53 protein-coding genes, 2 tRNA genes and 1 pseudogene (2 of these 56 running past the window's edge) are annotated in these 56,428 nt (G+C 67.5%); 16 read left to right on the forward strand and 40 right to left on the reverse strand.

From position 1 onward, the window contains the following. The 3 genes in view from BLT21_RS02135 to smc are tightly spaced (at most 60 nt apart) and all read right to left on the reverse strand, a layout consistent with a single transcriptional unit that may run on beyond the window. Positions 1–99 carry the 5' portion of a DUF2004 domain-containing protein gene (locus BLT21_RS02135; protein WP_091498511.1) on the reverse strand. It extends 402 nt beyond the left edge of the window, so only the first 99 of its 501 coding nucleotides appear in the window; the start codon lies at positions 97–99; its stop codon lies beyond the left edge, outside the window. Between the two features lie 60 nt (positions 100–159). Next, entirely contained in the window at positions 160–1,032 is an 873-nt protein-coding gene (gene ftsY, locus BLT21_RS02140) for a signal recognition particle-docking protein FtsY (RefSeq protein WP_091498515.1), read from the reverse strand. Positions 1,033–1,036: 4 nt separating this feature from the next. After that, positions 1,037–4,543 (reverse strand): chromosome segregation protein SMC, encoded by a 3,507-nt coding sequence (gene smc, locus BLT21_RS02145; protein ID WP_091498519.1) that lies wholly within the window; start codon positions 4,541–4,543, stop codon positions 1,037–1,039. A 370-nt stretch (positions 4,544–4,913) separates the two neighbouring features. Between smc and BLT21_RS02150 the strand changes: the two genes are divergently transcribed. After that, positions 4,914–5,165 carry a hypothetical protein gene (locus BLT21_RS02150; protein ID WP_091498522.1) on the forward strand — a complete coding sequence of 84 codons (252 nt, stop codon included), beginning with the start codon at positions 4,914–4,916 and terminating at the stop codon, positions 5,163–5,165. A gap of 48 nt (positions 5,166–5,213) precedes the next feature. Next, positions 5,214–6,344 (forward strand): GNAT family N-acetyltransferase, encoded by a 1,131-nt coding sequence (locus BLT21_RS02155; protein WP_091498525.1) that lies wholly within the window; start codon positions 5,214–5,216, stop codon positions 6,342–6,344. Here BLT21_RS02155 and BLT21_RS02160 read toward each other — a convergent pair. The 3 genes and pseudogenes from BLT21_RS02160 to BLT21_RS15485 all read right to left on the reverse strand — a co-directional run. Beyond that, positions 6,289–6,429, reverse strand: a pseudogene (locus tag BLT21_RS02160) (zinc finger domain-containing protein); the annotation flags it as partial. The gene BLT21_RS02155 and the pseudogene BLT21_RS02160 sit on opposite strands and share 56 nt — an antisense overlap. A 45-nt stretch (positions 6,430–6,474) precedes the next feature. Then, on the reverse strand, positions 6,475–6,816 hold the full coding sequence (locus tag BLT21_RS02165) for a hypothetical protein (protein WP_091498529.1): 342 nt from the start codon (positions 6,814–6,816) through the stop codon (positions 6,475–6,477). Positions 6,817–6,933: 117 nt separating this feature from the next. Continuing rightward, the gene (locus tag BLT21_RS15485) at positions 6,934–7,230 is read right to left on the reverse strand and encodes a hypothetical protein (RefSeq protein WP_143024922.1); all 297 of its coding nucleotides are present in this window, start codon (positions 7,228–7,230) and stop codon (positions 6,934–6,936) included. A 107-nt stretch (positions 7,231–7,337) separates the two neighbouring features. Here BLT21_RS15485 and BLT21_RS02170 point away from each other — a divergent pair, with 107 nt between their 5' ends. From BLT21_RS02170 to BLT21_RS02180, 3 genes are all read left to right on the forward strand, one after another. Next, entirely contained in the window at positions 7,338–7,562 is a 225-nt protein-coding gene (locus BLT21_RS02170; RefSeq protein ID WP_091498533.1) for a helix-turn-helix domain-containing protein, read from the forward strand. A 158-nt stretch (positions 7,563–7,720) separates the two neighbouring features. After that, the gene (locus BLT21_RS02175) at positions 7,721–8,335 is read left to right on the forward strand and encodes an SDR family oxidoreductase (RefSeq protein ID WP_176786788.1); all 615 of its coding nucleotides are present in this window, start codon (positions 7,721–7,723) and stop codon (positions 8,333–8,335) included. A 179-nt stretch (positions 8,336–8,514) separates the two neighbouring features. Then, the gene (locus BLT21_RS02180; RefSeq protein WP_143024924.1) at positions 8,515–9,318 is read left to right on the forward strand and encodes a hypothetical protein; all 804 of its coding nucleotides are present in this window, start codon (positions 8,515–8,517) and stop codon (positions 9,316–9,318) included. Between the two features lie 39 nt (positions 9,319–9,357). Here the strand turns inward: BLT21_RS02180 and BLT21_RS02185 are convergent, their stop codons facing one another. Then, positions 9,358–10,188, reverse strand: coding sequence for a hypothetical protein (locus BLT21_RS02185; RefSeq protein WP_143024925.1), 831 nt, complete (start codon positions 10,186–10,188; stop codon positions 9,358–9,360). A 187-nt stretch (positions 10,189–10,375) separates the two neighbouring features. On the opposite strand from BLT21_RS02185, the gene BLT21_RS02190 reads away from it, so the two are divergent. Then, positions 10,376–11,869, forward strand: coding sequence for a hypothetical protein (locus BLT21_RS02190; RefSeq protein WP_091498549.1), 1,494 nt, complete (start codon positions 10,376–10,378; stop codon positions 11,867–11,869). A gap of 27 nt (positions 11,870–11,896) precedes the next feature. Here the strand turns inward: BLT21_RS02190 and BLT21_RS02195 are convergent, their stop codons facing one another. The 6 genes from BLT21_RS02195 to BLT21_RS02220 all read right to left on the reverse strand — a co-directional run bounded on the left by BLT21_RS02195 (position 11,897) and on the right by BLT21_RS02220 (position 20,190). Beyond that, positions 11,897–12,154: a helix-turn-helix domain-containing protein gene (locus BLT21_RS02195; protein WP_371113412.1), complete on the reverse strand. Its 258-nt coding sequence runs from the start codon at positions 12,152–12,154 to the stop codon at positions 11,897–11,899. After that, positions 12,108–15,251 carry a type I restriction endonuclease subunit R gene (locus tag BLT21_RS02200; RefSeq protein WP_091498552.1) on the reverse strand — a complete coding sequence of 1,048 codons (3,144 nt, stop codon included), beginning with the start codon at positions 15,249–15,251 and terminating at the stop codon, positions 12,108–12,110. The genes BLT21_RS02195 and BLT21_RS02200 overlap by 47 nt, the downstream gene beginning before the upstream one ends. Beyond that, on the reverse strand, positions 15,248–16,453 hold the full coding sequence (locus BLT21_RS02205) for a restriction endonuclease subunit S (protein WP_091498556.1): 1,206 nt from the start codon (positions 16,451–16,453) through the stop codon (positions 15,248–15,250). The genes BLT21_RS02200 and BLT21_RS02205 overlap by 4 nt, the downstream gene beginning before the upstream one ends. After that, positions 16,450–18,411 carry a type I restriction-modification system subunit M gene (locus BLT21_RS02210; protein ID WP_091498559.1) on the reverse strand — a complete coding sequence of 654 codons (1,962 nt, stop codon included), beginning with the start codon at positions 18,409–18,411 and terminating at the stop codon, positions 16,450–16,452. Before BLT21_RS02210 ends, BLT21_RS02205 begins: the two co-directional genes overlap by 4 nt. Positions 18,412–18,538: 127 nt before the next feature. Beyond that, positions 18,539–19,111, reverse strand: a complete 573-nt coding sequence (locus BLT21_RS02215) for a hypothetical protein (RefSeq protein WP_143024926.1) — start codon at positions 19,109–19,111, stop codon at positions 18,539–18,541. Further along, positions 19,081–20,190: a hypothetical protein gene (locus BLT21_RS02220; protein WP_091498565.1), complete on the reverse strand. Its 1,110-nt coding sequence runs from the start codon at positions 20,188–20,190 to the stop codon at positions 19,081–19,083. Before BLT21_RS02220 ends, BLT21_RS02215 begins: the two co-directional genes overlap by 31 nt. A 390-nt stretch (positions 20,191–20,580) precedes the next feature. On the opposite strand from BLT21_RS02220, the gene BLT21_RS02225 reads away from it, so the two are divergent. Beyond that, positions 20,581–21,669: a PDDEXK family nuclease gene (locus BLT21_RS02225; RefSeq protein ID WP_091498570.1), complete on the forward strand. Its 1,089-nt coding sequence runs from the start codon at positions 20,581–20,583 to the stop codon at positions 21,667–21,669. 136 nt (positions 21,670–21,805) lie between these two features. On the opposite strand, the gene BLT21_RS02230 is transcribed toward BLT21_RS02225, so the two are convergent. The 8 genes from BLT21_RS02230 to BLT21_RS02265 form a co-directional block, all read right to left on the reverse strand. Next, positions 21,806–22,795: a hypothetical protein gene (locus tag BLT21_RS02230; RefSeq protein WP_143024927.1), complete on the reverse strand. Its 990-nt coding sequence runs from the start codon at positions 22,793–22,795 to the stop codon at positions 21,806–21,808. 35 nt (positions 22,796–22,830) lie between these two features. Continuing rightward, entirely contained in the window at positions 22,831–25,932 is a 3,102-nt protein-coding gene (locus BLT21_RS02235; protein WP_143024928.1) for a hypothetical protein, read from the reverse strand. Between the two features lie 532 nt (positions 25,933–26,464). Continuing rightward, on the reverse strand, positions 26,465–27,358 hold the full coding sequence (gene mutM, locus BLT21_RS02240) for a bifunctional DNA-formamidopyrimidine glycosylase/DNA-(apurinic or apyrimidinic site) lyase (protein ID WP_091498584.1): 894 nt from the start codon (positions 27,356–27,358) through the stop codon (positions 26,465–26,467). Continuing rightward, positions 27,351–28,043, reverse strand: a complete 693-nt coding sequence (gene rnc / locus BLT21_RS02245; RefSeq protein WP_091498589.1) for a ribonuclease III — start codon at positions 28,041–28,043, stop codon at positions 27,351–27,353. Before rnc ends, mutM begins: the two co-directional genes overlap by 8 nt. Positions 28,044–28,054: 11 nt before the next feature. Further along, on the reverse strand, positions 28,055–28,264 hold the full coding sequence (rpmF, locus tag BLT21_RS02250; RefSeq protein ID WP_019179169.1) for a 50S ribosomal protein L32: 210 nt from the start codon (positions 28,262–28,264) through the stop codon (positions 28,055–28,057). 2 nt (positions 28,265–28,266) lie between these two features. Beyond that, positions 28,267–28,764, reverse strand: coding sequence for a YceD family protein (locus tag BLT21_RS02255; RefSeq protein WP_091500642.1), 498 nt, complete (start codon positions 28,762–28,764; stop codon positions 28,267–28,269). Positions 28,765–28,872: 108 nt separating this feature from the next. After that, positions 28,873–29,370 carry a pantetheine-phosphate adenylyltransferase gene (coaD, locus tag BLT21_RS02260; RefSeq protein WP_091498594.1) on the reverse strand — a complete coding sequence of 166 codons (498 nt, stop codon included), beginning with the start codon at positions 29,368–29,370 and terminating at the stop codon, positions 28,873–28,875. A 9-nt stretch (positions 29,371–29,379) separates the two neighbouring features. Further along, complete coding sequence (locus tag BLT21_RS02265; protein WP_091498598.1) at positions 29,380–31,539, reverse strand: ATP-dependent DNA helicase RecG; 2,160 nt, start codon at positions 31,537–31,539, stop codon at positions 29,380–29,382. A gap of 62 nt (positions 31,540–31,601) precedes the next feature. Between BLT21_RS02265 and BLT21_RS02270 the strand changes: the two genes are divergently transcribed. Both BLT21_RS02270 and rsmD read left to right on the forward strand, forming a co-directional pair. Further along, positions 31,602–32,213, forward strand: coding sequence for a 1-acyl-sn-glycerol-3-phosphate acyltransferase (locus tag BLT21_RS02270; protein ID WP_091498602.1), 612 nt, complete (start codon positions 31,602–31,604; stop codon positions 32,211–32,213). After that, positions 32,210–32,806 carry a 16S rRNA (guanine(966)-N(2))-methyltransferase RsmD gene (rsmD, locus tag BLT21_RS02275; protein WP_091498608.1) on the forward strand — a complete coding sequence of 199 codons (597 nt, stop codon included), beginning with the start codon at positions 32,210–32,212 and terminating at the stop codon, positions 32,804–32,806. The genes BLT21_RS02270 and rsmD overlap by 4 nt, the downstream gene beginning before the upstream one ends. Here the strand turns inward: rsmD and thiL are convergent. Then, a complete protein-coding gene (thiL, locus tag BLT21_RS02280; protein ID WP_091498610.1) occupies positions 32,776–33,774 on the reverse strand; it encodes a thiamine-phosphate kinase in 999 nt (332 codons plus the stop codon). The genes rsmD and thiL overlap by 31 nt on opposite strands. Positions 33,775–33,828: 54 nt before the next feature. On the opposite strand from thiL, the gene BLT21_RS02285 reads away from it, so the two are divergent. After that, positions 33,829–34,338 (forward strand): DUF3515 family protein, encoded by a 510-nt coding sequence (locus BLT21_RS02285; RefSeq protein ID WP_091498613.1) that lies wholly within the window; start codon positions 33,829–33,831, stop codon positions 34,336–34,338. 21 nt (positions 34,339–34,359) lie between these two features. Here the strand turns inward: BLT21_RS02285 and BLT21_RS02290 are convergent, their stop codons facing one another. The 7 genes from BLT21_RS02290 to BLT21_RS02320 form a co-directional block, all read right to left on the reverse strand. Beyond that, positions 34,360–35,460, reverse strand: coding sequence for a D-alanine--D-alanine ligase family protein (locus BLT21_RS02290; protein WP_091498616.1), 1,101 nt, complete (start codon positions 35,458–35,460; stop codon positions 34,360–34,362). Beyond that, positions 35,366–36,478, reverse strand: a complete 1,113-nt coding sequence (locus BLT21_RS02295) for an NAD(P)H-dependent glycerol-3-phosphate dehydrogenase (protein ID WP_091498620.1) — start codon at positions 36,476–36,478, stop codon at positions 35,366–35,368. The genes BLT21_RS02290 and BLT21_RS02295 overlap by 95 nt, the downstream gene beginning before the upstream one ends. A gap of 7 nt (positions 36,479–36,485) precedes the next feature. Continuing rightward, the gene (locus tag BLT21_RS02300) at positions 36,486–37,250 is read right to left on the reverse strand and encodes a lysophospholipid acyltransferase family protein (protein WP_091498625.1); all 765 of its coding nucleotides are present in this window, start codon (positions 37,248–37,250) and stop codon (positions 36,486–36,488) included. Between the two features lie 3 nt (positions 37,251–37,253). Further along, positions 37,254–38,621, reverse strand: coding sequence for a UDP-N-acetylglucosamine 1-carboxyvinyltransferase (gene murA / locus BLT21_RS02305; RefSeq protein WP_091498629.1), 1,368 nt, complete (start codon positions 38,619–38,621; stop codon positions 37,254–37,256). A 73-nt stretch (positions 38,622–38,694) separates the two neighbouring features. After that, entirely contained in the window at positions 38,695–39,291 is a 597-nt protein-coding gene (gene leuD / locus BLT21_RS02310; RefSeq protein ID WP_091498634.1) for a 3-isopropylmalate dehydratase small subunit, read from the reverse strand. Positions 39,292–39,293: 2 nt separating this feature from the next. Next, positions 39,294–40,742: a 3-isopropylmalate dehydratase large subunit gene (leuC, locus tag BLT21_RS02315; RefSeq protein WP_091498638.1), complete on the reverse strand. Its 1,449-nt coding sequence runs from the start codon at positions 40,740–40,742 to the stop codon at positions 39,294–39,296. A gap of 150 nt (positions 40,743–40,892) precedes the next feature. Further along, positions 40,893–41,963 carry a TerC family protein gene (locus BLT21_RS02320; RefSeq protein ID WP_091498643.1) on the reverse strand — a complete coding sequence of 357 codons (1,071 nt, stop codon included), beginning with the start codon at positions 41,961–41,963 and terminating at the stop codon, positions 40,893–40,895. A 135-nt stretch (positions 41,964–42,098) separates the two neighbouring features. Here BLT21_RS02320 and BLT21_RS02325 point away from each other — a divergent pair, with 135 nt between their 5' ends. Both BLT21_RS02325 and BLT21_RS02330 read left to right on the forward strand, forming a co-directional pair. Beyond that, complete coding sequence (locus BLT21_RS02325; protein ID WP_091498647.1) at positions 42,099–42,659, forward strand: RNA polymerase sigma factor; 561 nt, start codon at positions 42,099–42,101, stop codon at positions 42,657–42,659. Beyond that, the gene (locus BLT21_RS02330; RefSeq protein ID WP_091498650.1) at positions 42,656–43,765 is read left to right on the forward strand and encodes a DUF4349 domain-containing protein; all 1,110 of its coding nucleotides are present in this window, start codon (positions 42,656–42,658) and stop codon (positions 43,763–43,765) included. The genes BLT21_RS02325 and BLT21_RS02330 overlap by 4 nt, the downstream gene beginning before the upstream one ends. Before the next feature lie 77 nt (positions 43,766–43,842). On the opposite strand, the gene BLT21_RS02335 is transcribed toward BLT21_RS02330, so the two are convergent. Further along, a tRNA-Glu gene (locus BLT21_RS02335) sits at positions 43,843–43,918 on the reverse strand. A gap of 120 nt (positions 43,919–44,038) precedes the next feature. Here BLT21_RS02335 and BLT21_RS02340 point away from each other — a divergent pair. Next, on the forward strand, positions 44,039–44,677 hold the full coding sequence (locus BLT21_RS02340) for an MBL fold metallo-hydrolase (protein WP_091498653.1): 639 nt from the start codon (positions 44,039–44,041) through the stop codon (positions 44,675–44,677). A 62-nt stretch (positions 44,678–44,739) separates the two neighbouring features. Here BLT21_RS02340 and BLT21_RS02345 read toward each other — a convergent pair whose 3' ends face one another. From BLT21_RS02345 to BLT21_RS02365, 5 genes are all read right to left on the reverse strand, one after another. Then, complete coding sequence (locus BLT21_RS02345) at positions 44,740–45,009, reverse strand: HPr family phosphocarrier protein (protein WP_091498658.1); 270 nt, start codon at positions 45,007–45,009, stop codon at positions 44,740–44,742. Between the two features lie 12 nt (positions 45,010–45,021). Beyond that, entirely contained in the window at positions 45,022–47,085 is a 2,064-nt protein-coding gene (locus BLT21_RS02350) for a PTS fructose transporter subunit IIABC (RefSeq protein ID WP_091498662.1), read from the reverse strand. Between the two features lie 39 nt (positions 47,086–47,124). Then, entirely contained in the window at positions 47,125–48,075 is a 951-nt protein-coding gene (locus BLT21_RS02355) for a 1-phosphofructokinase family hexose kinase (protein WP_091500643.1), read from the reverse strand. Continuing rightward, a complete protein-coding gene (locus tag BLT21_RS02360) occupies positions 48,072–48,848 on the reverse strand; it encodes a DeoR/GlpR family DNA-binding transcription regulator (protein WP_091498666.1) in 777 nt (258 codons plus the stop codon). Before BLT21_RS02360 ends, BLT21_RS02355 begins: the two co-directional genes overlap by 4 nt. Positions 48,849–48,992: 144 nt before the next feature. Further along, on the reverse strand, positions 48,993–49,766 hold the full coding sequence (locus BLT21_RS02365) for a hypothetical protein (protein ID WP_091498669.1): 774 nt from the start codon (positions 49,764–49,766) through the stop codon (positions 48,993–48,995). 126 nt (positions 49,767–49,892) lie between these two features. Here BLT21_RS02365 and BLT21_RS02370 point away from each other — a divergent pair, with 126 nt between their 5' ends. The 3 genes from BLT21_RS02370 (at position 49,893) to BLT21_RS02380 (ending at position 53,806) form a co-directional block, all read left to right on the forward strand. Further along, positions 49,893–51,905, forward strand: coding sequence for a DUF262 domain-containing protein (locus tag BLT21_RS02370; RefSeq protein WP_091498678.1), 2,013 nt, complete (start codon positions 49,893–49,895; stop codon positions 51,903–51,905). 213 nt (positions 51,906–52,118) lie between these two features. Continuing rightward, positions 52,119–53,600, forward strand: a complete 1,482-nt coding sequence (locus BLT21_RS02375; RefSeq protein WP_091498681.1) for an SDR family NAD(P)-dependent oxidoreductase — start codon at positions 52,119–52,121, stop codon at positions 53,598–53,600. After that, on the forward strand, positions 53,594–53,806 hold the full coding sequence (locus BLT21_RS02380; RefSeq protein WP_091498685.1) for a putative acetyltransferase: 213 nt from the start codon (positions 53,594–53,596) through the stop codon (positions 53,804–53,806). Before BLT21_RS02375 ends, BLT21_RS02380 begins: the two co-directional genes overlap by 7 nt. 72 nt (positions 53,807–53,878) lie before the next feature. On the opposite strand, the gene BLT21_RS02385 is transcribed toward BLT21_RS02380, so the two are convergent. The 5 genes from BLT21_RS02385 to gltX form a co-directional block, all read right to left on the reverse strand. Continuing rightward, complete coding sequence (locus BLT21_RS02385) at positions 53,879–54,931, reverse strand: 2,3-butanediol dehydrogenase (RefSeq protein WP_091498689.1); 1,053 nt, start codon at positions 54,929–54,931, stop codon at positions 53,879–53,881. A 25-nt stretch (positions 54,932–54,956) separates the two neighbouring features. Continuing rightward, positions 54,957–55,505 carry a TetR/AcrR family transcriptional regulator gene (locus tag BLT21_RS02390; RefSeq protein ID WP_091498694.1) on the reverse strand — a complete coding sequence of 183 codons (549 nt, stop codon included), beginning with the start codon at positions 55,503–55,505 and terminating at the stop codon, positions 54,957–54,959. A gap of 77 nt (positions 55,506–55,582) precedes the next feature. Beyond that, the gene (locus BLT21_RS02395; RefSeq protein WP_091498699.1) at positions 55,583–55,783 is read right to left on the reverse strand and encodes a hypothetical protein; all 201 of its coding nucleotides are present in this window, start codon (positions 55,781–55,783) and stop codon (positions 55,583–55,585) included. A gap of 96 nt (positions 55,784–55,879) precedes the next feature. Then, positions 55,880–55,951: transfer RNA gene (locus BLT21_RS02400), tRNA-Gln, on the reverse strand. An 82-nt stretch (positions 55,952–56,033) separates the two neighbouring features. Beyond that, on the reverse strand, positions 56,034–56,428 hold the end of the coding sequence (gene gltX / locus BLT21_RS02405) for a glutamate--tRNA ligase (protein ID WP_091498702.1). 1,120 nt of this gene lie beyond the right edge of the window; only the last 395 of its 1,515 coding nucleotides appear in the window; the start codon falls outside the window, past its right edge; the stop codon is at positions 56,034–56,036.

Below are 56,428 nucleotides of genomic sequence, written 5' to 3' on the forward strand. Positions count from 1 at the left end.
CGTGACCGTCTGGTCGCCGATCTCGACGTGATCCGACCAGAAGATCGATCCGTCCGGCCCCGATTCGAGGAGTCCGAAGTAGTCGTGCTCGATCGCCATGTGTTTATGAAACCAGCCGTGAGGGTGCGGGGGAAGTGGTGCTGCGGCGCGGCGCGCGAGTCAATCGACCAGCGCTGCCGCGAAGACGTGCGGAGTGAAGCCCGTGAGGTCGTTGACGCCCTCTCCCTGCCCGAGCAGCTTGACCGGGATGCCGGTGCGCTCCTGGACCGCCAGGACGAATCCGCCGCGCGCCGACCCGTCGAGCTTGGTGAGCACGAGACCGGTGACGCCGGCGTGCTCGAGGAAGGCCTCGGCCTGCATGACGCCGTTCTGGCCCGTCGTCGCGTCGAGCACGAGGAGCACCTCGCTGATGGGCGCCTGCTTCTCGATGACCCGTCTGATCTTCGTGAGCTCGTCCATCAGGCCGCCCTTGGTGTGCAGACGCCCCGCGGTGTCGACGAGCACGATCTCGGTGCCCGTGCTCTTCGCGAAGTCGATCGTCTGGAATGCGACCGATGCCGGATCCTGACCCTCGTGCTGTGGACGGACGATCTGAGCGCCCCCGCGTTCGGCCCATGTGGCCAGCTGGTCGACCGCCGCCGCACGGAATGTGTCGGCGGCGCCGACCACCACCGAGCGGCCGTACCGCTGCAGGAACTTCGCGAACTTGCCGATCGTGGTGGTCTTGCCGACGCCGTTCACTCCGACGACGAGCACGACCGCGGGTCGCTCGGTCAGCCGGAGCGTCGAGTCGAATGCGGCGAAGCGCTCTTCCAATGTCTCCTTGAGCATCCGCTGGAGGTCGCGCGGGTCGGTCGTGCGGTAACGCTCGACCTTCCCGCGCAGATCCTCGACGAGGCGCTCGGTGATGTCGGGACCGAAGTCGGCGGTCAGCAGCGCCGTCTCGAGGTCGTCCCACGTGTTCTCGTCGATGGTCGGCTTGACGAAGAGGCCGCGCAGCGCGCGCGAGAGCGACCAGGGGTTCTCAGCCATGACCTCAGCCTACGGCGCCCGCGCGCTCCCGCACGCGCTGGCCGACGACCGCCGACACCCCGTCCTGCCGCATCGATACGCCGTAGAGCGCATCCGCGATCTCCATCGTGCGCTTCTGGTGCGTGATGACGATGAGCTGACTGGATTCGCGGAGCTGCTCGAATACACCGAGCAGCCTGCCCAGGTTCGCATCGTCGAGCGCCGCCTCGACCTCATCGAGGATGTAGAAGGGGCTGGGCCGCGCCTTGAAGATCGCCGTCAGCAGCGCGACGGCCGCGAGCGAGCGCTCGCCGCCGGAAAGCAGCGACAGCCGCTCGATCTTCTTGCCGACCGGACGGACGGCGACCTCGATACCGGTCGTCAGCGGGTTCTCCGGATCGGTGAGGGAGATGCTGCCGGTGCCGCCCGGGAAGAGGATCGGGAACACCTCGCCGAAGGCGATCCTGGTGTCCTCGAAAGCCGCGAGGAAGATCGTCTGCATCCGCTCGTCGAGTTCGCCGATGATGGTGAGCAGGTCGGCCCGCGTCTGCGTGAGATCGGCGAGCTGCTCGGTCAGGAACGCGTGTCGCTGCTCGAGAGCGGCGTACTCCTCGAGCGCGAGCGGGTTGACGCGGCCGAGCTGCGCGAGCTTGCGTTCGGCATCCGCCAGTCGTCGCCGCTGCGCGGGTCGGTCGAATGGCGTCTCCGTCCCGTCGTCACCGACGATCAGCTGGTCGGGGCCGTATTCCGAAACGAGAATGTCCTCGTCGAAGCCGAGCTCGGAGGCGACGCGCTCCAAGAGGCTCGTCAGGTGCAGCTTCTTCTCGTGCATCTGCATCTCGAGACCGTGCACCGACTCGGTCAGTGCGGAGAGTCGCGCGCGAGTCGTCTGGTCCTGGCGGCGCAGTTCGCCGAGCTCGGCGGTGATCTCGCTGCGCGCCTGCTCCGCCCGCCCGAGCTCGACGCGCGCGGCCGCGACCGAGCGATCGATCGACTGGAGCAGCGGGGGCAGTTGGGCGGCCACCGCCTCTGCGATCTCCCGCTGCCGACGCCGGATGACGGCTCGTCGGGCGGCTTCGGCCGCCGCGGCCCGCTCGCGCTCGCGCTGCCGCTCGAGCTGGGCGACGCGAGCCTCACCGGCGCGGACGCGCTCGCGCAGCGTCTCGACGTCGAGGCGCGCCCGCATCTCGTGCTCCCGTGCGTGTTCGAGCGCGTCGAGCAGACCGTCACGGGCCGAGGCATCGAGGATCGGACGGGGAGCAGCGGCGGCGGTCGCGAGCGCGTCCTCCGCCTCGCGCGCCGACGACTCGCCCTCGGTCGCGGCGACGACCGCCGGCGCGATACCCGCCTCGAGTCGGTCGCACTCCGCGGACGCGGCCTCGTATCTCACCGTCGCGCGGTTGAGCTTCTCGGCGTCGGCGGCGAGAGCCGCATCGTGAGCGCGAAGCGTCTCGAGTGCGGTCCTCGTCCGGGAGCGCGCCTCGTTCCAGGCCGACTGCGCGTCCGACAACGACTCGCGCAGCGCATCGGCCACGACGCGCATCTCGCTCAGGCGATCCGCCGCCGCATCGCGCTCGGCGGCGAGCTCGAGGCGCGAACGTCCCGCTCCCGACCCGGCACGGACGGTGCGCCACGAGACGACCTCGCCGCTCCGGGTCACGACGACGGCGCGCTCGCGCGTCGACGCGTCCCACGCGTCGCGCAGTCGGACGGCCGCCTCGAGTTCGTCGACGATCAGCACGCCCGCGAGCTGGCCGACGACCCCGTCCGGACCCGAGATCACGTCGACCGCCCTTACCGCCCCCTCGGCCTCGCCGATCGCCGGCCCTGCGGCGGCATCCGCGAGCACGATGTCGACGACGCCGAGATCGTCGGACGCTGCCGTCGCGGCCGCCCGCAGCGCCGCTGCGACGTCCACGGCGAGCACGCCTTCGGCCAGTGCGCCGAGTGCCGCGGCGATGGGCGCCTCGTAACCGGGCTCGACCTTGAGCGCGTCGGAGACCAGCGACGACAGCCCGTCGTCGCCGCGGGAAAGGAGATCGGCGGCAGCGTTGCGCACCTCGAGCGCCCTGCCGAGCGCTGCCGTCTGCGCCGTGAGCGACTCGACCTCGCGCTCGGCCGCGTGCAGCCGTTCGCGGATGCCGGACAGCTCGCCCTCGGCTGCGGTCGCATCGCGCTGAGCCCGCTCGTACGCCGCCGCGTGCTCGGCCGAACTCCCCTCCGGGGACGCTTCGGACCGGGCCCGTTCGAGTGCTTCCTCCGCCTCTGCCCGCCGGACCCGGGCGGCGTCGAGCCCGCGCTGCTGGCGCTCGACGGCGGCACGCAGGGCCTCGAGGCGTGAGGCAGCGGCCTCGGCGCGGCCACGGAGCTTCGTCAGGCGCATGTCGTGCTCCGACACCAGCGCACTCTGGGCCGCGATGTCGGAGTCCAGAGCGTCGAGTTCCGCGCGGGCGCGGATGACGTCTCGCGAGGCAGCAGCCGCCGCGTCCTGCGCGTCGCCCACCCCCGCGGCGATGTCGTCGACCTCGCGCCGGGCCTCGTCGATCGCAGGCTGCCCCACCGTCGCGACCTCGATCGACAGCTGCCCGTCGTCCTCGAGAAGGGCGCGGCGCTGGGCGGCGAGGGTGTGCAGACCTCGCACCCGCTCCTGGACCTGCTCGAGCGCGAACGCGGTAGCTCGCGCGCGGTCGACGGCCTCCGAGCGCTGCTCGGCCTCGAGCTCGTCGATTCGACGCTTGACGCCGTCCAAGCGGTCCTGCAGGACGAGACGTTCGGCGTGGCGCTCGTGCTCGTCGCGCGCGTGATCGGCCAGCTGCGAACGCAGCCCGACCAGGTCGTCGGCGAACAGCCTGGCCTTGGCGTCTCGGACGACCGCCGCGATCGTGGCGGCCTCGCGCGCGATCTCGGCTTGCTTGCCGAGGGGCTTGAGCTGTCGGCGGAGCTCCCCGGCCAGGTCGCTCAGACGCGTCAGGTTGGTCTCCATGGCCTCGAGCTTGCGGACCGTCTTCTCTTTGCGGCGCCGGTGCTTGAGGATGCCGGCGGCCTCTTCGATGAAGCCGCGACGGTCCTCCGCGCTGGCCTGCAGGACGGTGTCGAGGCGTCCCTGCCCCACGATGACGTGCATCTCGCGCCCCAGGCCGGAGTCGCTCAACAGCTCTTGGACGTCGAGCAGCCGGCAGGTCTCGCCGTTGATCGCGTACTCGCTCGACCCGTTACGGAACAGCGTGCGACTGATGGTCACCTCGGTGTACTCGATCGGGAGCACGCCGTCGTGGTTGTCGATCGTCAGCTGGACCTCGGCGCGGCCGAGCGGCCCGCGGGTCGTCGTCCCGGCGAAGATGACGTCCTCCATCTTGCCGCCGCGGAGAGTCTTCACGCCCTGTTCGCCCATGACCCATGCCAGCGCGTCAACGACGTTCGACTTTCCCGACCCGTTGGGTCCGACGATGCACGTGACGCCGGGTTCGAGCACGAATGTCGTGGGCTGAGCGAACGACTTGAAGCCCTTGAGCGTGACGCTCTTCAGGTGCATGTCGGGCCCTCCCGGCGCTCGGTGAACGACCACACGCTACCGGAGGATGACGTCGGCGACTTGACGCCGCACCGCGGGGACCGCTAGCGTCACTTCCCGCATCCCTCATGAAAGGAGGTTCCCCGATGTTGATCTCTGTCACCGCGTTCACCGCAGTTGCCGTTCGTTCCGAGCACCGCGACCGTTTCTTCCGCGCGATCGGTGGAGCCGCCGTCATGGGTGCTCCGCTGAACGCCTGAGTCCGCGAGTCCCTCGCCCCGTTCCGCCTCTCCGTCCGTGCGCGCCGTTCCGCGCCCGCCGGACTGCAGCCCCCGGCTGCCCTGCGACCCCGCGTCGCCCCGCATTTCCGCCCTCTCCGAACGAGGACACCATGAACACCGTCGTCCGACGACGTCCCGAGGTCGCGCCCGCGCGACCTGCCATCCCCGAGCAGACGGCTCTCGGCCGTCCGACCCTCGCCCAGCGCCTCGCGCTGCGCATCGCACTGCGACTCATCGTGTGGAGCGCGAACCGCGGCGCCAGCTCGGCGCCCGAGGTCGCATACCGTCGCGAACAGCGTGCGGCCCGCGAGGCGCGCGAGCGGCACTGGGAGCGCGCTTACCTGCTCACTCCCTACCGTTGATCCGCGTGGGGTCTCGGCGACGAGACCCCACGCCGTCGAAAGAGAATCATGAACGACATCACTGCGCGGCTCGAGCTGCGCCCCCTCCGCATCCCCGAGAGCATCGATGCACCGGACGCCGCGGATTTCCGCGAGATGGTGCGCGTGCGCAACCTCGTCTATCGCGAGGTCGCCGGTGACGACGACGCCGCGGTCCGACCCGAGGAACTGCTCCCCCGCTACCGGGCGACGCCCGATGAGACGCGCCACGTCTGGCTCGCGCTCTGGCACGGCCGCGTCGTCGGCCGCATCGGTCTCGACATCCCGCACGAGGAGCGATCGGACACCGCATACTGGATCATCGAACTGCTGCGCGAAGCGCACGGCCGTGGCATCGGCTCGGCGGCATACCGGCTGGTCGAGCAGACCGCACGTCGCCACGGACGTCACGCTCTGCAGTCGTACGTCCAGCATCCCGACCAGCCCGGCGAACGTCTGCGCGCACCCACGGGGTTCGGCGACATCCCTCTCGATCGTGCCGCACGATTCCTGGTGCGACACGGGTACAGCCTGGAGCAGATCTATCGAAAGAGCGTCCTCGAGATCGCCGCAGCTGCATCCACGGTCGACGCCCATCTGCACCGCGCCGCCGCGGCGGCGTCGGGCTACCGCGTGGTCTCGTGGACCGCGCCGACACCCGTCGAGTACGTGGACGGATACGCCTGGCTCAAGTCGCGTATGTCGACCGATGCGCCGGCTGCGGCGCTCGATGTCGACGAGGAGGTCTGGGACGCCGCGCGCCTGGCCCGCCACGACGCGCAATACGTCGACGCGGGCCAGACGCTCCTGGTCACCGCGGCGCAGCACATCGACACGGGCGAGCTCGCGGCGTTCAACGAGCTGATGATCGGAGCGGACCTCACCCTGGCGACCCACCAGCACGACACGCTCGTGGCGGGGGCGCATCGCGGGCATCGCCTCGGGATGCTCGTCAAATGCGCAGGTCTCGTCGCCTGGCGCGAGATCGCCCCTCGATCGCCGCGGGTCGTCACCTACAACGCCGAGGAGAATCGTCCGATGCTCGATATCAACGAGGCCATCGGGTTCCGTGCGGTCTCGTACGAGGGCGCCTGGCAGAAGCGGCTCAGGCGGACCGACGACGCTGACAGCGCGGGCAGTAGTGCGACGAACGGTTCGTGAAGGCGACGCGCACGATGGCCGAGCCGCACCGCGAGCATTCCGCTCCGGTGCGGCCGTACGCCTCCAGCGAGTGGGCGAAGTACCCCCACTACAGCAGTAACGTACGTTTACCCTCCTTAATTGGTACACCTCAGCGGCGGGTGCTTGACTTGAGAAGCACAGCGAGGCGGGCTTTCTGCTCCTCGGTGAACGTAGGAGCCGCCGCCCTGATCGCAGCGACATGGCGGCCCTGCGCTTCGGTAGAGAACGCAGCGTCCGGATCTTCAGTCTTGATCAGGTGTTTCCTTACGTGGCGGCCATCGCGTCCGGCCACGACGATCAGCTCGGACGGGAGCGTCCCCTTCTTGATGAGGTTGTAGATCTTCTTGATGAGGTTGTAGATCGTGTTGCGGCTGCACGAGTGCCGCTCGGCAGCCGCTCGAATGTCGAGCCGGATCTCACTGCCGCTTGGACGCTCTTCATCTTGGTTCATCGGCCCTTCCTTCTCGTTCGAGCAGCCGAAGACTGTCCAAGCGAACCCGCGGCGGCGAAGCCTGTCCAACCAACGTGAACGTAGGTAGGAATCGAGAGATTCTGATCGCTGCCGACATCACTGCCGCCGGACTTCTAGCGCGCGGCGGATTCGCGTGATCTGCGACTCCGTCAATGGCGTGGCCGCGGCTCGAATCGCGGCGACGTGGTCGTCGTGGGATCGCAGTCGGTCGATCGCGTCGAGGTCCTGGATGCGGATCATGTGCTTGCGCACGCTGCGGCCGTCGCGCCCGGGAACGCGGACCTTCTCCGACGCGAGCTGCCCTGTCCGGATCAGGTGATAGATGACGTGGACTGGTCGTCCCTGCCGCAGTGCGGCTGTCGGGATGTCTATTCGTCCGTCGGATCGTTCCATCGACTCCGCCCTTCTCAACGCCGTTGTCGAGACTTGTCGTCACCGCGCCGGACGAGTGTGACTCATAGTCCGTGGATTATGAGTCACTTTAACTTCATCGTTGAAGGATGACTACCCCCGCGCACCGGATCGCTTTTGGCGATCAGCTGCGTAGGATGCGCCAGGAGCATGGCTGGGCATCGCAGGAGGCCTTCGCGCACCACGCCGGACTCGACAGGACCTACATCAGCTCGATCGAGCGCGGCCGCCGGAACCCGACGCTCGATGTGATCGTGAAGTTGGCCCGCGCGCTGGAGGTCCGACCTGCGGACCTGCTTGCGACGGTCGAGTAGTCGGCGCGACGACCCACGGAGCGCAGATGACTGACAGCTCCCCCAGCCCTGCATCACGCCTTCACCCTGAGCTTTCTGCGCGCCAAGGCTTCGCGCTGATCTCTGAGGCTGGGTCGGCTCAGAACCTCATGCGCGATTCGGTCCAAGCGATCCGAGACATGAAGTACATCCATCTCGGCGGTGACGCGGTGTTCACGCTCGGCAGCATCGGCGTCGAGAAGACGATGAAGCTGATGCTGGGGTGCGCCGCGGTGAACCAGAATGCGCGGTGGCCTTCGAAGGCCGAGCTGAAAGCTTGGGGCCACGACATCGAACGCCTGAGTGAGCTGCTCGCGGCGACGATCAGCTCAGGCATTGGACGGGCAACAGCGCAAGGATACGCCGAGCAACTTGCCGGGCGCATCGCGAACGGCGAGCTGCTCCCCCTCATATTCGCGACTTTGGCCCGGTACGGCAGATCAGGCCGCTTCCACCACCTGGACATTCTCGCGACAGACGAACCCGGACAGTACGACGACCCTGCGGACTACTGGAGAAGTGTCGAAGCGCATGTCGAGGCCCGGGCGGAATTCCGAGACATTCCTTATGGAGACAATGCAGCGCTGGACGCCTACGAATCGCGATTGCGCGCATTCATCGCTGAAGAAATGGACGTGTGGTGGTTCTGTCTCCATCGTCTCGGCGTCCAGGGCTGCTTCGGCGATCTCGGCGAGAAGATCGGTTGGGAGATATGGGAGACCGGTCGGCCGACACCAGCCAGGCTCGACCTTTAGCGCGCCATCACAAGTTCTGGCCGCGCGGCACGCCTACCATTGAATCCATTGACCATTGAATGGTGCACTACAACTGAACAGGCGGGGTTCTCCCGACCTCAGTAACGCAACGCGTCACCCAGTACAACAAGGAAGTCGGCCAGCCTCGCGGCGGGTTGGTCAATCCGCGGCTGCTGACGGTGACACAGCTCGAAGACGGGCTCGGAGCGCTGGACCACAAGCGCGAGAACGTGCACGCCAGCATCGTCGGCATAGCAGTCGACTATCTCAGCCGACTGGCGGACATCCGCCTCGGCGTCGACGACGGTCCTGTGAAACTGGCTGGTGAAGTTTTCCGAGCCTCGCTGCTCGGAGCTCGACGCCTCACCGACTCAGGCACTCATTCATCCGCCAAAGAAGACGCAGCTCGAGCAATACTCAGCCTGAACATTCTGGAGCATGAGGACGGCACTGCAGCATTCGTCATTGACGACGACGCCGCGCGAATCGCATGCCAGCTCGCGACCTACGATGTCGCGCTGCGCGCAGGCCCTGCTTGGTACAACCCAGAGAGCACCCTGCGCGCGCCGGACGAGACGGCGACTTCCCACATCCTGTCCATGGTCGAGAGGTCGCAGGACTTCTTCGAGGACTACGGACCCATTCTCGAGGTCGCGTTCGTCTTCGTCGACGAGGACGAGTTCGAGGCCGGCGGGCGCGGCGGATACAGCATCTACGTGGACAGCGGAGACGGCGACTTCTTGACAGAGGACACCCTGTGGGACTTCAAGGTCTCGGCCTTGAAACCGAACAAGGACCACACGTTGCAGCTGGTGATGTACTACTTGATGGGTAAGCAGTCCGGACTCCCCCAGTTCGCCACGCAAACGCATGTCGGGATCTTCAACCCGCGGATGAACGCCGTGTACCGCTTGGCGGTCGAAGACGTTCCAGCAGAAGTGCTCGAGACTGTTCGACGCGACGTCATCGGGTACGAAGGGTAGTCAATAGGCCGAGGCGGATGGTTGCGAGTTCGCTAGGGGTCAGCGGAGGGTGTCCACGTCGAAGCCATCGAACTCGGCGCGCGGTATCCCCGCGAACTGTTCGGTCGAAATCCGCCCGACAAAGCACATGTCGCCATCGCTTGGACTCTCAGAGACAGGGATCACCAGCACGAGATCATCATCAATCGCAACTTGGTCAAGGATTAGCAAGCCGTTGTATTCATCCGACGCGTGGCGACCTCTGAGCATTGCGGCGTCAGAGTTGCGACGAAGAACTGACGAGTCGGTTGGGCTGAGCACGATCGCGTAGGTGTTGAGCTCCAATTGGGATTCTGCCGCGTGAAGCATGGCGTCGAGCAACAGCGTCACCGGTGGAAATGCCAAGGCCTCCGGCATGAGATCGCGCAACGAGTCCGCCCGGTCGAACGGGCGCAGCCCTAGCTGTGGGAAGAGCCACTCGTAGACCTCGTCTGTCTGACCGTGATGCCATGATGCGTCAGCGAGCGCCACATACGTTGGCGCATCCATGAAGTCAGGGAAATGGCCTTCCGCGGGAGACGGACCCCAGCCCACGAAAGCGGCGGATTCGATGCTCGGAAACTGGGCCAGCGTTGCGTCGATCGCGGCTGGTGCTCCCATGGTTTCGTCGCGAACGAGCCAGGTGTGAGAGCCTGGTTCACCGGTTCGGGATACAAGGAGCCACTGCTCTCCGTATCGCTCCAGGAGGAGTCGGCCGACCGCGTACGAAACGACAGAGCAGCTTCCTTTTGGAAAGTCCCGAAGCCACATGTTGTTCGCGCGATCGGGATAGCGCAGGAGGAGGTCCGCAACTTCCGTTACGGCTTCAGTCCAGCGCCTGAGTTCGCTCATGAAGCCACCATACTGACTGGGCGTCGACGGGCTACGGCCGCCGATTCATCCGAGACGCAAGTCGGTTACTGGTCACCGCCGGGTACCCATCACATGCACCACGGGTCAAGTGCCTTCGATACGGTGCTCGTATGAAAAGGCCAGTCAACGAACGACAGCTGGAAGTCCTGCGGTGGATCGCTGACGGGTGCCCGAGGACGACAACGTGCACAAGATCAGTGCCGCGGCGCTCAAGTCCCGAGGCCTCGCTTCCATCACCGGTCACGGACGGACCTGGGCCGCCTTGATCACCGACGCCGGCACGCACTACCTCGAGCACGGGAACTACCCGCCAAGCGACGAGCCGCCGGTCGCAGTAGCCGCTGCCAGGCGCTCGCTCCGCAAGACATCACCGAAGCTCGATCTGGGCGAGGGCGCGTTGGACACGCTTGCCGAGGCGAAGGCCTTGATCAAGCAGCTCCAGGAACAAGGGCCACTCACCGTCGCCGACCCAGAGGAGTCGGCCCGTGCTCGCTATCGACGGGTGCTGCACGCGTGCAGGGTCCACCATCTGGTGCCGCACGGGCAAGAATTGCGCTTCACCGGGCGCAGCTCCGGCGACATCGTCATCATGCTCAGCACGGGCTCCCCCGCGGACGCTTCGAACTGGGACCGCATCCGAACGACAGCGCGAACCGTCACGACGAACCTCGAGGCTCTCCGCAGCGCGCTGGAGACGACGACGGTCCTGAACTCGGTCAGCGAAACCCTTCGTCCTCGCGCGATCGAGGTGGTGCTCGGCCTCGCTGAGGAGCTGCGCGCGCACGAGCTGAGGCTCGGGGTGAACGTCAAGCTCAAGACGCCGAAGTTGTTCATCCAGGTCGACACCCGCCGCCGGAGCCTGGAACTGACGGAGCTCTTGGAGGAGGTGCCCCACGTTCCGACGGACGCTGAGCAGCGAGAACTCCGGCGCTCGCCATGGAAGCAGATTCCGAAGTTCGACAGAGTGCCGTCCGGACGGCTGCATCTCAAGATCGAGCGTGACGGATCGCACAAGGTCGATCTCGGACGCCAGAGCTACACGTACGAACGCAACAGCGACAGCTGGTCCGACGAGAAGAAGAAGCTGTTGGAGAGCAGAGTCCGCGAGATCGCGCGCGCGATCAAGAAGGGCGTGGTCGACGACGCCGATGCGGCCGCGCGCGAGAAGCAAAGACGCGCCGAGGCGCATGAAGCATACGAGCGTGAGAAGGCCGCCGAGCGACGAACGTGGGAAGAGGTGCGCGAACGCGCCCGCGCGAAGGCCCTGCTGGTTCAGCGGGAGGTCGTCTTCGCGCGAGCGTTTGAGAGCTGGCAAGGCGCGCAGGAGCTGAGGGACTTCGCAAGGCAGCTCGAGGCGGAAGCAACCGCCAAGGGGCTGCTGGCAGATCGGCCCAGGCTGCGGGAGTGGCTGGAATGCGCGCGCAGCCGTGCGGACGAGTTCGACCCGGTCGTGAACCTCGAGCATCTCGATGACGGAGTCTTCGACGCGGAGCCGTCGGTGAAAGATCTGCGACCGCACATGGAGGGCTGGGACCCCTCAGCGCCGCACAAGCACTACAGCATCGGTCGCGACTCGCACGAGGCTCAGGCCAAGCATGCACCTGAGCCGCGGGCGTGGCACCCTGGCATGCGCGACCGACCGATTTGGTGGCGTCGCTAGCGCCAGAAGCTAGGCCCCGAATGCTAGCTAATCAGCTTGTTCCTTGAGCTGGAGCGCCAGTCCGAGAGTTGTAGCTATCTTTCCGAGTGTCGCCGTGTTGACGTCATCGCCGCGCTCGACTCGGGCCACCGATGGTCTCGACACCTCTGCTCGATCCGCGAGCTCGTTCTGGCTCATTTGAGCCGCCAAGCGAGCTTCGCGAACACGCTGGGCGATCTCGAGCATGACGGCGCGCTGATCAGTCATCATCGTTAGCCTCATCTCGATCGTGCCTGCTCTGATCATCCTCGGCGACGTTATGCTCGCCGTGCATCTTCTCCGCGGTGATGGCGAGCAGCGCTGCGAGCACGTCAGGATCGGAGAGAGCCTTCTTGATCTCATCGGTGTTCTGGAACGCCTGATACATGGCGTAGTCGCTCGCGTCGGAGAACTTCGTCGACCCCTTGAGCTGTTCGACGTTGTTGCTCCTGGCCATCGCGATGGCTTCCTCGTCGGCATTGAGGAAGCCCCAGTAGGCGGTGATGAAGCCGGAGATGCTGCCCGGGCTCGCGTCGATGCCCTTCTCGCTGAAGAGGTCGTTGACCTTCTCGATGGCCTCTTCGAGCGGACCACGCGCATTCACTCCAACACCGCCGGGCTCAGAGGTAAACGTCGGGAGCTCAATGACGATGCCGCTATCCGTGATGAAGTCGACACGGTAGTCGGCGTTAACCTTCTCGGGCACGAGCTTCACCCCCCCGAGCTGCACGCCGTCCATGTAGCTGCTGTCGTATTCCTCGGGCGTGAGGTGCAGGTTCCGGGCCAGCAGCGTCATCAATACGGCGCGCAGGCGCAGGTCCTCGTCGTCGTAGTCGACGATCTGGGAGAGGAACTGCCAGGCATTGCGGTAGCTGATCGCGTCCGACCGGAAGTCCTTCAGCTCCTTGTACCGGGCCTTGTCCTTCGTGAGCCGCGCCTTCTGCATCTCGCTGCTCCAGGCGAACTTGATCGGCCCGAGAGCCTTCTGGATCGCTTCGCCGCCGAGCTTGTCCATGTAGGCCCGCGCGACCTCACGCATCTGGGCCTCGGTGTACAGACCGACGCCGTCCAGGCGCTCGGTGAGCTCGTACAGGGCGTTCGCGTCGACCTCGCCCTCGACGTGCGCGTCCGTGTAGTAGCGGGCGAAATCCTTCTGGACGTTCTCCGGCGTGTTCACGAGGTCGACGACCATGGGGGCCGACTTGCCCGGGTACATGCGGTTCAGGCGAGAGAGCGTCTGCACAGTGGCGATGTCGGTGAGCACCTTGTCGACGTACATCGCCATGAGGCGCGGCTCGTCGAAGCCCGTCTGGAACTTGTTCGCCACGATGAGGATCCTGTGCTCGTCCCCTTCGCGGAAGGCCTTCGCGACGTCGCCGACAGCGTTCAGCGAGGCCTCGGTGACCTCTTCGCCGGCGCTGTTCTTGACCGAGCCCGAGAATGCCACGAGTGCGCCAAGACCGGTATAGCCCTTCTCCGCGACGTAGGCGTTCAACTTCTCGAACCACAGGACGGCTTCCCTGCGCCCGGAGGTGACGACCATGGCCCGGGCCTGGCCGCCGAGCATGTGCGCGACGTTGCGGCGGAAGTGCTCGACGACGACCTGGGCCTTCTGGGCGATCGCCGTGGGGTGGAGCTGTGCGAAGCGGACGATGTCCTTCACCGCGCGACCAGTGTCGACCTCGGGATCGTCGTCCTCGTCGTCGAGAGTGTTCGTCACGCGCAGGAACATGTCGTAGGTCGAGTAGTTCGTGAGCACGTCGAGGATGAACTGCTCCTCGATCGCCTGGGCCATCGTGTAGGTGTCGAAGGCGTCCCAGCGGTCCTCGCCGTCGGCCTGCGTGCCGAACAGGCGCAGCGTCTTCGCCTTCGGCGTCGCCGTGAGGGCGATGAAGGTGATGTTCGCGCTCGCGGCGATCGCGGAATCCTTGGCCGCCAGCAGGTCGTCGGCGCTGATCACCTCGTTCGGATCGAGGTCGAGATCGACGAGCAGGCCCTTCAGCGCTCGGGCGGTGGACCCGGACTGCGAGGAGTGCGCCTCGTCCGCGACGACGGCCCAGTGCCTGCCGTTCAGCTCGTCGGTGTCCTCGATGAGCTCCATGACGTGCGGGAAGGTCTGGAGGGTGCACGTGATGATGTGCTTGCCCTCGAGCAGGGCCTGCTTCACCTGCGCGGACTTCGCCCCTGAGGCATCACCGATGTTGACGACGAGCCCCGCGCTGGACTGCACGAGGTTCATGTCGTCGCGCACGTTCTCGTCGAGCACGGTGCGGTCGGTGACGACGATCACCGAGTCGAAGGTCGACTGCGCGTCCGCGCCCACGTGGCGGATGAGCCGGTGCGACAGCCATGCGATCGTCTTCGTCTTGCCCGAGCCGGCCGAGTGCCAGACGAGGTAGCGGCCGCCAGGCCCCTGCTTCTCGATGTCGGCGACGACGCGCTCGACGGCCCGTAGCTGGTGGAACCGAGGGAACACCAGGCGGCCGTCGCCCTTCTTCGCGCGGTTGGGCTCGTAGAGCGCGTAGTTCTTCAGGATGCGCATGAGAGTCGGACGGGCGAGGATCTCGCGCCACAGGTAGTCGGTCGCGGAGCCCGTCGGGGACGGCGGGTTGCCCGCGTGGCCGTCGCTGCCCTGGTTGAAGGGCAGGAACGTGGTCTCAGCGCCCTGCAGCTTGGTCGTCATGTAGACGAGGTCGTTGGACACCGCGAAGTGCACGAGGGCGCGGCCCGGCTGCAGCAGGGCACGCGTCGAACCGGGCACGCGGTCGTTCTTGTACTGGGTGATCGCGTGGTTGACCGTCTGCGTGTTGTCGGTCTTGAGCTCGAGCGTGGCGATCGGCAGCCCGTTGGCGCAGAGCACGACGTCGATCTCTTCGCTGGTCTGGGTGTCGAAGCGCACCTGGCGCAGCACCCGCAGGCGCACGGCCTCCGACCGCTCGATGACGCTCGCGAGGTTCGGGTTCTCCGGGGGGAACTCCATGAGCGGGCCGAACTTCGCCGCAGGCCTGGCGACCTGGGCGTAGGTGAAGCCGCGCCGCAGCAGACCGAGGAGGCCACCGACGGGATGCCCGGTGATCGGGTCCATCTTCGTCGTCTTACCCAGCTCCTTGACGACGTGGTCGAGGAGCTTGCGCTCGGCGAGCTCGAGCGCGCCGTTGGCGAGATCCGAGGGCACCGCCTTCTCGTACTCGTCCGGGTACTGAGTCGAGAGCCAGTGCAGGACGTCGGCGGGGACCATCGCCCGGGCGATGTCCCAGCCAGCTGCGTTCGGGTTGCCCAGGTTCTCGTAGAGCCAGCCGCGTTGAGCGAGCGCGTCGCAGAGGTCGGACTCGAAGTTGTGCTCGAGAAGTTGTGCGTCGCTCATGCCACTTCCTTCCGGCCCGTCACAAGGTCAGTGATGAGAGCAGCCCGGCGCTCGGTGAGGAGAGACTTGAGCTCCGCGACCTTGGCCAGCATTGCATCGATCCGGGAAGTCACCTCGTCGAGTTGATCGGCTATGCGCTGCTGGTCTGCGAGCGCGGCAAACGGGATTCGCGTCGCTCGAATAGTGCCGAGCTTGAGGTTTGGGACGGTAGATCCTCCAGCAGACAGACGAAACTCATCTCTCACGGACTTGGTGCACATCGCATAGAGCAGGAAGCGGCTGTCGGTGACCTCCGGATCGACGCGGATGAGAACCATGCGCTGTCCAAGACAAAAGATTCCCTTAGGCACAAGAGCGACCTCACCTGCGGGAGCTTCGCGAGTGAAGAAGAGATCACCTGGGCGCGGAGGAAAGGCACCGTTGCGTTGCCGCGCTGTTTCGAGAGAGACAGCAATGCCTTTCCCCGCCACATACTTACCTGAGCGCACGGAGGCCGTGCGGACCGCCTCGGCTGGTCCCGCTTCATCGAGTTGAGGAGTTGTGTGCGGACAGTCGATCACACCGGCCGTGAGAGCCCAAAGTGGTGCGGTCTTGGCAACTGCTGCGAACGAGTTATCAATGCTTCGCCTTCGCCGGTCCTCCAGCACTCTCGCCAACTCGTCCATTCTCGCGATCATCGCATCAATCTCATCCGTCTCGCGGTCGAGATAGTCGGCGATGTACCGCTGTGTTTCCCTCGGAGGCAGCGGGATCGGGAGGTCGATCAGCTCGGCGTAGCCGAGGTTCTGTCGCACCCCTGCACCCATCTCGTAGTACGCCTTCTGGATGTCGTAGGCGCGGAGCACAGCCGCGATGAAGCGCGGATCTGTCTTAGATGCGTCCGGTCGCACGGTGATATACGCCGAGGTGATGAGTCCCCGCTCTGACGCCTGTGCCACTCGAATCGACTTCTTGTCGTTCTGGAGATCGGTCATGCGGAGCACAACATCGCCATCCTCGACGATGTTGTAGGTCTCGTACGACTCGGGGCGTAGGCCGCCGACAGCGTCGATCTCCTTGCGGATGACGCGTCCATAGGAGAGCGAAAGCAGGTTGTTCTCAACCAACCCTATGTTCTTGTTGACTACGCGAGGTGCGACGGACCAGAGAGGCACAAGATCCCACTTGATTGGGCCAAGTCGCGCTGCCAGATCTGCCCTCATGCCTTATGCACCTCCTTGAACATCTCGGCAAGCTCACTCATGAGGCGTGAGACATCTGCGTCGATCTCTTCGAGCGGGCGCGGTTCCTCGGGGCTGTAGAAGATCCGCGTGAAGGGGATCTCATTGCCGTTCTTCGCGTTGCTTTCATCCCACGTGGCACCTTCCGCGAAAGGCAGTACCTCGCGGGCCATGTGCTCTTCGAGATTCTCGCTCAGTGGCACGCGCTCGGTGATCTTCCAACCGTTGAGGAGGACGGGGTCACCCTTGCGGTCGACAGCTAGCGGTGCCGTGTCGTCATGAACGCCCAACGCGTTCGCTGCCGCGTTGATGAACCCGATGGAGGCCTTGAGCCCCTGCGCCTTGCACATCGTCTTTAGCCTGTCGGGCAACGAACTCCACGGCGTGCCATCGAGCTTCTTGATGACTTCGCGGTGCGCTTCAATGAAGTCCTTGTGGCCGGCCACAGCTTCTAGAGCCTCCTCGGTCACGACTGTGGCGAGACGAGCCTGCTTGAAGACGGTCACGTCACGGAACATGAAGTCCTCTTTGGTGAATACGCGCGAGATCCTAGGGTCAGCCTCCTCGAATGCCTTGTATGCATCATGGACGACCTTGCGGTTCTTCGTTCCCATTTCTCGACGCTTGAAGCCCAGGGGCTTTCTCATCGGCTTCCAGAGCCCACTCGCATCGATGAGCTGGATCTTGCCCTGACGGGCGGGCTCTTTGTTCGTGTCGAGGATCCACACGTAGGTTGCGATACCGGTGCCGTAGAACATGTCATTGGGGAGCTGCACGATCGTGTCGATCAGGTCCTCGTCGAAGAGCCACTGGCGGATAGTATTCGGCCCTTTATCGGAGCTGAACAGCGGTGCGGCGTTGGAGACCACAGCAGCTCTGCCGCCGTGGCCGGCTTTTCCCGCGGGAGCGAGCTTCGAGGCGCAATGGGCGAGGAACAGCATCTGCCCGTCGGACTTGCTCGGCAGGCCGCGCGAGAAGCGAGAATCCTTGACCTTCGACTGCTCGACCACCTCCTTGTACTGCACGTCCCAGTCGGACCCGAAGGGGGGGTTGGAGAGCACGTAGTCGAACTGGCGGTCGGCGTATTCGTCGCGCAAGAGGGTGTCGCCCTGGCGGATCGCGTCCGGAAGACCTCCTTGGATGAGGAGGTCTGCCTTGCCCAACGCATATGCGTTCGGCATGAGCTCTTGGCCGAAGAGGTTCACCTCGATGTCGGGGTAAAGCTCCGTGAGGTGGTCGTTCGCCACGAGCAGCATGCCGCCGGAGCCCGCGGTGGGGTCGTAGATCGAGCGCGTGGTGTTCCGGCCCCGGAGCGAGTCCTCGTCGGAGGCGAAGAGCACGTCGACCATGAGCTTGATCGCGTCGCGAGGGGTGTAGAACGCGCCCGCGGCCTTGCCCTTCTTGTCGAAGGCCCTGTACATGACGTTCTCGAAGAGATCGCCCATCGCTGTGTTCGGCATGGCCTCCGCCGAGAGGTCCAGCGTCGAGAAGTGCCGCACGACCGCGTGGAGGCGGTTCGCCTCGGCGAGCTTCTTCACGAGGCGCGGGAACTCGAACGAAGTCCAGATGTCCGCGATGTTGTGGGAGAACCCGGCGATGTACTCGAGAACGGATGCCTCTACTTGATCGTCGGTAGACGCGATCGCTTCGAGGCTCAGTGGCGAGGTGTTGTAGAAACTCAGACCGAAGCGGCGCTTGACGTCGGCGTCGATGAACCGGAGCGGCGTGTCCTTCTCGATGAGGCGGTTGACCAGTTTGATGACCTCCGCCTTCGTCCCGGCGAGCAAGCACTCGAGGCGACGGAGCACCGTGAACGGCAGGATGTAGTCGCCGTACTCGGTCTCTTCCACGACGTTGCGCAGGAACTTGTCCGCGGTCGCCCATACGACGTTCTCCGTCGTCGCGACGCGCTGTGCCTGCGGGGGCGTGGTGGTGGCCATGGAACCTCTTCTTCGGTGGTGCTGACAACTGAGCTTGTATCAAAAACCTTACATTCATGGTGGACGCGAATATGCCCCGACAAGGCTGAATGCAACCTCTTGGGACTTCTGGGATGGTTAGACACTGCTACTTGCCAGGCGGGAACTGTGGCGGGTTCTCGTCGATAATGTCCTGCTCCTCGCGTTCGAACGCGTCCCAGAGCAGGTTCGCCACGATCACCAACGACAGCGCGACGTAGGCGAAACTTGCTGCGCTGATGCCGCTCAGTGCCCAGGCGATGATGTGCACGTAGAGCGGTGAGCAGTCGAGCGTCAGGTTGGCGAGCACGAAAACCGCCACTGTGACCACCACCGACATGACCAAGGAGACCAGGACATGCGCGCCCGCCTCGTTGAGCGCGCGTACCTTGATCCTCTCGACTTCGCGGTTCCGACGCAGGATCCGTTCGCGCCAGGTGACGATCTGGGCAAACGCACCGATCAGAGCAGCCGACAGCAGCGCAGCGCCGGCCAGCAGCTGGTCGGCCTTGGTGAGCTCGACGCGGAAGGCGATCATCACGATCAGAACGGCCGCCGGAATGCCGAAGAGGATGACTCGTGTCCAGCGATCGGGCTTCTCGTCCTGCGCTTGGGCACGACGGAGTCTAAGCCCGTCGCGAAGGCCGCGGACTAATGGCCGAAGATCGAAGCGCTCAGACATTCCTCCACCTCATACGGATCGAGCCGGCTGAGATGCAGGCCGTCCTGCATAGCGATCGTGTGGAGCCGGCCAGCGACCTTCTCGTAGTAGTAGAGGATGCTGGGCTCGCCGTCGGACACCGGGTAGGTGAAGACGTCGCGTAAGGTGTCCACGGCGATGGTGGTCGTCTCGTCGGCCTCGCTCTTGATGCTGAGTGACACCTTGTCATAGCGGTCCCCCTCATCCTCGTCTAGCAGGTGCTCCTGCTCCAGCAAAGCAGAGACCTCCGACACTCCTTCATGGGCGCTGACGGAGTGGCCTTCGCGCATGCGCCCCCACCACGACCGGCCGACAGCCGGGGCGATCTGGCGCTGGTTCTCATCGACCAGGCTGATTTTCAGCGTCCGCTCGACGCGATCAGCGGCTCCTCCCCGGTTCGACGCGACACGGCTGGTGAACGTCGCCGAAGCCGACTTGGCTCCGCTGAGGATCTCCTCGAGAAACGCGTTGTCAGCGGCCTGCTTGTAGTCGAAGAGCAGCCGGGGAACCCGCGCGGCAGAAGGAAGCCGCTCCCCCGCGGCACGTGCGATCTCCCGCTGCCGTTCCTGTTCCGCCTGGATCTCCTGCTTCTTCCTCAGCCCCTCGTCCGTGAGCAGCTGGAAGAACCGTCGCACCGCGTCGCGCTTATGGATGGTCTGGCACACGACGACGAACCGCGTCGCGCTCACGGTAGAGAACACCAGCGTGATGCGGTGCGGCTGCTCGGCGGAACGGTCCTTGATGTTCACTGGGGGCTCCACCGCGTGCGTCGCATAGCCGTGGCTGCCCGTCTCGCCAACGGCGAGCTCGAGATGGATCACCTCGGAGCCGATCTCGACTGGCCCGGTGAGTGTCGCCGTGCGCGTCGGCTTGGCCGGCTCCCCGTCCACGGGCTCCCTCGGCGGAAACCGGAGCGTGTTCCTGTCGGCGAGACGTTCGAGGAGTTCGACGATCTCGCTGCGGACATTCGAGGACGACGAGGAGTCGAGAGGCGGCTGGTCCTTCTTGCGGTTCTTGAACGCTTCGACGATGAAGACGCGGAATCCGTAGGCGCGGGGCATGGCATCACCCTATCGGTGAGGACTGACACAACTGAGGCGACGAGTATGTGAGGAAATGGAGGTGACCCGCTCTGCCAGAAAGCGGAGCGGGCCACCGATCAGTTGATGCGCGGCTCTCGCGACTTCGCTAATGATCTAGCTGAAACACGGACGGCCGCATACGTGCGGTACTGATGCCGGCAATATTCATGATCCAAAAGAGCCGACGGGACGAGCTGGGCGTCAGGGCATCATTTCTTGGGCATTCAGCCAGTGAAAGAGTCTCGAGCTTCGGCCGCTTGCGCAGGTGGTTGCAGATAGCGATGTACAGCCGACTCGCTCGGTCGCAAAGCACTTCTCGGTAGGCTCATGGCCAGGCGGACGCCTCAGGGTGTGGGAGGACGAACAGCAATGGCAGTTGAAATGGGCTTGTGGCGCGCGGACGGCGGCCGGCTCAGCCGCATCGTGCCGACCTCGATCGGACTCGAGTCGCAGCTCGAGACGTACATCGAGTCCGACCCGTCGATGCTCGGCGAGACGCTCCTGATCATCGGCCGCCAGGTCCCCACCGCATTTGGCGGATTCATCGACCTGCTCGCGCTCGACGAGACCGCCGCGGTCCACGTCATCGAGCTCAAGCGCGACAAGACTCCGCGCGACGTCACCGCGCAGGCCCTGGACTACGGATCCTGGGTCGCAGGGCTCGGCCGCGCCCAGATCCAATCCATCTTCGAGGTGTACAAGCCCGGCGTCGCGCTCGAGCAGGCCTTCGCGGAGTGCTTCAACGAGGCCCTCCCCGAGGAGGTCAATAGTACGCAGACGTTCACCATCGTTGCTGCGAGCGTCGATGCGGCCACCGAGCGCATCGTCCGGTTCCTCAACGAGGGCTTCGCCGTGCCGATCAACGTCGTCTTCTTCCGCCACTTCGAAGACAACGGGGCGAAGTACCTCGCCCGCACATGGCTGGTCGAGAACGAGGGCCAGCAGGCTCCCGGCGCTGCACCCGCCCGCCAGACGAAGACCCGCGAGGCGTGGAACGGCAGCGACTGGTACGTCGCGTTCGGCGAGGACAGCGGCACCCGCCAGTGGGCGGACGGGCAGAAGTACGGCTTCGTCTCGGGCGGCGGCGGGGCATGGTTCTCCCGGACCCTGAAGAACCTGCCGACCGGCGCTCGAGTCTTCGTGCACATCCCCAAAGCTGGCTACGTCGGCGTTGGGACCGTAATCGGAGAGGCGCGCCGCTTCGACGAGGCGCTGGTCGACGTCGACGGCGTCGAGACCCCGCTGCAGAGCCTCCCGCTCGTCGGCAGCTACCGCCACGAGGGCGACGCCGAGGACGAGAACGCCGAGTGGGTTGTGCCCGTCGCATGGACCAAGACTGTGCCGCGGGAGCAAGCAGTCTGGAAGAACGGGATGTTCGCGAACCAGAACACCGCGGCAAAGCTGCGCCAGAAGTTCACCATCGAGCAGGTGACCGACGAGTTCGGCCTCCACGACTGAGTGTCACACGACGTCAGATCGCGCACGATGGTGCCCAAGCAGATGCGCCTGATGCACGACGTTGACGAGGTACTGATCATATTCGCCAGTGGCTCGCGAGCTACCCTCGAACGGCCACACCCACGCGCGACAGCGGCTAGGAGTGGTCCGGTTTAAGGAAGTCCAGGAGGACGTTCATTGCATCGAGAGCTTCCCGCGCGTCCTGTTGCTCGACTCGGGTGTCCCCCTCATGAACCGCGATATTGCGCTTGTCCCGCAGGACGTCCCCGGCGTTCGACACGTCGCTCGGCGCACCTGTCAACCGCAGCCTCACATCGGCACCTCGTCCGCCGCATGCGACTTCGACTGAAAGGCGCGCGGACAGGACCGCTTCTCGGTAGCGCCCGTGCTCGAAATGTGCCTTAGCCGTTCGAGCGTGCGCGGTCGCGGCAGCCTCATCTTTCATAGCGCGGAACGCGTCACGGTACGCCGTGTCTGGCGTTGGACCGAGTAGGTAAGTGAGCTCCGCCCCGTCATTGAAACGGAGCACATCGTAGGAGTCCACCGCTGTCGCGCCGGAAACGAGTACGTAATCGTGGAACCCCTCCTTCTCATACAGGTTCGGCATGAGCTCTGCTACCCCAGTGAACCGCGGGCTAGCAAGGAACCGAGTTAAATGTTCAGCGTTCTTTCCATACATCTCGATCTTGCGTCCGGTGATCTTCTGCCGGAGACGGACCCCAAGTCGGTCGCCTTCGAGCTGATACTCGTCCAGATAACACCAAACCGAGGCTGGCGGAGAGACAACGTTCGTTACCACGATTCGAACCGACACCGAGAAACTGCCGTCGAAGGACACCGCAATCTCGTCTGGTCCCTGCCCGACGACCGTCGCTCGAAGGGCGAGGAACTCCTTGTTGCCGGTCCGCTCCACAAGCCCACCGCCGTGGGCGAAGCAGTCTTGCAGCAAGTTCGACAGCGGGGCGGCCTGCTGAAGAATCAGTTGGTTCGTCAACACTCGCACCCATCGCCCCGTCACTTTCTCCCGCAGACGAAGGTCGGGCAGGCCGTCAGGACGCTCGAAGAACTCGATGTAGCACTTGATTACTCCGGACACGTGCGCGCTCCGAGCCGCGATCTTTGCCACACGCGATGCTTGTCGCCCCCGCGAACTAGACGACTTCACGAGTCGAGCTTCTGAGACTCACCCCGGGGGTGGATGCCACGCGGTGACAGTAGCGGCAGGAAGTTCCCGTCCGCATCGACTGCGGACAGGAGGTCGCGGTGGGGCACGTCTACGACGGTGAACTGGTAGCGGCGGGTGAGTAGATCTCGGATTCGTCCTTCGCTCGGATTCTCCGGCAAAGGGCGCAGTCCCCATCGCATGCCGACTTGCGCCGTGTGCATGTAGAGGAAAAGGTCGAGCTCTCGGAGGTCGATGGGCCGTGGAATCGAAGGCTCGTCAGCTGTCTCCGGTTGCCGCAGAAACGCTGGCTCCTGCGAACGGTCGAGCGTTTGAACATCGACGCCTAGATGTTCGAGGCGCCACTGAACGGCGAGATTCACGAGCGCACCAATGATGTGCCAGTCCAGCCAACCCTCGGATCGGAGATCTGCGATGCGCTCCCGCACGCCCTCGTCAGCCAGCATGGCAGCCATGGAGTACTTCCAGATCGCTGCATTTTCGTATGTCGCCCGAACGGCAGTCACGAACTTTTCCTGGTCGTACCCGGCGACGGGCTCAGTTGATGCAGCGAGAGGGGTGTCATGGTTGGGCGTAAAGTCGCCCGAGGAGGCTGGTGGTGAGGCGTCAGCCCACCGCACATACTTGCTCGGCTCGAGGTAGTCGGCTGATTCCTGATATGGGCGCACGCAAAGCAATTTATGGTGGAGCCCATCGGCCATCATCAGCTCCATTATCGATTGCAGATCTTCATTGGGGCGAACGTGCGGGATGGCAACCAGAGCAAGTGCCGTAGCCATTAGTTGCCTTGCGAATCCGTTGATGTCCGCCGCGCTCTCGCTCACAGTGATGGTGGCGGTGTAGGGATCCGTACCAGCGTCCGAGATCGTCGCGCGCCCTCGGGCGGTTGGTTTCACGACGATGCTCGCGTTCACTGTGCAGGGTAAGAGTACGGGGTGGTGCTTGGCGATATCGGCGAGGACCACCTGGAACGCGGCGATGAATCCTTCGGCGGCCAGCACGGCGCGGTGTTCGTTGGAGAACGTGAATACCCAGCGAACGCCGAGCGCGCAGAAGTCCGCCTGCCGGCGCGGTCCGAGATCGGCGAACAATGGCCCAGTGAGGAATGCAGATTCTTCGTGTTGAAACGTCTCTTCGTCCTCGGCGATCACCGCATCCGGGTGGGCAGCCTGCGCGGCAAGGTACTCGTGGAAGTCACCGGGGCTATGAGCATCTTCGAGGAGAGGAGCGAGTTCTGGCCAGAACGTCGTCACCGTGACAAATTTTCGGAGTTCGTTCTGCAACTGACCGGCAAGCGCGGGATACCGGTCGAAGTCGAATCCGCCCGGAGCGTGAGCAGCGTGGGCGACCAGGGCAACCCGTGTCAATGCCGACGCTTCCACCCAGCAACCCGTGAAGTGTGTCGCTGCGGCGGCCTCGAACAGCGCGGCAGGGACCACGGCCTTTACGTCGTCGCTCATGCTGAGGTTCGCGAATGTGGCCGCGTGGAACGCGTACATCTTCGCGGCGTGGTTGAGGTCGAGCTCAAGATAGATGCTAGAGATGAAGCGGAGGATGTTGACGGCGTTGTCGGCCAGGTCTCCGCGCAGGCATCGAGCCTTCGCCTTGTGGAGTTCGCTGAGAGCGTCAAGAAGCTCTCCACGCTTGTAGAACGACACCGCACGGGAATGGCAGCGCTCGGCAACGGTCGCGTCGCCTTCGACCTCAGCGAGGGCATCGTCGAAGGCGTCCCGGACAGTCGGGTACCCCGGTTGCGTCGCTAAGAGTGGGGCCCAGAGGTTGACGACATCGCTGATTCGGCTCAGCGCGTACCCCCGCGCTTGAGGGAGTAGCGTAACCAGCTTCAACAGGTACTGCATCGCGACCGGCAGGGAGACAACTTCGTCCGCATCGATGACGGTGTCATCGATGACATCGAGGTCGGCGACTGTACCAGCGCCTTCGGCGGCATCGACACGTACAGGAGTACCATTCTTGGCTTGAATACGCTCCCAGTCTGGGAAAAGGTGCAGCCATGCCAGCGTCCCCGTCAGGGACGCCGTCCGCACGGGGTAGTTCTTGGCATCAGTCGTTGACAGCGCCTCGCGGATGTGGTCAACGAGAGCGGCGTGAGCGCTCGTGATCTCGGCTACTTCAGCGCGTCCGGCGCCGGAAACCCACATCGCGCCCCAATACGACAGAAGCACTGCCGCATCATCGAGGATGTTCGCCTGCTGGCTCGTCCCCGCAATGGTAAGAGCGCGGCGAACGAGGTCCTCGACGCCGGTCGCGATGCCCGTCCCGCGATAACGTCCGATAGCCATTTCGTAGCACGCGCGGAAGACGAGCTCATCATCGTTCTCGGCCGCCAGGAAAGCACCCATGAAGTCGATCCACTCGGGAAGGTCTGCGTTGGCGTCTTCATCCCAAGTCGCGTGCCGCAGTCCCGCTGCGATCTCGCCCTGCGATGCTGGCGAGAGCGAGGCTGGGCCCTCGTTGTGCCGGAGGTCGCGGAGGAGCTGGGTGTACCAGTCCGGGAGAGTGTCCGTGTCAGGTGGCGGGACAAGGTGCGCGGGGAGATCGAGGTACCGTTGCGCTATCCAGATGAGCTCGGGCTCTGCAAGCAACGTAGCGACTTTCATACCGCTGAACACGTCCAGCTTGACCCCGTACTGCTTCCGCACCATCTCCTTCAGCGTGTGTGTAGTCGCTTCAGCGATCGAGGCGGCGCTAAACACCACAATGAGGTCTATGGGGTCGGCGTCGATGGCGCAGATACCTGCCACGTCGGCGAGGATCTTCGCCTGAAGAGACTTCTTCTGCACCGTGCATGCAACTACGACCGGGGATCGTGACGCGGCAGCGGCGAAACCGGCAGAGTGAGGGAGTTCCTCGGGAATGTAGGTCGTATACGACTCGGCGTCGCGTTGCTGATCTCCGCCAGCGCTGACCGGTCCGTTTGCGATGAGAATATTTGCGCTGATACGTCTACGCGCGACACGCGTGGCGATCTTCTCGAACTCATGATGGAGGTTGTTCTCCGACAGAACACCGAGTTGGGCGCTGATGAACGCTTCCGCGCTGTTGACCGTTCCGCTCACGATGTAATCATGGCCTCCGTTGGGCCGTCGGCGGAAACGGTGAGGCTTCCCGTTGGCATCGAAGAATGGGCGGGGCCTCCATGATGGTCACTAGACAACTGCACATCAGGGTTGTCGCTGGCACCAGTTGAGCGAGCTATTCTCGGTCAGTATTGAGTACGACTCGATTCCCGCACCCGACGGCCTCGAGGTCCGCATCCCGCGCACGGACGACTACCGGACGTGCTCACGGTGCGGCAGTGGCTGCTCCCCCGACCGTGGTACGGGTCAGCAGCGCCCTGTGCGTCACTGGCCGGCGCGGGCTACTGCTCGCCTCCCAGCACTACGTTGGCGGACGGGCTCGGTTGAGGAAGCATGCGAACCCCGGCGATGCGTAGTCCGAGCACAGGATCTAGACAACGTCAATGTGAACGGGAAGTCAGCTTTTCACACCGCAAAACGGCTGCACCAGCTGCCGCACAAGCCCCCTGAATGGCCCCGATCCCTTGTCCCGCAAGGGAAGACGAGCTCTCGACCGATCGGTGAGGTTCTCTCACCGTCGCCGCTGGCACCTAGGGCAGAAATGCGAGGAGCGGTTCATGAACGACACCCGCTTGATGGCCGTTTCACACCGTGAACAGGGGATTCCTTCGCGTCCATAGGCCTCGAGAGAGTGGGCGAAGTACCCCGCCTGCCCGTTGACGTTCACGTACTGCGCGTCGAAGCTCGTCCCGCCCTCGGCCAGCGCCTTCGTCATGACGGCGACGACCGCGGCGAGTAGACGTTCGCGCGACGTCCGCGAAAGCGAATCGGACGACGTCTCCGGGTGGATGCGGGCCGCCCAGAGCGCCTCGTCGGCGTAGATGTTGCCGATGCCGCTGACCACGGTCTGATCGAGCAACACCCGCTTGACACCCGACGCTCGCCGCGCGAGCTCGCGATGGAAGCGGGAGACGTCGAATGCCGGGTCGAGCGGGTCTCGCGCGATGTGCGCCACCTGACCAGGGACCTCGGCCTGTGTCGTCCCGCGTCCGGCAGCGGCACCGTCGACGGTGGGGTGCAGGTCATCGACCGCGAGGGAGCCGAAGGTGCGTTGATCGACGAAGAGGACGGACAGCTCTCCGTGCTCGGGGTGCACGATGTCCCACCGGATGCGCTCGTGCCGCTCGGTCGGCGCACCCGGCTCGCGCAGGAGCATCTGCCCGCTCATCCCGAGGTGCGCGACGACCGCACGCGACGTTCCGCCGACGGGGAACCACAGGAACTTGCCCCGACGGGCCGCGGCGGTGAGGGTACGGCCTGTCAGCTCGCGTTCGAAGGAGTCCGGCGAGCCGGTGTGCCGGGTCAGCGCGCGGGCATCGAGCACGGTGCATGCCTCGATGATCGCCCCGACGACCGCGGGCTCGAGACCGGCCCGGACGACCTCGACTTCGGGAAGCTCAGGCACGTTCCGAGAGCACGTGCCATACGGCCAGCGCCGCCGCCATCTCGGCCTGCTTCTTGCTCGTGCCGATGCCCTCGCGGGCGACATCGCCGACGGTGACCGTCGCCGTGAAGACGCGATTGTGGTCGGGGCCCGATGCCTCGACGCGATACACCGGCGGCGCGACGCCGAGGTGCGCGGCGAGCTCCTGCAGCGACGTCTTCGGGTCCATGGCCGCGCCGTAGCGGGCGGGGTCGGCGAGCAGCGGCGCGACGAGTCGCAGCACGAGCTCCTGCGCGCGCTCGGGGCCGGCCGACAGGAAGGCGGCGCCGATGACGGCCTCCATCGCGTCGGCCAGGATCGAGTCCTTGTCGCGCCCACCGGTCTGGGTCTCGCCGCGCCCGAGAAGGATGTGGTCGCCCAAGCCGATGGCCCGAGCGACTTCCGCGAGCGCAACGGTCGAGACGACGCTCGCCCGCCGCTTCGCCAGCGAGCCTTCGTCGAGCTCGGGATGCGATCTGAACAGATGCACGGTGACCGCTTGGCCCAGGATCGAATCGCCGAGGAACTCGAGCCGCTCGTTGTGGGGCGACCCGCCGTTCTCGTACGCGTAGGAGCGGTGAGTGAGGGCGAGCGACAGAAGCTCGGGGTCGATGTCGACCCCGAGCTTGTCGGTGAGCGCCGTGCGCTCGACGGTGATGTCAGTCACGCCGCTCGTCGTCAGACGTCAGCGACCTTGCGACCCTTGTACTCGAGGAACAGCTCGGTGCCCTGCGAGTCCGTGACGACCTTCGCCTGGTGAGGGCGGCTGTAGACGACCTTGCCGTTCTCGATGGTCTTGACGAGGGTAGGGGCCTCCGCCTTCCACTGTGCACGACGCGAACGCGTGTTGGAGCGGGAGACCTTCCGCTTCGGGGGGTTACCTGCCATGGCTAGCTCTTCTCTGTATCGGTCGCGACGCGGTGGTCTGCGTCGTCGTGGTCTAGGGTGTAGGCCGTCAACGCGGCCCAGCGTGGATCGATCTGCACCTGCTCCGCAGGTTCCGTTCCCGGAGCCAGCTTCTCGCCCGTGGCCGGGTCGAGCCCGGGGCAATCCGGCTGACACACCGGTTGGAACGGAAGCGCCAGGACGATCGAATCCCTGACCAGAGTTTCAAGATCCACGTGGTCGTCTTGAACCTCGAAGTCGGACGCTTCGTCCCCAGAATACCCGAAGAGCTCCTGAAACTCGATTCGAAGGGGGCGTGTCAGGTCGGTGAGGCATCGTCCGCAGACGCCCTCGTACATCGTGTCGACCTCGGCGGTCGCCAGGATGCCCTCGTGCACCGACTCGAGGCGGACCTCGAGATCCAGCGACTGTCCGGCGGCGACGGAGACGAGCCCCTCACCCCACTTGTCGGGCGCGGGCACACTGAAGGCGAACTCGCGCATCTCGCCCGGCTGCCACACGATGTCGTGCACGGGGATGACGAATGGTCCGGTGACGTGCTTTTTTCTACCCACGATCGACAATGGTAGTCGGGATGGCGGGGGTCGGCCTCAGATGCCGCGCGACCCCGTGTCGAGGAAGCGCGCGACCGGGCCCGGGACGAACGGCGACACGTCGCCGCCGAGCGAGGCGACCTGCCGGACGAGCGAGCTCGACACCAGGGCATGTGCGGGGTCCGGCAGCAGGAAGACCGTCTCGATCTGCGCGAGGTGGCGATTGACGATCGCCATCGGCGTCTCGTAGGCGACGTCCACCTGCGAGCGGATCCCCTTGACGAGGATGCCCGCTCCCACATCGGTGGCGTAGTCGACGAGCAGCCCCATGCTCCACGCGGCGACCACGATCTCGCCCTCGACGCCGGCATCGTCGATCGACTGCTCGAGCAGCGCCTGGCGCTGCGCGATCGGCAGCATGGCCTCTTTGCCGGGGTTGTGGACGACGAGGACGTGGAGCTGGTCGTAGAGGGCAGCAGCACGACGGATGACGTCGAGATGGCCCAGGGTCGGCGGATCGAAGGAGCCGGGTACGACCGCGATCCGGTTGCTCATGCTCCGAGCCTAGTTCCTGTGCAGAGCGCCGCGCTCGTCTTCGCGCAGGCGTCGTGCGATCGCTGCGGCGAGGCCGGGGTGGCGGGAGAGGTCGGGATCATCGCGGAGCACCTCGGCGGCCTCGTCGCGCGCGTGGGCGATGAGGTCGGCGTCCGCCACGACGCGGAGAAGCCGCAGCGATGACCGGGCGCCCGACTGCGCGTCGCCGAGCACGTCGCCCTCGCCGCGCAGTTCGAGGTCGACCTCGGCGAGCGAGAATCCGTCGGTCGTGGCCGCCACCGCATCGACACGCGACCGTGCGGAGGTGTCGGGGTCCGCCTCGGTGACGAGCAGGCACAAGCCGGGCACGCTCCCCCGGCCGACGCGTCCGCGCAGCTGATGGAGCTGCGAGACGCCGAACCTCTCGGCCTCGAGGATCACCATCGTCGATGCGTTCGGGACGTCGACGCCCACCTCGACGACGGTGGTCGCGACGAGCACGTCGATCTCACCGCGCGCGAAGGCCTGCATGACGGCATCCTTCTCATCGGCGGGCATCTTGCCGTGGAGCGTCGCGACCGTCAGGTCTGCGAACGACGGATGCTGCGCGAGCATCGCGGTCGCCTGCACCACACCCCATCGCGTTCGCACACGGGTGCCGTCGTCGAGCATTCCGGAATCGTCGGTGTCGTCGACGACGGCTTTCTCGGCGTCGATCGCGGCGCACACCACGAAAGCCTGATGCCCGGCCGCGACCTCCTCCGCCACACGCTCCCAGACGCGGCCGAACCAACCCGGCTTCTCGGCGAGCGGGGCGACGAACGTCGAGATGCCTGCGCGCCCCGTCGGCATCGTCCGGATCGTGGAGACGTCGAGATCGCCGAACACCGTCATTGCGACCGTCCGCGGGATCGGTGTCGCCGTGAGCACCAGGACGTGCGGCGACGTGCCCTTCGCGCGGAGCGCCTCTCGCTGCTCCACCCCGAACCTGTGCTGCTCGTCGACGACGACGAGCCCGAGATCGGCGAACGTGGTGGACGCGCTGAGCAGCGCGTGCGTCCCCACGACGATCCGAGCCTGCCCCGACGCCGCGCGCAGGGCCGCCTTGCGTCGTTCGGCCGCCGGCTGCGTCCCGGTGAGGAGGGTAGGCATGAGCTCGGGCGCCAGACGCGGCCCCAGCATCCGCGCGATCGAGCGCACGTGCTGGGCCGCCAGCACCTCGGTCGGCGCGATGAGCGCGGACTGCCCGCCCGACTCCGCGACCTGCAGCATCGCACGGAGCGCTACCAGGGTCTTGCCCGACCCGACCTCGCCCTGAACGAGGCGGTTCATGGGCCATTCGTTCACGAGATCTTCGGCGATGACGTCACCGACCTCGACCTGATCGGGAGTGCGCTCGAAGGGCAGCGCCGCGTCGAACTGCGACAACAGGTCTCCCGCCGACCGCGCCGTCGCGGCGAGCCGACGCACCTGGACGCGGTGCTGCAGCAGCGCGGTCTGCAGCACGAAGGCCTCGTGCATGCGCAGCGTCGAGAAGCCCGGCGCAACCTGCTCCGGGACGACGGGGGTGTGCACCTGCACGAGTGCCGTGCGGGCGTCGAGGAAACCCTCGCGCGCCCGCAGATCGTCGGGAAGCGGATCGGGGACGTCGCCCAGCCGCGCGATGACGTCGGCGATGATCTTGCGCAGCTGCCAGCTCGTTATGGTGCTCGTGGCCGAGTAGATCGGGATCGGCTCGAGGCTGCGCGCGACGGCGGTGACCCGCGCCTCGACCTCGTCGTCGAACAGCTCGTAGTCGGGGTGGGCGAACTGCTGCTTGCCCTTGAAGACGCCCACCTTGCCGGAGAAGATGCCCTGACGCCCGACCCGCAGCTCCTGCAGCCGCCACTTCTGCCCGAAGAAGGTCAGGGCCGCCTCGCCGACGCCGTCGCTGATCACGACCTCGATGAGGGACCCGCGACGCTGTCTCATCGGGCGCTCCGACACCGACTTCACCTCGGCCACGATCGTCGCCATCTCGCCGACCGGCAGCGACGAGATCGGTGTGAGCTCGCCACGGCGCGCGTATCGGCGCGGGTAGTGCGCGAGCAGGTCGCCGACGGTCGTCATGCCGAACGCCCGCGAGAGGGTGGCGGCGACCTTCTCGCCGACGACCTCCGTCAGCGGGGTCTCGAGCTCGACCTGCGGCATGCTCCCGAGTCTAGGCACGGCGGCCGACACGGCCACGCCCCCGGAGGCTCTACGGTAAGAGGATGATCCGACGCGCGATCGCACGCCTGTTCTGGACGTTCAGCCGCTGGCGGCTCGTCAGCACCCCGGCGCCGACCCGGCCCACCATCCTCATCGGTGCGCCTCACACCTCGAACTGGGACTTCGTCCTCATGCTCGCGATCGCCTGGCGACTGCGCATCCCCATCCGCTGGCTCGGGAAGAAGAGCCTCTTCGACGGATGGCGGGATGCACCCATGCGCCGGCTCGGCGGCATCCCCGTCGATCGCGCCGACCCGTCGCGCGTCGTGGCCGACGTGCTCGCGAAGATCGCGGCAGGCGAGGTCTTCGGCCTCGTCATCACCCCCGACGGGACGCGCGGGTCGCGCACCGGCTGGAAATCCGGCTTCTATCGGATCGCGCGCGCATCGGGGCTCCCGGTGACGCTCGGCTACGTCGATCGCACGACGATGACGACGGGTCTCGGTCCGACGATTGAGCTCACCGGGGACGTCGGCGCCGACATGTCCGTCATCCGCGCGTTCTATGCCGACAAGGCGGGCTACCGGCCCGAGCTGCGAAGCGAGCCGCGACTCCGAGACGAGGACGCGGCGAGCCCGATCGACGATCCCGCCGCCAGCCCGGAGGGCTCGTGACGCGCATCATCGCCGGAGCCGCAGGGTCACTCGCGCTCCGCGTGCCCGATCGGGGAACACGACCAACGAGCGATCGTGTGCGCGAGTCGCTGTTCGGCGGCCTCGAGGCGTCCGGCGTCCTCGACGGTGCGCGCGTGCTCGATCTCTACGCAGGGTCGGGAGCACTCGGCCTCGAGGCCGTCAGCCGCGGCGCGTCCTCCGCCGACCTGGTCGAGAAGTCGGCGATGGCGGCGAACGTGACCGAGCACAACGCGCGGACCGTCGCTCGCGCGGTCGCGCCGGCTCGGATCCGGGTGCACCGGAGCAGTGTCGACGCCTTCCTCCGTTCGACGTCCGGACGGTTCGACCTCGTTTTCCTCGACCCGCCGTACGATCTCGCCGACGACGACCTCGCGGGCACGCTCGAGCTCGTCACCGCCGCGACGGACGACGGCGCGCTGGTCATCGTCGAGCGCGCCTTCCGCTCCCCCGAGCCGCGTACGCCCCCGGAGCTCGCCGCACTGCGGTCGAAGCGCTACGGCGACACCGCGCTGTGGTGGTACGAGCGCGTCGCCGACACGACTCAGCCCGACGCGCCGTCCCAGTCGCGGTAGGGGTCCCATCCGCCCGGCGCGAGCTCGACATCGCCGTCGACCGTGAGGGGCGCGGCGCCCGACGGGACGATGGATCCGATGCGCCGGAATCCCGTGGGGAGAGCGACATCCGGCGGGAAAGTGGCGAGCAGCGCGTGGTCCTCGCCCCCGCGCAGTGCACGCACACTGTCCCGACCCAGCCGTGCACGCTCGAGATCGACCGTCACGCCGGATGCCCGTGCGAGGCGACGGGCATCGCGTACGAGGCCGTCGGAGACGTCCATCATCGCGGTGGCCCCCGCGCGGGCGGCCGCCGGGCCCGCCGAGATGGGTGGATGCGGGCGCAGCTGCCGGGCCACGGCGTGCTGCTCCGCGGCGGTCAGCTGCGAGGAGTCGACCGCGACCGCCTCGCCCCGCGGGTCGCGGAACCGGTCGAAGAGAAGGTCCAGCCCTGCGGCCGCGACGCCCAGGTCGCCGCAGACGGCGACGATGTCGCCCGGCCGCGCGCCGGACCGCAGGACGGGGCGCTGACCCGGCTCGAGCTCTCCGATCGCGGTCACCGCGACCGTGAGCGTGTCGGAGCTCGCGAGGTCGCCGCCCGCGACCCGACATCCCGGCGCGAGCTCGTCGCACGCGGAGCGGAGGCCCGCGGCGAGATCCTCGACGAAGCCGATGGCGGTGTCCGGGGGCATCGCGAGGGCCACGAACAGCGCCACGGGCCGTGCCCCCATCGCCGCGACGTCGGCCAGGTTGACGGCCGCCGCCTTGGCACCGAGGTCGACTCCCGACGACCAGGCCAGGCGGAAGTCGGGTCCGTGGATGAGGGTGTCGGTCGTGACGACGACGCGGGAGTCGGCGAGTCCGACGACCGCGGCGTCGTCCCCCGGCCCGACGAGGACATCGGCGGACCCGAGACGCGCGAGGATGCGCTCGAGGATCGTCTCCTCGCTCAGCATTCCGACAGGGGTACCGGGGGGCGCGTCGGGCATGGTCCCACGCTACCGCCGCGCTGCGGCGCGACGTCGGCGGACTATTCTGGAACGATGCCGCGCCGTACGATCCCCGCCCTGATCCTGGCCACGGCGACCCTCGTCCTGGCCGGCTGCGCGAGCACCGTGAACGTCCCCGCCGCACCCGACGCGAACGCCGCCGAGTGCGCCGACGTCATGGTGGGGCTCCCCCAGACCGTGGCGGGGGCCGACCGTCGCTGGACGGATAGCCAGGCCACCGCCGCGTGGGGCGATCCCGCGACGATCATCCTCTCGTGCGGAGTGGCCTCGCCCGGACCGACGACGCTGCGTTGCGAATCGGTCTCCGGGGTGGACTGGGTGATCGACGAGTCCGAGGCACCCCGCTTCCGCGTGGTCTCCTTCGGCCGCACGCCGGCCGTCGAGCTCTACTTCGACACGGAGATCTCGGACGATGTCCAGGGCGTCTCGAGCCGCGAGGTGCTCGACGCCCTCTCGCCGCTCGTGTCGCGGCTCCCGCGCGACGGCGGTGCGTGCGTCGACCGCGTGGACGCGACGCCCGTCCCCACCCCGGTCAGTCCGTGACACCGGGCGCGACGCCGCGCGTCAGACCCGCTGCGGCGCTCGGGTGAGCGCCACCTCGATCAGCTCCGAGATCAACTCGCCGTAGCTCAGCCCCGACGCGATCCAGCACTTCGGGAACATCGAGATCGGCGTGAACCCGGGCATGGTGTTGAGCTCGTTCACGTAGAGCCCGTCGGCCGTCTGGAAGAAGTCCACGCGAGCGAGACCCCGCCCGTCGACGGCGGCGAAGGCGGCGACGGCCATCCGCTGCAATGCGACGGTCTCGTCGTCCGTGACGTCGGCCGGGCAGACGACCTCCGCGCCGTCACCGCCGAGGTACTTGCCCTCGAAGTCGTAGAACTCGCGCGTTGTCAGCACGATCTCGCCGGGGAGCGACGCGCGCGCGGGCTCGCCGCCCCGCCCCTCCAGCACCGCGACCTCGACCTCACGACCGACGATCGCCGGCTCGACGAGCACCTTGGCGTCCTCGGCGAAGGCGATCTCCAGAGCGGCGTCGAGCTCCGAAGCGTCGTGGACTTTGGACACGCCCACACTGGACCCCGCACGGGCCGGCTTGACGAAGCAGGGCACGCCGAGGGTCGCGGCATCCGCGCGCACGGCGTCGGGATCACGGCGCCACCGCGCCTCGTCGACCGTGATCCACGGGGACACCGGGATCCCGGCGGCCTGCAGGACGATCTTCATGAAGTGCTTGTCCATGCACAGCGCGGAGTCGAAGACGCCGCCGCCCGCATAGGGCAGCTGAAGGGTATCGAAGAAGCCCTGGATGGTGCCGTCCTCACCGTGCGGGCCGTGGAGGATGGGCAGCACCACATCGATCTCGCCGAGGGCGTCGATCGTGCCGTCGGCGCGGCGGACCCGCAGCTCCCGCCGTCCGCCGGGCTCGGGCCACAGCATGCGCGTCCCGTTGTCGACCACTTCGGGCATCCGCTCCGGGTCGAGCGCGAACTTGTCGGCGTCGTCGTCCTCGAGCACGAACGCGCCCGCTCGGGTGATCCCGACGGGGATCACCCGGTAGCGGTCACGATCAATGGCGCGCAGAACCCCGGCCGCCGTTGCGGAACTGATCGAATGCTCGCTGGAACGCCCGCCGAAGAGCACCGCTACTGTCGTCGTCGCCATGGGGGGTCCTCTCGCCGGTCGGCCTGTCGTCGTCCGTGGTCAGGTGGGGCGCGATGTCGCGCGGGTTCATGGTGCCGTCGAGGACCATCTTGACCTGCTCGACGATCGGCATCTGCACACCGGCGGCGCGCGCCAGGGTCAGGATCGGCGCGACCGAGGCCAGTCCCTCGGCGGTCTGGTCCATCTGCTTCACGACGTCTTGGAACGAGTACCCCTGGCCGAGCAGACGCCCGGCCGTGTTGTTCCGGCTCAGCGGCGACTGGCACGTGGCGATGAGGTCGCCGAGGCCGGCGAGGCCCTGAAGGGTCTCGGGGTGCGCGCCCTGCGCGACGGCGAAGTCGGTCATCTCGACCAGCCCGCGGGTGATGATGGACGCCTTCGTGTTCTCGCCGTAGCCCACGCCGTCGACGATGCCGATCGCGACGGCGATGAGGTTCTTCAGCACACCGCCGAACTCGGTGCCGATGACGTCGGTGTTCACGAACGACCGGAAGTACGCGTTGCGCGACAGGAGGGCGACGGCCTCGGCCGTCTGCTGGCTCGAGGATGCGATGACGGCGGCCGTCGGCTGCTCGCGCGCGATCTCGAGGGCGAGGTTGGGGCCGGACGCCACGGCGATGCGCGCGGGATCGCAGTCGAGGCCCTGCTCGATGACCTGGCTCATCCGCAGGCCGGTGCGCTTCTCGACGCCCTTCATCAGTGAGACGACGGGCATCGAACCGCCGGAGATCAACGGACGGATGGCGGTGAGATTTTCGCGCAGCGCCTGGCTCGACACCGCGAGATAGATCTGGTCGACCCCGTCGAGCGCCTCCGAGAGATGATGCGTCGCGGTCATCGATCGTGGCAGGTTGATGCCAGGGAGGTAGCGGGTGTTGCGCTTGCCCTCGCGTATCTCGTGCGCCTGCTCGGCGCGACGGGCCCACATGGTGACGCGGGCGCCACCGTCGGCGAGCACCTTGCCGAACGTCGTGCCCCAGCTTCCGGAGCCGATCACGGCGACGCGGGGACCGGTCATATCGGGCTTACGGCTCAAGGCGTCCCGTCTCCTTCTGCCCGTGCTGACCCGGGTTCCAGCGCGCGGCGGGCGGGTTCTCGCCCCGGAGCTCGCCGAGCAGGCCGGCGATGCGCGCCATCACCGTGTCGGTGGCGGCGATGAGCTGCGTCGGTGACGGGGTGGTCCCGGACACGACCGGCAGCTCCACGCGGGGGCCGAGGAGCACGCGAACCCGCTTGCGCAGCGGCCAGACGCTGAACCTCCCGTACCGCGGCATGATGCCCTGGACGCCCCATGTCGCGACCGGGATGATCGGGATGTCGCCGGCGGTCGCGACGCGCACCGCGCCGGACTTGCCGCGCATCGGCCACATGTCGGGCTCGCGCGTGAGCGACCCCTCGGGGTACACGATCACGCCGCGCCCGTCGGCGACGAGCTCCGCCGCCTGCGAGATGGCCTGTCCGGCCGCTGAGGCCGAGGTGGTCCGCGACACCGGGATCATGCCGAGGCCCCGGAGCACCCATCCCACGACGGGCACGCGGAACAGGCTCTCCTTCGCCATGAAGCGCGGCGCACGGCCGAGGCGCCAGGTGGCGACGGCGACGATGATGGGGTCGAACTCGCTGTAGTGATTGGGCGCGAGCACGTACGGCCCCTCCTCCGGGAGGTGCTCGGCGCCGTCGATCTCGATCTTCGCGAGCAGCCCCACCGCCGGCACCACGAGGGCGGCGGCGAGCCAGAACGGAGTCGGCTTCGTCTTCTCGGCGGACGCGCGACGGCGGATCTCGGGCACGGCTCAGCCGATGACGTCGAAGTCGGCGCCCAGGGCGTCGAGCTTGTCGAAGAACTTCTCGTAACCGCGACGGATGATGCCGACGTTGCGGACGATCGACACGCCGTCGGCCGCCAGGGCGGCGATGACGTAGCTGTATCCGCCGCGGAGGTCGGGCACGACGACGTCCGATCCGTGTAGCGGGGTCGGGCCGGTGATGACGGCGGCCTGCTCGAGGGCACGGCGCGGGACGCGACGCTCCGGGCTCGCGATGCCCTCGGGGTGGACGACGATCTGCGCGCCCATCTTGTTGAGTGCCTGCGTGAATCCGAGACGGTTCTCGTAGACGGTCTCGTGCACGGTCGACACGCCCTCCGCCTGGGTGAGGGCGACGATGAGCGGCTGCTGCCAGTCGGTCATGAACCCGGGGTGCACGTCGGTCTCGACCGAGACCGGGCGCAGGGCGCCGTCGCGACGGAACCGGATGCCGTCCTCGCGGATGTCGAAGTCGCCGCCGGCCTTGCGGAAGACGTTCAGGAAGGTCAGCATCTCCTGCTGCTTCGCACCGCCGACGAAGATGTCTCCGTCGGTCGCGAGCGCGGCGCACGCCCATGAGGCGGCTTCGTTGCGATCGAAGATCGATCGGTGGTCGTAGCCCCGGAGCTTGTCGACGCCTTCGATGAAGATGACGCGGTTGGGCTCGTACGAGATGATCGCGCCCATCTTCTGCAGCACCGCGATGAGATCCATGATCTCGGGCTCGATCGCGGCGTTCCGCAGCTCGGTGGTGCCCTTCGCGCGAACCGCGGTGAGGAGCACCTGCTCCGTGGCGCCGACGCTCGGGTAGGGCAGCTCGATGTCGGCGCCGTGCAGGCCCTCGGGGGCCGAGAGGCGGATACCGCTGGGCTGCTTCTCGACGGTCGCGCCGAACTTGCGCAGCGCGTCGAGGTGGAAGTTGATCGGCCGGTCGCCGATACGGCAGCCGCCGAGATCGGGGATGAAGGCCTGACCGAGAAGATGCAGCAGGGGTCCGCAGAAGAGGATCGGGATGCGCGAGGCACCGGCGTGGGCGTCGATCTCTTCGAAGTTCGCCGATACCGCGCCGCTCGGGTCGAGGCGCAGCACGCCCTCGCCGTCGTCGACCACGCCCACGCCGTGCACCTCGAGCAGGGAACGCACCACGGCGACGTCGCTGATGTCGGGAACGTCGCGCAGGATGCTCTCCGTCTCGCCCAGCAGCGAGGCGACCATGGCCTTCGTCGCGAAGTTCTTCGCGCCCTTCACATCGACCCGGCCGACGAGCGGTCGCCCGCCGCGGATCTCGAGGATCTCGCCGTCTTCTCGGCGGTTGCCGTTGTCGGACGCGTTCGACTCACTCGCAGGAGTGCTCATGCAGGGGTTCCTCACTTGGTGATCGAGGGCGGAGCGGATCATCGCCCCATGGTGACGAGGGCGTGGTCCGCGGCTACGCGACGGGGAGTGTCCGAGGACGCCACGCCTCGCGGCGCGCCTCGAACTGCGCGATCGCCTCTTCGTTGCGCAGCGTGAGCCCGATGTCGTCGAGTCCCTCGAGGAGCCTCCATCGAGTGTAATCGTCGATCTCGAAGGGGACGCGGAGGTCGCCGATAGCGGCGCTCCGCGCCTCGAGGTCGACCGTCATGGAGACGCCGGGCTGCGCGTCCACGGCGGCCCAGATCGCCTCGCGGTCGGCTTCCGAGATGACGCCGGCGAGCAGTCCCTGCTTGCCGGCGTTGCCGCGGAAGATGTCGGCGAACTTGGGCGCGAGGACGACGCGGAAGCCGAAGTCGCGCAGCGCCCAGACCGCGTGCTCTCGACTCGAGCCGGTACCGAAGTCGGGACCGGCGACGAGGATCGACGCCCCGGCGAACGCCGGCTGGTTCAGCACGAACTCCGGGTCCTGGCGCCAGTTGGCGAACAGGGCGTCCTCGAAGCCCGTCTTGGTCACGCGCTTGAGGTACACGGCCGGGATGATCTGGTCGGTGTCGACGGCCGAGCGCTTGAGAGGGGCGACGACGCCGGTGTGGGTCTCGAACTTGTCCATCGTCAGGCCTCGATCTTCTCGCGTGCGGGCAGATCGCTCGGTGACGCGAGGCGCCCCAGGACCGCGGTGGCGGCGGCGACGAGGGGCGAGACGAGATGCGTGCGTCCGCCCTTGCCCTGCCGGCCCTCGAAGTTGCGATTGCTCGTGGAGGCGCAGCGCTCGCCCGGAGCCAGCTGGTCGGGGTTCATGCCGAGGCACATCGAGCAGCCGGCGAACCGCCACTCGGCGCCGAACGCCGTGAACACGCGGTCGAGCCCCTCCGCCTCGGCCTCGAGACGGACCCGGGCCGAACCCGGTACGACCATGACACGCACACCGTCCGCCTTGGTCCGCCCCTCGATGACGGACGCGAAAGCCCGCAGATCCTCGATGCGGCTGTTCGTGCACGATCCCATGAAGACCGCGTCGACCGCGATCTCCTTCAGCGGGGTGCCGGGCTCGAGGTCCATGTACTCGAGCGCCCGCTCCGCGGCGGCCTTCTCGTTGGCGTCGGTGAAGTCGTCGGGCGAGGGCACGTTCGCGCTCAGCGAGACGCCCTGACCGGGGTTCGTCCCCCAGGTGACGAACGGCTCGAGCTCACCGGCGTCGATGAAGATCTCGGCATCGTACACGGCACCCTCGTCGCTCGGGAGCGTGCGCCAGTAGGCGACCGCATCCTCCCAGTCCTGCCCGGTCGGGGCGTGCGGACGGCCCTGGACGTACGCGAAGGTGATGTCGTCGGGGGCGACCATGCCCGCGCGCGCGCCCGCCTCGATCGACATGTTGCACATCGTCATGCGCCCCTCCATCGAGAGGGAACGGATCGCGCTGCCGCGGAACTCGAGGACGTAGCCCTGGCCGCCGTTGGTGCCGATCTTCGCGATGACGGCGAGGATGATGTCCTTCGCCGTCACGCCTTCCTTCAGCTCTCCCTCGACCGTGATGGCCATGGTCTTGAAGGGCTTGAGGGGCAGCGTCTGGGTCGCCATGACGTGCTCGACCTCGCTCGTGCCGATGCCGAAGGCCATCGCCCCGAACGCGCCGTGGGTCGAGGTGTGGCTGTCGCCGCAGACGACGGTGATGCCGGGCATCGTCAGACCGAGCTGCGGGCCCACGACGTGCACGATGCCCTGCTCGGCGTCGCCGAGGGAGTGCAGACGAACCCCGAACTCCTCGGCGTTGCGCCGCAGGGTGTCGATCTGCGTGCGGCTCGTGAGGTCGGCGATGGGCTTGTCGATATCGAGCGTCGGAGTGTTGTGGTCCTCCGTGGCGATGGTGAGGTCGAGTCGCCGCAGCGGACGGCCCTCGGCGCGGAGCCCGTCGAAGGCCTGCGGGCTGGTGACCTCGTGGACGAGGTGCAGATCGATGTAGATCAGGTCGGGTTGACCGTCTTCGCCCTTGACGACGAGGTGGTCGTCCCAGACCTTCTCGGCCAGGGTGCGCGGCCGCTCAGGCGGGGTGGGGATGCTCATGGGTGTCGTTCTCCTTGCGTACCGGATCAAGCCCGCGACGCACTCCGCGGCGAGGAGGGGCTCAGAACGAGACCTCGCCGCGGCCGCTAAGGAGAAGGCGAGCGATCCGCATGGGCCCAGAATAGCACCGGGCGCGGCGCGGCTGCCCGATCACCGGCGCTCCTCCGGCGTCGGCGGCTGCTCCACCGTCGCGGGCGTGCCCTGCTCGTCGGCGACGACCGCGGCAGCCTCGGGGGCCGTCTCCGCGTCCGCGTCGCCGCGCGCCGCGATCAGGCTCGCCACTGTCGCGACGAGCATCGCTCCGATGATGACGCCCAGCGAGACCCAGGTGGAGATCTCGGGTGCCCACGCGATGCCCTCGCCGCCGTTGATGAACGCGAGCTCGTTCTCGTGCATGGCGTGCAGGATGAGCTTCACGCCGATGAAGGCGAGGATGAACGCGATGCCGTAGTGCAGGTATTTGAGGCGGTCGAGCAGGTCGCCGAGGAGGAAGTACAGCTGCCGCAGGCCCATCAGCGCGAAGATGTTCGCGGTGAACACGAGGAACGGGTCCTGTGTGATGCCGAAGATCGCCGGTATCGAGTCGAGTGCGAAGAGCAGATCCGTGACACCGATCGCGACGAAGACGATGATCATGGGCGTGAACATGCGCTTGCCGTTCACGACGGTCCGCACCTTGGGGCCGTCGTACTCGTCGGAGATGTCGACCGTGCGCCGGATGATACGCACGAGGAAGCTCTCCTTCTTCACATCGTCGTCGTGGTCGCCCTCCGGCAGCGCCTGCTTGATGGCGGTGTAGATCAGGAACGCGCCGAAGATGTAGAAGACCCAGCTGAACTGCTCGATGATCGCGGCGCCGGCGAGGATGAAGAGACCGCGCAGCACGAGCGCGATGATGATGCCCACCATGAGCACCTTCTGCTGGTACCGACGCGGCACCGAGAACTGGCTCATGATCAGCACGAACACGAAGAGGTTGTCGATCGAGAGGCTGTACTCCGTGAGCCACCCGGCGACGAACTGACCCGCGTGCTCGACGTCGGCCACTGCCCAGAGGATGCCGGCGAACACCAGCGCGAGACCGACGTAGAACAACACCCACAACGTCGATTCCTTCGGCGACGGGATGTGCGGCCGCTTGACGATGATGAGCAGATCGGCGACGAGCACGAGCACCAGGATGACGAGCGCGACGATCTGGAACGGCACGGGGAGGTCCATGCGAGCCTTTCGGGGAGGAAGCCTCCCGAGACTACACCCGCACTCCCCCGCGCCCTCGGCGTGAGACGGTTCGGGGCGGCGGGACACTGGGTTCATGAGGGGGACGCCGGGTTGATGAGGGAAAGGAGCCAGCGCATGGTCGAAACGATCGCCCGCACCGACGCCGAGCTCGTCGAGGCGGCGGCGGCCGGTAGCGAGCACGCGTTCCGTGCGCTCTACCGCGCCTACGTCCGACCGGTGTACTGGCTCGCGCACGGGCTGCTGCGCGACCCGTCGGACGCCGAGGACGTCACGCAGGAGACCTTCCTCGTCGCCTGGCGCAAACTGCCCGGGCTCGAGTTGGCCGGCGACTCGCTCCTGCCCTGGCTCGTCACGATCTGCCGGTTCCAGAGCGCGAACCGCATCCGTCGTCGGCAGCGCGAGCGGCAGCACACCACGGACGACGACGCCTCCGACCTGCCCGACACCGTGGACGTGGAGCGACAAGTCGTCCAAGCCGATCTCGTCGAACGCATCGTCGGAGCGGTCGGCACGCTCAGCGCGCTCGACCAGGACATCTTCCGTCTGTGCGCGGGCGAGGGGTACGCCTACCAGGCGGCGGCCGACCATCTCGGCGTGAGCCACGGCACCGTGCGCAACCGCCTCTCCCGCATCCGCGCCCATGTGCGCTCGACCGTTGAACCGGAGGAGTCATGAACGATCTGCCCATCCTCGACGAGCGGCGTATCGACGAGATCGAAGAAGCCCTCTTTGCCGACATCGCGCGCGAACGCATCGAGCAACGTGCTCGCGACGCCGCCGATGCGGCAATCCGGAGGCGACGTCGGCGCACTTGGTGGGGTGTGTCGGGCACCGCCGCAGCGGTGCTCGTCGTCGCGGCCGTCGTCGCGCCGCAGCTCAGCGCGACAACGGGCGGGGCGGGCGGCGCGGTCGCGCCCGCCACCGCGCCGGACTGGTCGGCCGGGTCGCTGGAGAACGGGACCGAGACCAGGTCGGACGGGGGTGTCGACGCCGAGGCCGCACCGTTCTCGGCGGGTGTCGACGAGAACGGCGCCGGAAGCACCGAGCTCGGGCGCAGCGACGGCCGCGAGGTCGTCGCGACGGCATCCGCAACCCTGACCGTCGACGATCCTCGCTCCGCAGCCGAATCGATCGCCGATGCTGCCACGGCTGCGGGCGGGTACGTCGAGTCGATGAGCGTGGGGGGCGCAGACGCCACCACGACTCCCGATGGCGCCGCGATGTGGCCGATGCCCTCGGGGGCGGCCTGGATCACCGTGCGGGTGCCCGCCGACGGCCTCGAGGACCTGATCGACGGGTTGGCCGATGCCGGTGACGTCGAGTCGTCACAGGTCGCCCGCGACGACGTCACCACCCAGGCGGTCGATCTTCGCGCGCGCGTCGCCGCGGGGCAAGCCTCCGTCGATCGGCTGACGGCGCTCGTGGGCGAGGCGGCGTCGGTGACCGATCTGATCGCCGCCGAATCAGCCCTCGCCGCTCGCCAGGCCGACCTCGAGTCGCTGCAGCAGCAGCTCTCGGCGATCGAGTCGCAGGTCGACCTGTCATCGCTGACGGTGCAGCTCGTCGCCCCGGCCGAGCGGGTCGACGCCGACCCCGCGGGGTTCGGGGACGGGCTGGCGGCGGGATGGAACGGCCTCGTCGCGTCGTTCAACGGCATCGTCGTCGCTCTCGGCTTCCTGCTGCCCTGGCTCCTCGTGATGAGCCTCGTCGCATCGCTCGTGTGGCTCATCGTCACCACGACGCGTCGTCGCCGCAACCGTCGGGACCCTCGCAGCAGCTGATCGCCCGCAGCGAGCAGCCCGCCGACGAAGGCCCGGGGAAATGCGAAACGCCCATCCGAAGGATGGGCGTTTCGCGGTGGTGACCCCAGCGGGATTCGAACCCGCGTTACCGCCGTGAGAGGGCGGCGTACTAGGCCGCTATACGATGGGGCCGTACTTTTCGTCTCCCCCGGAGCTCCGGAGGCAACCGTTAAAGTATGCCATGGCCTCGCGGATCCGGCAAAATCGGGGCCCCCATTGCCCTCTCGGGCGTGTCGGGCGTTGACTGAGGGCATGCACGTCACCAAGCACGAACACGCCTGCCTGCGCCTCGAGCGCGAGGGCAAGACCCTGATCATCGACCCCGGCACGTTCACGTTGCCGCTGAACGACCTGCACAACGTGGTCGCCGTGGTGCTGACCCATGAGCATCCGGATCATTGGACCTCGCAGCACCTCTCCCGCATCCTCGAGACGTTCCCGAACATCCCGATCTACGGACCCGAGGGGGTCGTCCGTGCCGCTGCCGGCTTCGACATCCGGGAGGTGTCCCCCGGCGACAAGGTGGAGGCGGGGCCGTTCGTCCTGGAGTTCTTCGGTGGCCGCCATGCGGTCATCCACGAGTCGATCCCCGTGATCGACAACGTCGGCGTCCTGGTCGACGGCGAGTTCTACTACCCCGGCGACTCGTACACCGTGCCCAAGGGGGCCGATGTGAAGCTGCTCGCCGCCCCCGTGGGCGCCCCCTGGCTGAAGATCGGCGACGCGATCGACTTCGTCTTCGCCGTCAAGCCGCGTCGGGTGTTCTCCACTCACGACATGACCCTGTCGCAGGCGGGCCTGTCGATGGGTCGCGAGCGGCTGACCTGGGCGGCCGAGCAGAACGGCGGCGAGTTCGTCGCGCTCGACCCCGGCGACTCGACCGACATCTGACCTCCGGAACGACGGATGCCGTGGACCTCAAGGTCCACGGCATCCGTGCGTTCGAGCGGGCGTCAGGCCGCGTCGTGGTCGATCTCGAGGAAGGCGACGAGCTCGTCGAGCGCCTTCTCGGCCCCCTCGCCCTCGGCCTTGAGAGTCACGACCGAACCCTGCGAGGCGCCGAGTCCCATGATGCTCAGGATGCTGCCCGCGTTCAGGTCGGCGCCGCCCTCGACGGCGATCGTGACGGGAACGCCCTTGGACTGCACCTCCTGCACGAAGAGCTTCGCGGGGCGGGCGTGCAGGCCCGAGCTGCTCGCGATGGTGGCGGTGCGTTCTGCCATGGTGTCGTCTCCTCAGACTGTCACGGGCGCCGCGGCCTCGGCCGCGACGGTGGATCGCTGTCCGACGTACTTCTTCAGCACGACGAGCAACAGCGCAGAAACGACGGTACCCGCCAAAAGCGCGACGAAGAAACCCCACCACGGATTGATGGCGAAGAGCACGAAGACGCCGCCGTGCGGCGCGAAGCTCTGCACCCCGATCCACATGCTGAGCGCGCCGGTGATAGCGCCGCCGACCATCGACGCAGGGATGACCCGCAGCGGGTCGGCCGCGGCGAACGGGATCGCGCCCTCGCTGATGAAAGAGGCGCCGAGCAGCCACGCCGCCTTGCCGTTCTCGCGTTCGACGGGGGTGAACAGCGGACGCGCGAGCACGGTCGAGGCCAGGGCCAGAGCCAGCGGCGGAACCATGCCCGCGGTCATGACGGCGGCCATGATCAGGTAGGGGGCGGGGTTATCGGTGGAGGCCGCCGCGAGACCGGTCGTGGCGAAGACATAGGCGACCTTGTTGATGGGTCCGCCGAGGTCGAAGCACATCATCAGTCCGAGGATGACACCGACCACGATCAGACCGGCGCCGCTCTGCGTGAGCGAGGTCAGCCCGTCCGTCAGCAGCGCCATGAGCGCAGCGATCGGACGACCGAGGAAGAGGATCATCAGCCCCGAGGCGACGATCGAGCCGATGAGCGGGATGATCACGACGGGCATGAGCCCACGCAGCCACCGAGGCGCCGGCAGGCGTCCCAGCCACCAGGCGACGAAACCGGCCAGGAAGCCGCCGATGATGCCGCCGATGAAACCCGCGCTCATCGTCACGGCGATAGCGCCGGCGACGAAACCGGGGGCGATGCCGGGACGATCGGCGATCGCGTACGCGATGTAACCGGCGAGGGCCGCCACGAGGAAGCCCATCGATGTCGACCCGATCATGAACGCGACGGAGCCGAGATACTGCCCGAGGGGGCCGAAGGGCGAGGTGATGTCCGTCGTCGGGAGGTTCCAGAGCGCGTTGTCGATGATCACCTTCGACGCGTTGGTCGTGACCTCGTAGCCCCCGAGCGCGAAGCCGAGCGCGATGAGCAGACCGCCGCCCGCGACGAAGGGGATCATGTAGCTGACGCCTGTCAGGAGGATGCGCTGGATCCGGGCACCCCACGACAGGTTCTGGGCCGCAGCGCCGGCGCTCGCGCCGCCGGCCGCCGCTGCGCCGCTGACACGCGCCGCATCCGGGTTCGATGCGGCGGCGACGGCCTCGCGGATCATCTGCGCCGGCTGCTCGATGCCGCGCTTGACCCCCGAACGGATCACCGGCTTGCCGGCGAATCGGGAGATGTCCCGGACGTCGACGTCGGTCGCGAAGATGACGGCGTCCGCGTCGTCGATCACGGAGGCGGGAAGCGCCTGGTATCCGCTGGAGCCCTGCGGCTCGACGACGAGGTCGATCCCGGCATCCTTGCCCGCCGCGGTGAGGGCGTCGGCCGCCATGAACGTGTGCGCGATGCCCGTGGCGCACGAGGTGACCGCGACGATCTTGGCGGGACGTCCCTCGACCTGGAGATCGGTGGACACGGACGACGCGGTGGGCGTCACGGCGGGGGCCGGGGCGGCAGCCGGTGCCGCGCCGTCCTCGCCGATCGCCGCGCGGACCGTGCGCACGACGTCGTCCGCTGTGCGCGCGGCGCGGAGGTCGGCGGTGAAGGTGTCCTGCATGAGGCTGCGGGCGAGGCGCGAGAGCACCGCGAGGTGCGCCTCGGCCGCGTCTGCGGGGGCCGCGATGAGGAAGACGAGATCGGCCGGGCCGTCGGGAGCCCCGAAGTCGACACCGGGCTTCAGGCGGGCGAAGGCGAGTGACGCCCGGGTCACCGCCGCGCTCTTCGCGTGCGGGATGGCGATCCCGCCGGGTAGCCCGGTCTCGTCCTTGGCCTCGCGAGCGATCGCATCGTCGGCGAGAGCGTCGGCATCGTCGGCGCGTCCCTGCGCCGCGACGAGGCGAGCGAGAGCGCGGATGACGTCCTTCTTGTCTGTCCCGAGTGGCGCGTCGAGGCTGACGAGCTCCGGGGTGATGGTGTCGGACACGGTGTCCTCCTGGGTCGGGTGTTGCATGGTCGGTCGGATTCAGCGGTGGAGCCGGCGGACGGGGATGTCGGCCGTGGGAAGGTCTGATGTGCCGGGGGCCTGGGTGCCCTCGAGCGCCGCGGCGGCGGAGCCGTAGCGGATGGCGGAGACGAGCGCGGTCGCCGGATCGAGTCCGGCGGAATCGGCGATGAGGAAGCCGGCGAGCGAGCTGTCGCCGGCGCCGACCGTGCTGCGCACGCGGGTCGGCGGCGGCGAAGCGGCCCAGGCGCCGTCGGCAGAGACGAGCACGGCCCCGTCGCCCCCGAGCGTGACGAGCGCGGCACCGACGGTGTCCGGCACGAGCGCGAGCGCGGCCTCGTGCACGGCGTCTGCGAGATCGGCGGCATCGGGCAGCGCCGCGCCGAGCAGGTCGGCGAGCTCCTCGTCGTTGGGCTTGATGAGATCGGGACGCCCGTCCGCGACGACCGCGCGCAGCGCGGCACCCGAGGTGTCGACGGCGATCCGCGGCGCGTCGTCGCCCAGCCGGGTGCGCACCGCGCGGATGACGCGCACGTACGAGTCGTCGGGGAGCCCCGGGGCGAGGGAGCCGGCGAGCACGAGCCATGCGGCGCCGCGAGAGACCTCGACGACGACCTCGATGATCGCCCGGAGATCATCCACAGCGAGGGCGACACCCGGGAGGTTGATCTTGGTCGTCTCCCCCGTCGGGTCGGTCACCGCGATATTGGCGCGGGTCCGGCCGTGCACCGGAACCGTCCTCACCTCGACGTCGGCATCGGCGAGGGCCGCGCCGAAAGGGTCCCCGGCGTCCAACGGCAGCACGGCGAGGCTCTCGACCGTCGCGGCGTGGAGGACCCGCGCGACGTTGATGCCCTTGCCGCCGGCGTCCTCGCGCACCGCCGTCGCAGTCTGCACCTCGCCGACGCGCAGCGGCGCATCGATCGAGATGGTCCGGTCGAGTGACGGATGCACCGTCAGGGTCACGATCATGCGATCCATACCTCCACATCGGCCTCGCGCAGCGCGCGGGCGAGTTGCGCGTCGGGCTCCCGGTCCGTGACGACGACGTCGAGGTCGGAGAGACCGGCGAACGAGACGAGCAGCTCGGCGCCGAACTTGTCGGCGTCGGCGAGGACGATCACGCGACGGGCGCCCGTGACGATCGCGCGCTTGACGGCGGCCTCGTCGGGGTCGGGCGTGCTGAGACCGGCGGCGGCCGCGATGCCGTTGGTGCCGAGGAAGGCGACGTCCGGGCGCAGCCGCGAGATCGCTCCGACCGTGTCGGAGCCGACGGCGGCGGCGGTGAGCCCGCGCACGCGTCCCCCGATGGCGGTCAGCCCGATCCCGGAGACACCGGCGAGCGAATGGGCGATCGTCATCGAGTGCGTGACGACCTCGAGGCCGCCCGCGCTGCCGGGAGCGACGACGGCATCGGCGAAGGCCGCCGTCGTCGTGCCCGCGTCGACGTAGATCGAGCCGGCGCCCGCGGGGAGCGCTGCGAGCGCACGACGGGCGATGCGCTCCTTCGCGGCCGAGTGGCGCTGCGAGCGCTCCGCGACGGAGGGTTCGGCGGTGCTGACGCGCTCGGGCGATACCGCTCCGCCATGCACACGGCGGAGCGCGCCGGCATCCTCGAGCGCGGCGAGGTCGCGGCGGACCGTCTCGGTGGTGACGTCGAAACGCGATGCGAGGTCGACGACGGCGACACGTCCGTCGTCGGCGAGCATTCGCTCGATGAGCTGTTGGCGCTCCGTTGCGTACACGACATCCTCCCTCGGATGTCCACACGTTACAACGCAATCAAACGCAAAGCAACAGAAAACAACATCGATGTCTCACCGGCCCGCTGCCGGATACGACGGAGGGGCGCCGGCCGCAGCCGACGCCCCTCCGGACGGAATCGAGGCTCAGGCCTCGCTCATCGCGAGGACCTCCTGCTGTCCGCGCGCGGCGAGCGCAGCGGCGCGGGCAGCGATGCGCCGCTCCTGCTCGATCTGGCCCGCATCCAGGATCTCCTGGTCGACGGGGTAGCTGTCCACCTTGTTCACACCGTTGTACTTGGCGATGTAGGCATCGAGCTCCGGGCCCGACTCCCACGAGGTGATGAGGCAGTAGCGGGGCTCGTCGCCGTAGTGCGCGGCGGCGTGCCACAGGCGCTGCGTGTCGACGATCAGCTGTGCGCCGGCGGGAAGCGCGATGCGCGTCTCCTCGCTCGGGTCGGTGCGGTTCTCACGCAGCACGAAGTAGCTCGTCTTGTCGTCGGTGAGGTTGAAGAAGCCTCGCACGACCCACCCGGTGCCGTCGGGGTTCAGGCGGTTGTTGTCGTCCTGGTGCAGGTTGTACAGGCAGTCGGCGTACGTGTTCGGCTGCAGCTCGATGATGCGGCAGCGACCGACGTTGGCCCCGGGCTCCTGCGCACGCTCGGTCAGCGTGGGCGCGAGCTCGGTCTGCGCGTCGATCCAGACGCCGTCCTTGTCGGTGCGCGGCGGCTTGTGGTTCCAGAACCCGTTGCACTCGATCTCGCCCTTGGCCGAGGCGAGCGGCGCGAAACGGGTGTCGCCCGAGGACTTCCAGTCGACGTACTCGACGTCGAGCCATTCCTTCGGATCGATCTCCTTGTTGTAGCGGTCGAGGACGACGTAGCCGGTCTCCTCGAGAGCCGCGGACTTGATGTAACCCATGACGGATCATGACCTTTCTGTCGGACAAGCGAAGTTTTTACAGGCCCGACTGAGGTCAGCCTACCTAGGGCTCCTGAGCGCGCCGGTAGACTCGTCCGGGGTTTTCGAGGAGCGATTTCGGAGAACATGAGCACTGCCACGAATGTCGAAGCGACCGCCGTCAATACGATCGGCTGGCTCTCGGCATCCGACACCACCATCGTCGTCCCGGTGTATCAGCGTCAGTATCGCTGGGACATCGGAGGATGCGAACAGCTGCTCGGCGACATCCGGTCCGTCTCTGCGAGCGATGACACGCATACGCACTTCATCGGCTCGATCCTCTCGACCGCGAACACCTCCGCGGCCGACGACGCGCAGCTCGTTCTCATCGACGGGCAGCAGCGGATCACGACCCTGATGCTCCTCGTGGCGGCGCTCCACCACACGCTGCGCGACGACGATCCGGAACTCGCCCGCGAGCTGGCGACGGTCCTGGTCCGGGCGGACGACCCCGACCGCACCAAGCTGCGCCCGCATCGTGCGTGGGCCGATGTGTTCGAGAGCGTCGTCCTCGATCGGCGCGGCGACGGCGAGGAGCACGGGGCATCGCGGTTCGACGACAACTACGCGTTCTTCCGCAGCCAGATCCGCCCGGGCGAGGCCGCCTCGCTGTGGCGCGGCCTGCAGAAGCTCGAGCACGTCGCCATCACGCTCGGGCCGCAGGCGAACGCACAGCAGATCTTCGAGAGCCTGAACTCCACGGGCGAGCCGCTGCGCGACCACGAGCTCATCCACAACTACGTGCTCATGGGCCTCACGCACTCCGAGCAGGACGAGATCGAGCAGGAGTACTGGCTGCCGATCGAGCGGAACACCGGCGACGCGATCGGCTCGTTCTGGAATCACTACCTCGTCATGCTCACCGGTCGCGAGGTCCTGATCACGGGCGGTCGGGGCGTCTACGACGTCTTCCGTCAGCAGTTCCCCCGGCTCGACATCGCGCGCCTTCGTGCGCACGCGTCGAGCTGGCGGACATTCTCGGGGATCTACCGGGAGCTGCTCGACCCGGCCTCGAGCGACGATCCCGAGGTCGGCCGCCAGCTCGGGTACCTCGCGGTGCTCGGCCGCCAGATGTTCCCCCTCGCGATGCGACTCGTGCACGATCACCGGGCCGGCGTCCTGCCGCGCGGCGAGCTGATCGCCCGTCTCGAGGACCTCCAGTCGCTCCTGCTGCGCCGCGTGGTGGTCGGCATCGCCACCGAGCGGCTCGTCGCGCGGCTCTGTCGCGCCTACGCCGAGGGCGGCGACGCGCTGACCCACGCCATCGCGCGCATCACCCCCTCCGACGAGCGGGTGCGCGTCGGGCTCAAATACGGCGACCTCCCCCACCCGCGGTACGTGCTCGGCCGCCTCGCGGATGTCGACCCCGCAGATCTCCTCGACGTCTCGCCGATCTTCCCCGCCGGCGCGGGGGACGACTGGTCGGGCGACGGCAGCAGGCGGTTCGCGGACTACAGCGAGGATGAGCAGAACAGCCACCGCGCGCTGGCCCATACCCTCGGCAACCTGACGCTGCTCGAGCAGGAGCGGTCCGAGCGCGCACTCGACGCCACCTACCCGCAGCTGCGCCCGCTCCTCGCCGGCAGCTCGGTCGCGATGTCACGCGAGATCGCCGAACGCGTCGTCTGGGACACCGCGGCGATCGGCTCGCGCACCGAGGGCCTCGCCTCACGCTTCGTCGACGTCTGGCGGCGTCCACCGCTGACGGGCATCGACGACGACAACCTGACGCCGATCCTCGACGCGAAGCTGCGCCGCGGCTGGCCGCGCGGCTGGCAGCGCGAGTTCGACTACGTCGAGTTCCGCGGCGAGCACTGGGAGGTGCCCGACGTCCGATACCTGTTCAACCGGGTGTTCCGGCGTCTGTGGGTCGACTCGCGCCAGAGCGTCGTCGACTTCAGCGCGCGGCGCGGCGGACCGGTCTACCCCGCGATGGCCTGGAACGGTCAGTGGGACGAGCTGGGAGATGGCAGCTACCTCTACCTGGGCTGGGACTCGCGCTACATGCTCACCGCCGTCCAGGGCGTGCTGGAAGAGGCCGGCTGGGCGTCGGAGGTCTTCCTGAAGTACTCGTACATCGGCGAGGCGATGCGATGATCGCTTACCAGAGACGCAGCATCCGAGTCAACGACTGCGATAGAACACCATCGCCCGCGTAGGTTCACTCTTGTACGTGAGCGGCTCGGTAGAGACGGTGTTCGGGTCACTTTCTCCCAGGGCTCACTGACGGCCCCGTTGTGAGATTCGTCTCCAGCGGGGCCGTCCCCTTCTCGCCGGACGGTGCTCAGCGCGGATGTCGTAGAATTCCGTGTGCTTCCCGACACGATCTCCCCCTCCGCCGTCGCGCCCAGCGGCATCGAGCCCGCCGACCTCGCCACGACGCTGCGGGTGCTCGGCCAATTGGCCGACATCGACCACACGCACCCCGACTACGTCACCGTGCGCCGCGCCACGGCGGCGATGTTCAAGGCCGCGAAGAAGGTGCGTCGTCGCGAGATCCGGGATGCCGTGGCCACCGCTGATCGCGCCGTCGTGCACGCCACCGCTACCGGCGCACCCGACCGCATCGACGACGAGACGCGCGGCATCCCGATCTCCACCTCGACGACGGCGCCGACCGCCGGCACCCTCATCAAGGCGCGCTCCTGCTACATCTGCAAGCAGGCCTACACGGTCGTGGACGCCTTCTACCACCAGCTCTGCCCCGATTGCGCAGCCCTCAGCCACGCCAAGCGCGACGCCCGGACCGACCTCACCGGACGCCGCGCCCTGCTCACGGGTGGCCGCGCCAAGATCGGCATGTACATCGCGCTGCGCCTGCTCCGTGACGGCGCCCACACGACCATCACGACGCGCTTCCCCCGCGACGCCGTGCGCCGCTTCACGAGCCTCCCCGACTCGGCGGACTGGATCCACCGACTCAAGGTCGTCGGCATCGATCTGCGCGACCCCGCACAGGTCGTCGGGCTCGCCGACGACGTCGCCGCGGCCGGACCGCTCGACATCCTGATCAACAACGCGACCCAGACGGTACGACGCTCCCCTGGCGCATACCAGCCGCTCGTCGACGCCGAACTGTCGCCGCTGCCCGACGGCCCCTTGCCGGCTCTCGTGACGTTCGGTCACACTAACGACATGCACCCGCAGGCGCTCGAACGCTCGGTCAACGCCCATCCGATCCTCGCCGCCGCGGCATCCCGTGCCGACGAGCTCACCGAGCAGGCGCTTGCGGCGGGCTCCAGCTCGCTCGAGCGGCTCGCTGCGGGCACCGCGATCGACGCGGGCGGGCTCATCCCCGACCTCGACAGCGTCAACTCATGGACACAGCGCGTCGGTGAGGTGGACCCGCTCGAGATGCTCGAGGTCCAGCTCGCCAACACGACCGCGCCGTTCCTCCTCGTCTCGAAGCTGCGCGCCTCGCTCGCGGCGAGCCCCGCGCGCCGGACCTACGTCGTCAACGTGAGCGCCATGGAGGGCGTGTTCAATCGCGGTTACAAAGGCCCGGGCCACCCGCACACGAACATGGCCAAGGCGGCCGTCAACATGCTCACGCGCACGAGCGCGCGCGAGATGTTCGAGACCGACGGCATCCTGATGACCAGCGTCGACACGGGCTGGATCACCGACGAGCGCCCGCACCCCACCAAGGTCCGCCTCGCCGAGGAGGGCTTCCACGCCCCGCTCGACCTCGTCGACGGCGCAGCGCGTGTCTACGACCCGATCGTCCGTGGGGAGGCCGGCGACGACCTCTTCGGCGTCTTCCTCAAGGACTACTCCCCCGGCGCATGGTGAGGCTGCCCGCTCCCGGCGGGCGGGTCGTCGTCCGCTACCTCCTACCCACGGGGCAGGCGACGGATGCGCTCGGCGAGCTGCTGAGCGCCGACGACGACCACGTCGTGGTCGACGGCAAACGCGGCGTCGAGCGCATCCGTCGTGTCGACATCGTCGCGGCCAAGCCCGTGCCGCCGCCGCCCGCGCCGCGTCCGCGCAACATCTGACGCGCCCTGTGGCGGCGCGGAGCAGCCGGAGTCCGCGGGACCGAGGACTCGAAACCGCGGGCTCCGGCTGCCTCAGGCGTCGGAACGCACGAGGATCTTCGCGCCCGCTCCGCCACGCAGCTTCTCGATCGCTTCGACGACGCCGTCGATCGAGACCTCCTCGACCCAGCCGCTCGTGTCATAGACGCCGCGCGACATCGCCTCGATGACGGCGTCGAAATCGGCCGGCAGGTACGCCAGCGCCCCCGCGATCTCAGTCTCCGCCATCACGAGCTGCGTCGGCGAGAACTCCATCGCCCGCTCGTGGATCGCCACGACCACGAGACGACCGCCGGGCACGAGGTTCGCAAGTCCCGCTGTGATCGCCGCGCCCGCGCCCGCGGCGTCGAAGGCCACGTCCGCGCCGCGGCCTCCCGACAGCGCCGATACAGCGGCCGCAAGGTCTTCTGCCACCGGGTCGACGACGGTCGCCCCGAGGGCGGCGATCGTCTCGCGCCGTGCGGCGCTGGGCTCCGACACGAGCACTCTGTCGATCCCCCGGGCCTTGAGCGCGAACCAGACGCCGATGCCGATCGGCCCGGCCCCCGCGACGACCGCGGTCTGACCCGATGTCACGTGCGACCGCTCGACGGCGTGCCAGGCGACCGCCATCGGCTCGACGAGCGCGCCCATGCGCAGGTCGACGTTCTCGGGCAGCGCGTGCAGCATCGACGCGGGCACCGTCGTGTACTCGGCCATGCCTCCGCCCTGGGAGCTCAGCCCGTGGAAGCCGATCTTCTGGCAGGCGTTGAACATGCCCTTCTCGCACGCGGGGCACTCGCCGCAGTAGTAGACGGGCCACACCGCGGCTCGGTCGCCGACCGAGACTCCCGCGACACCGTCGCCGACCTCCACGACGGTCCCCGCGAACTCGTGACCGAGGATCTGCGGGAGCTGCGCACCCGTCACGGGGTGCGGCTCGTCGAGTGTGAGGCCTGCGGCTTCGGGAGCGTAGTACACGTGTAGGTCCGAGCCGCAGATACCCGCGAAGGCGTTCTTGAGCTTCACCTGCCCCGGGCCCACGGTCGGTTCCTCGACGTTCTCCACTCGGAGATCTTCCTTCGCGTGGAACACTGCTGCCTTCATCGTGCACTCCTCTCGTTCGGCCGCGTCATCGCAGCCACCATTCCGGTGATGCGGCGAGGATGGCCCTCGTCGCCCACGTCACGTCGGCCGCGCCCGAGCGCAGCCAGACCTCGATCGCCGCGACGGTTCCGCCGGCCGCGTAGGCGACGGCGATCGCTCGCGACGGGAGATCGTCGATCGCCGGCGGCTCGATCTCGGGATGCCGTTCGAGCCATTCCTCGAGGCCCGCAGCGACGACGCGCTCGAGCACATCCCGCACCGGCGCCGCGAGGGAGGGCTGCAGTGCGCCGCGGTACACATCGACGTGCGCTCGGACGTGATCCAGCAGCAGCCCTTCCGCCGTCGAGAGCGAGTCGAGGTCGCCGATGCCTGTGAGCACCGAGTCGAGCTCGGCGCGCAAGGCGTCGGCCAAGAGGGAGACGGGCGCGTCGGCATGCCGGTAGAACGTGTCGCGCGTCACTCCGGCCGCGCGACAGACCTCTGCTACCGAAAGCTCCGCGACGGGACGGCCGGCTGCGAGATCGAGGGCGGCACGGCGCAGCGCCTCGCGGCTGCGCATCGACCTCGGGTCCATGCCCTCAGTCTATCCGACAACTGTCAGACAGTTCCGTGACGGGTGTCTTCCACCCCCGCCGCGCCGACCGCGAGATGTCAGCCTGTCCCCTCGTTTCCGTCGATCTCGACCGGGATGGAGATCGACGTGATCCCGCCACCGCCGAGCAGATCTCCGGCAGGGTCGGCGGGCGCGACCTCGTCCGGCAACAGTTCCGCGCCGGACTTCGGCCGGAGCGGCTCGGACGGCAACCCCGCCCACTCGCTCGGTTCCTCGGGTCGCTGCATGAAGAGTCCCATGGAGCCATTCTCGCGCCGCACTCGTCCGATGACGCCCGCGCATCGCGGGTTCTCGGAAAACGGAAAAGCCCCGCCGAAGCGGGGCTTTTCTCGAAGCTGGGGTACCTGGACTCGAACCAAGAACAACGGAACCAGAAACCGCCGTGTTGCCAATTACACCATACCCCATGGTCGGTTTGACTCAGTCGCACCGAGGATCAACTATACCCGACGGATGCGATGCGGCCTAACCGAGCGGCGCCCGGGCGCGTCAGCCGACGCGCTGCACCAGGCCGTCCAGCCGGCGGATCGTCTCGACCTTGCCGAGCAGCTCCATCGACTCGAACAGCGGCGGAGACACCCGCCGACCGCTGAGTGCGACGCGGAGCGGTCCGTAAGCGACGCGCGGCTTAAGGCCGAGGCCGTCGATGAGCGCAGAGGCGAGCGCGTCCTGTACGGCAGCGGCAGTGAAGCCCTGCTCGGGAACGAGCTCGAGCGCACCGACCGACGCCACCAGCACCTCCCCCGTGTTCGCGGGGAGACCGGAGAGGGCGTCATCGTCGAAGACGACCTCGGACCGGAAGAGGAAGCCCAAGAGGCCGGGGGCTTCGCCGAGCAGCTGCATCCGCTCCTGCACGAGCGGAGCGGATGCCTCGAGGATCTCCC

Origin of the sequence: Microbacterium sp. cf332, assembly GCF_900102175.1 — a bacterium.
Lineage (GTDB): Bacteria > Actinomycetota > Actinomycetes > Actinomycetales > Microbacteriaceae > Microbacterium.

Bases quoted from the DNA above. Each gene is read 5' to 3' on its own strand.
- ftsY (WP_091498515.1), bottom strand. From the start codon at position 1,032: ATGGCTGAGAACCCCTGGTCGCTCTCGCGCGCGCTGCGCGGCCTCTTC.
- smc (WP_091498519.1), bottom strand. From the start codon at position 4,543: ATGCACCTGAAGAGCGTCACGCTCAAGGGCTTCAAGTCGTTCGCTCAG.
- BLT21_RS02150 (WP_091498522.1), top strand. From the start codon at position 4,914: ATGAACACCGTCGTCCGACGACGTCCCGAGGTCGCGCCCGCGCGACCT.
- BLT21_RS02155 (WP_091498525.1), top strand. From the start codon at position 5,214: ATGAACGACATCACTGCGCGGCTCGAGCTGCGCCCCCTCCGCATCCCC.
- BLT21_RS02165 (WP_091498529.1), bottom strand. From the start codon at position 6,816: ATGAACCAAGATGAAGAGCGTCCAAGCGGCAGTGAGATCCGGCTCGAC.
- BLT21_RS15485 (WP_143024922.1), bottom strand. From the start codon at position 7,230: ATGGAACGATCCGACGGACGAATAGACATCCCGACAGCCGCACTGCGG.
- BLT21_RS02170 (WP_091498533.1), top strand. From the start codon at position 7,338: ATGACTACCCCCGCGCACCGGATCGCTTTTGGCGATCAGCTGCGTAGG.
- BLT21_RS02175 (WP_176786788.1), top strand. From the start codon at position 7,721: ATGAAGTACATCCATCTCGGCGGTGACGCGGTGTTCACGCTCGGCAGC.
- BLT21_RS02185 (WP_143024925.1), bottom strand. From the start codon at position 10,188: ATGAGCGAACTCAGGCGCTGGACTGAAGCCGTAACGGAAGTTGCGGAC.
- BLT21_RS02195 (WP_371113412.1), bottom strand. From the start codon at position 12,154: ATGATCAGAGCAGGCACGATCGAGATGAGGCTAACGATGATGACTGAT.
- BLT21_RS02200 (WP_091498552.1), bottom strand. From the start codon at position 15,251: ATGAGCGACGCACAACTTCTCGAGCACAACTTCGAGTCCGACCTCTGC.
- BLT21_RS02205 (WP_091498556.1), bottom strand. From the start codon at position 16,453: ATGAGGGCAGATCTGGCAGCGCGACTTGGCCCAATCAAGTGGGATCTT.
- BLT21_RS02210 (WP_091498559.1), bottom strand. From the start codon at position 18,411: ATGGCCACCACCACGCCCCCGCAGGCACAGCGCGTCGCGACGACGGAG.
- BLT21_RS02215 (WP_143024926.1), bottom strand. From the start codon at position 19,111: ATGTCTGAGCGCTTCGATCTTCGGCCATTAGTCCGCGGCCTTCGCGAC.
- BLT21_RS02220 (WP_091498565.1), bottom strand. From the start codon at position 20,190: ATGCCCCGCGCCTACGGATTCCGCGTCTTCATCGTCGAAGCGTTCAAG.
- BLT21_RS02225 (WP_091498570.1), top strand. From the start codon at position 20,581: ATGGCAGTTGAAATGGGCTTGTGGCGCGCGGACGGCGGCCGGCTCAGC.
- rpmF (WP_019179169.1), bottom strand. From the start codon at position 28,264: ATGGCAGGTAACCCCCCGAAGCGGAAGGTCTCCCGCTCCAACACGCGT.
- BLT21_RS02255 (WP_091500642.1), bottom strand. From the start codon at position 28,764: ATGCGCGAGTTCGCCTTCAGTGTGCCCGCGCCCGACAAGTGGGGTGAG.
- coaD (WP_091498594.1), bottom strand. From the start codon at position 29,370: ATGAGCAACCGGATCGCGGTCGTACCCGGCTCCTTCGATCCGCCGACC.
- BLT21_RS02265 (WP_091498598.1), bottom strand. From the start codon at position 31,539: ATGCCGCAGGTCGAGCTCGAGACCCCGCTGACGGAGGTCGTCGGCGAG.
- BLT21_RS02270 (WP_091498602.1), top strand. From the start codon at position 31,602: ATGATCCGACGCGCGATCGCACGCCTGTTCTGGACGTTCAGCCGCTGG.
- thiL (WP_091498610.1), bottom strand. From the start codon at position 33,774: ATGCCCGACGCGCCCCCCGGTACCCCTGTCGGAATGCTGAGCGAGGAG.
- BLT21_RS02285 (WP_091498613.1), top strand. From the start codon at position 33,829: ATGCCGCGCCGTACGATCCCCGCCCTGATCCTGGCCACGGCGACCCTC.
- BLT21_RS02290 (WP_091498616.1), bottom strand. From the start codon at position 35,460: ATGGCGACGACGACAGTAGCGGTGCTCTTCGGCGGGCGTTCCAGCGAG.
- BLT21_RS02295 (WP_091498620.1), bottom strand. From the start codon at position 36,478: ATGACCGGTCCCCGCGTCGCCGTGATCGGCTCCGGAAGCTGGGGCACG.
- murA (WP_091498629.1), bottom strand. From the start codon at position 38,621: ATGAGCACTCCTGCGAGTGAGTCGAACGCGTCCGACAACGGCAACCGC.
- leuD (WP_091498634.1), bottom strand. From the start codon at position 39,291: ATGGACAAGTTCGAGACCCACACCGGCGTCGTCGCCCCTCTCAAGCGC.
- leuC (WP_091498638.1), bottom strand. From the start codon at position 40,742: ATGAGCATCCCCACCCCGCCTGAGCGGCCGCGCACCCTGGCCGAGAAG.
- BLT21_RS02320 (WP_091498643.1), bottom strand. From the start codon at position 41,963: ATGGACCTCCCCGTGCCGTTCCAGATCGTCGCGCTCGTCATCCTGGTG.
- BLT21_RS02325 (WP_091498647.1), top strand. From the start codon at position 42,099: ATGGTCGAAACGATCGCCCGCACCGACGCCGAGCTCGTCGAGGCGGCG.
- BLT21_RS02330 (WP_091498650.1), top strand. From the start codon at position 42,656: ATGAACGATCTGCCCATCCTCGACGAGCGGCGTATCGACGAGATCGAA.
- BLT21_RS02340 (WP_091498653.1), top strand. From the start codon at position 44,039: ATGCACGTCACCAAGCACGAACACGCCTGCCTGCGCCTCGAGCGCGAG.
- BLT21_RS02345 (WP_091498658.1), bottom strand. From the start codon at position 45,009: ATGGCAGAACGCACCGCCACCATCGCGAGCAGCTCGGGCCTGCACGCC.
- BLT21_RS02355 (WP_091500643.1), bottom strand. From the start codon at position 48,075: ATGATCGTGACCCTGACGGTGCATCCGTCACTCGACCGGACCATCTCG.
- BLT21_RS02365 (WP_091498669.1), bottom strand. From the start codon at position 49,766: ATGGGTTACATCAAGTCCGCGGCTCTCGAGGAGACCGGCTACGTCGTC.
- BLT21_RS02370 (WP_091498678.1), top strand. From the start codon at position 49,893: ATGAGCACTGCCACGAATGTCGAAGCGACCGCCGTCAATACGATCGGC.
- BLT21_RS02380 (WP_091498685.1), top strand. From the start codon at position 53,594: ATGGTGAGGCTGCCCGCTCCCGGCGGGCGGGTCGTCGTCCGCTACCTC.
- BLT21_RS02385 (WP_091498689.1), bottom strand. From the start codon at position 54,931: ATGAAGGCAGCAGTGTTCCACGCGAAGGAAGATCTCCGAGTGGAGAAC.
- BLT21_RS02390 (WP_091498694.1), bottom strand. From the start codon at position 55,505: ATGGACCCGAGGTCGATGCGCAGCCGCGAGGCGCTGCGCCGTGCCGCC.
- BLT21_RS02395 (WP_091498699.1), bottom strand. From the start codon at position 55,783: ATGGGACTCTTCATGCAGCGACCCGAGGAACCGAGCGAGTGGGCGGGG.